General features: G+C 57.6%; 51 protein-coding genes (1 of these 51 running past the window's edge). 33 read left to right on the top strand and 18 right to left on the bottom strand.

The features are described from left to right. Positions 1 to 495: 495 nt before the first annotated feature. The 3 genes from Q1A00_RS13370 to Q1A00_RS13380 all read left to right on the top strand — a co-directional run bounded on the left by Q1A00_RS13370 (position 496) and on the right by Q1A00_RS13380 (position 3685). Positions 496 to 654, top strand: coding sequence for a Flp family type IVb pilin (locus tag Q1A00_RS13370; RefSeq protein WP_298407232.1), 159 nt, complete (start codon positions 496 to 498; stop codon positions 652 to 654). A 203-nt stretch (positions 655 to 857) separates the two neighbouring features. Next, the gene (locus tag Q1A00_RS13375; RefSeq protein WP_299645143.1) at positions 858 to 2297 is read left to right on the top strand and encodes an MFS transporter; all 1440 of its coding nucleotides are present in this window, start codon (positions 858 to 860) and stop codon (positions 2295 to 2297) included. 158 nt (positions 2298 to 2455) lie between these two features. Next, positions 2456 to 3685: a hypothetical protein gene (locus Q1A00_RS13380; RefSeq protein WP_298407237.1), complete on the top strand. Its 1230-nt coding sequence runs from the start codon at positions 2456 to 2458 to the stop codon at positions 3683 to 3685. 156 nt (positions 3686 to 3841) lie between these two features. On the opposite strand, the gene Q1A00_RS13385 is transcribed toward Q1A00_RS13380, so the two are convergent. Next, complete coding sequence (locus tag Q1A00_RS13385; RefSeq protein WP_298407239.1) at positions 3842 to 4141, bottom strand: FHA domain-containing protein; 300 nt, start codon at positions 4139 to 4141, stop codon at positions 3842 to 3844. A gap of 227 nt (positions 4142 to 4368) precedes the next feature. On the opposite strand from Q1A00_RS13385, the gene Q1A00_RS13390 reads away from it, so the two are divergent. Together Q1A00_RS13390 and Q1A00_RS13395 are read left to right on the top strand one after the other, a co-directional pair. Further along, entirely contained in the window at positions 4369 to 5601 is a 1233-nt protein-coding gene (locus Q1A00_RS13390; RefSeq protein ID WP_298407241.1) for a DUF190 domain-containing protein, read from the top strand. Positions 5602 to 5615: 14 nt separating this feature from the next. Next, a complete protein-coding gene (locus Q1A00_RS13395; RefSeq protein WP_298407244.1) occupies positions 5616 to 6656 on the top strand; it encodes an NAD(P)-dependent oxidoreductase in 1041 nt (346 codons plus the stop codon). Positions 6657 to 6697: 41 nt separating this feature from the next. Here the strand turns inward: Q1A00_RS13395 and Q1A00_RS13400 are convergent, their stop codons facing one another. The 5 genes from Q1A00_RS13400 to Q1A00_RS13420 all read right to left on the bottom strand — a co-directional run bounded on the left by Q1A00_RS13400 (position 6698) and on the right by Q1A00_RS13420 (position 10325). Then, the gene (locus Q1A00_RS13400) at positions 6698 to 7558 is read right to left on the bottom strand and encodes a PAS domain-containing protein (protein WP_298483305.1); all 861 of its coding nucleotides are present in this window, start codon (positions 7556 to 7558) and stop codon (positions 6698 to 6700) included. A 179-nt stretch (positions 7559 to 7737) separates the two neighbouring features. Further along, positions 7738 to 8439: an SDR family NAD(P)-dependent oxidoreductase gene (locus Q1A00_RS13405; protein WP_298402537.1), complete on the bottom strand. Its 702-nt coding sequence runs from the start codon at positions 8437 to 8439 to the stop codon at positions 7738 to 7740. Positions 8440 to 8563: 124 nt separating this feature from the next. Beyond that, entirely contained in the window at positions 8564 to 8779 is a 216-nt protein-coding gene (locus Q1A00_RS13410; protein WP_298402535.1) for a hypothetical protein, read from the bottom strand. Positions 8780 to 8787: 8 nt separating this feature from the next. Beyond that, positions 8788 to 9138 (bottom strand): ribosome silencing factor, encoded by a 351-nt coding sequence (gene rsfS / locus Q1A00_RS13415; RefSeq protein WP_298402533.1) that lies wholly within the window; start codon positions 9136 to 9138, stop codon positions 8788 to 8790. A gap of 134 nt (positions 9139 to 9272) precedes the next feature. Continuing rightward, positions 9273 to 10325, bottom strand: coding sequence for an NYN domain-containing protein (locus tag Q1A00_RS13420; protein ID WP_299757304.1), 1053 nt, complete (start codon positions 10323 to 10325; stop codon positions 9273 to 9275). A gap of 261 nt (positions 10326 to 10586) precedes the next feature. Between Q1A00_RS13420 and Q1A00_RS13425 the strand changes: the two genes are divergently transcribed. Then, positions 10587 to 11135, top strand: coding sequence for a macro domain-containing protein (locus tag Q1A00_RS13425; RefSeq protein WP_299645207.1), 549 nt, complete (start codon positions 10587 to 10589; stop codon positions 11133 to 11135). Positions 11136 to 11231: 96 nt separating this feature from the next. Continuing rightward, a complete protein-coding gene (locus Q1A00_RS13430) occupies positions 11232 to 11759 on the top strand; it encodes a PspC domain-containing protein (RefSeq protein WP_298402530.1) in 528 nt (175 codons plus the stop codon). A 27-nt stretch (positions 11760 to 11786) separates the two neighbouring features. On the opposite strand, the gene Q1A00_RS13435 is transcribed toward Q1A00_RS13430, so the two are convergent. The 3 genes from Q1A00_RS13435 to Q1A00_RS13445 all read right to left on the bottom strand — a co-directional run bounded on the left by Q1A00_RS13435 (position 11787) and on the right by Q1A00_RS13445 (position 14666). Next, positions 11787 to 12620 carry a DUF92 domain-containing protein gene (locus tag Q1A00_RS13435; RefSeq protein WP_298482777.1) on the bottom strand — a complete coding sequence of 278 codons (834 nt, stop codon included), beginning with the start codon at positions 12618 to 12620 and terminating at the stop codon, positions 11787 to 11789. Positions 12621 to 12719: 99 nt separating this feature from the next. Beyond that, positions 12720 to 13193 carry an SRPBCC family protein gene (locus Q1A00_RS13440; protein ID WP_298402526.1) on the bottom strand — a complete coding sequence of 158 codons (474 nt, stop codon included), beginning with the start codon at positions 13191 to 13193 and terminating at the stop codon, positions 12720 to 12722. Between the two features lie 189 nt (positions 13194 to 13382). Next, a complete protein-coding gene (locus tag Q1A00_RS13445) occupies positions 13383 to 14666 on the bottom strand; it encodes an MFS transporter (RefSeq protein WP_298402524.1) in 1284 nt (427 codons plus the stop codon). A gap of 207 nt (positions 14667 to 14873) precedes the next feature. Here Q1A00_RS13445 and Q1A00_RS13450 point away from each other — a divergent pair, with 207 nt between their 5' ends. The 6 genes from Q1A00_RS13450 to Q1A00_RS13475 are packed head-to-tail and all read left to right on the top strand — an operon-like array spanning position 14874 to position 22728. Further along, positions 14874 to 15581: a DnaD domain-containing protein gene (locus Q1A00_RS13450; RefSeq protein ID WP_298402522.1), complete on the top strand. Its 708-nt coding sequence runs from the start codon at positions 14874 to 14876 to the stop codon at positions 15579 to 15581. Positions 15582 to 15627: 46 nt separating this feature from the next. Then, complete coding sequence (locus Q1A00_RS13455) at positions 15628 to 16311, top strand: ATP-binding protein (protein WP_366144847.1); 684 nt, start codon at positions 15628 to 15630, stop codon at positions 16309 to 16311. Positions 16312 to 16351: 40 nt separating this feature from the next. Beyond that, positions 16352 to 17281, top strand: a complete 930-nt coding sequence (gene argF / locus Q1A00_RS13460; protein ID WP_298402519.1) for an ornithine carbamoyltransferase — start codon at positions 16352 to 16354, stop codon at positions 17279 to 17281. A gap of 25 nt (positions 17282 to 17306) precedes the next feature. After that, entirely contained in the window at positions 17307 to 20576 is a 3270-nt protein-coding gene (locus Q1A00_RS13465) for a tetratricopeptide repeat protein (RefSeq protein ID WP_298402517.1), read from the top strand. Positions 20577 to 20578: 2 nt separating this feature from the next. Continuing rightward, positions 20579 to 21409 carry a diadenylate cyclase CdaA gene (gene cdaA, locus Q1A00_RS13470; RefSeq protein ID WP_298482775.1) on the top strand — a complete coding sequence of 277 codons (831 nt, stop codon included), beginning with the start codon at positions 20579 to 20581 and terminating at the stop codon, positions 21407 to 21409. Next, a complete protein-coding gene (locus Q1A00_RS13475; RefSeq protein ID WP_298402513.1) occupies positions 21406 to 22728 on the top strand; it encodes a CdaR family protein in 1323 nt (440 codons plus the stop codon). Before cdaA ends, Q1A00_RS13475 begins: the two co-directional genes overlap by 4 nt. Positions 22729 to 22835: 107 nt before the next feature. Here the strand turns inward: Q1A00_RS13475 and gyrA are convergent, their stop codons facing one another. Further along, entirely contained in the window at positions 22836 to 25310 is a 2475-nt protein-coding gene (gene gyrA, locus Q1A00_RS13480; protein ID WP_298402511.1) for a DNA gyrase subunit A, read from the bottom strand. Between the two features lie 160 nt (positions 25311 to 25470). Here gyrA and Q1A00_RS13485 point away from each other — a divergent pair, with 160 nt between their 5' ends. The 5 genes from Q1A00_RS13485 (at position 25471) to Q1A00_RS13505 (ending at position 29925) form a co-directional block, all read left to right on the top strand. Further along, on the top strand, positions 25471 to 27555 hold the full coding sequence (locus Q1A00_RS13485) for a thioredoxin domain-containing protein (protein ID WP_298402509.1): 2085 nt from the start codon (positions 25471 to 25473) through the stop codon (positions 27553 to 27555). Between the two features lie 218 nt (positions 27556 to 27773). Continuing rightward, entirely contained in the window at positions 27774 to 29033 is a 1260-nt protein-coding gene (locus Q1A00_RS13490; RefSeq protein ID WP_298402508.1) for a glycosyltransferase family 4 protein, read from the top strand. Beyond that, positions 29034 to 29420, top strand: a complete 387-nt coding sequence (locus Q1A00_RS13495; RefSeq protein ID WP_298402507.1) for a hypothetical protein — start codon at positions 29034 to 29036, stop codon at positions 29418 to 29420. It begins immediately after the preceding gene. Between the two features lie 20 nt (positions 29421 to 29440). Beyond that, positions 29441 to 29620: a hypothetical protein gene (locus Q1A00_RS13500; protein ID WP_298402505.1), complete on the top strand. Its 180-nt coding sequence runs from the start codon at positions 29441 to 29443 to the stop codon at positions 29618 to 29620. A gap of 47 nt (positions 29621 to 29667) precedes the next feature. Beyond that, the gene (locus Q1A00_RS13505; protein ID WP_298402503.1) at positions 29668 to 29925 is read left to right on the top strand and encodes a hypothetical protein; all 258 of its coding nucleotides are present in this window, start codon (positions 29668 to 29670) and stop codon (positions 29923 to 29925) included. A 160-nt stretch (positions 29926 to 30085) separates the two neighbouring features. Here the strand turns inward: Q1A00_RS13505 and rsgA are convergent, their stop codons facing one another. The 4 genes from rsgA to Q1A00_RS13525 form a co-directional block, all read right to left on the bottom strand. Then, entirely contained in the window at positions 30086 to 31051 is a 966-nt protein-coding gene (gene rsgA / locus Q1A00_RS13510; RefSeq protein WP_298490240.1) for a ribosome small subunit-dependent GTPase A, read from the bottom strand. Beyond that, positions 31041 to 31304, bottom strand: a complete 264-nt coding sequence (locus Q1A00_RS13515; RefSeq protein WP_298402499.1) for a hypothetical protein — start codon at positions 31302 to 31304, stop codon at positions 31041 to 31043. Before Q1A00_RS13515 ends, rsgA begins: the two co-directional genes overlap by 11 nt. Positions 31305 to 31762: 458 nt before the next feature. Further along, entirely contained in the window at positions 31763 to 32746 is a 984-nt protein-coding gene (locus Q1A00_RS13520) for a threonine/serine dehydratase (RefSeq protein ID WP_298490242.1), read from the bottom strand. Positions 32747 to 32798: 52 nt separating this feature from the next. Further along, positions 32799 to 33779, bottom strand: coding sequence for an aldo/keto reductase (locus Q1A00_RS13525; protein ID WP_298402495.1), 981 nt, complete (start codon positions 33777 to 33779; stop codon positions 32799 to 32801). Between the two features lie 607 nt (positions 33780 to 34386). Here Q1A00_RS13525 and Q1A00_RS13530 point away from each other — a divergent pair. The 5 genes from Q1A00_RS13530 (at position 34387) to Q1A00_RS13550 (ending at position 39057) form a co-directional block, all read left to right on the top strand. Then, positions 34387 to 35589 carry a class I SAM-dependent methyltransferase gene (locus Q1A00_RS13530; protein ID WP_298402493.1) on the top strand — a complete coding sequence of 401 codons (1203 nt, stop codon included), beginning with the start codon at positions 34387 to 34389 and terminating at the stop codon, positions 35587 to 35589. A gap of 32 nt (positions 35590 to 35621) precedes the next feature. Beyond that, entirely contained in the window at positions 35622 to 36818 is a 1197-nt protein-coding gene (gene argJ, locus Q1A00_RS13535; protein ID WP_298402492.1) for a bifunctional glutamate N-acetyltransferase/amino-acid acetyltransferase ArgJ, read from the top strand. Positions 36819 to 36820: 2 nt separating this feature from the next. Continuing rightward, positions 36821 to 37489, top strand: coding sequence for an LON peptidase substrate-binding domain-containing protein (locus Q1A00_RS13540; RefSeq protein WP_298402491.1), 669 nt, complete (start codon positions 36821 to 36823; stop codon positions 37487 to 37489). Positions 37490 to 37500: 11 nt separating this feature from the next. Continuing rightward, the gene (locus Q1A00_RS13545) at positions 37501 to 37785 is read left to right on the top strand and encodes a DUF503 domain-containing protein (RefSeq protein ID WP_298402490.1); all 285 of its coding nucleotides are present in this window, start codon (positions 37501 to 37503) and stop codon (positions 37783 to 37785) included. A 228-nt stretch (positions 37786 to 38013) separates the two neighbouring features. Next, a complete protein-coding gene (locus tag Q1A00_RS13550; RefSeq protein WP_298402488.1) occupies positions 38014 to 39057 on the top strand; it encodes an ATP-binding protein in 1044 nt (347 codons plus the stop codon). A 20-nt stretch (positions 39058 to 39077) separates the two neighbouring features. On the opposite strand, the gene Q1A00_RS13555 is transcribed toward Q1A00_RS13550, so the two are convergent. Further along, entirely contained in the window at positions 39078 to 39776 is a 699-nt protein-coding gene (locus Q1A00_RS13555; RefSeq protein ID WP_298402486.1) for a hypothetical protein, read from the bottom strand. A gap of 318 nt (positions 39777 to 40094) precedes the next feature. Here Q1A00_RS13555 and Q1A00_RS13560 point away from each other — a divergent pair, with 318 nt between their 5' ends. After that, positions 40095 to 41612 (top strand): YifB family Mg chelatase-like AAA ATPase, encoded by a 1518-nt coding sequence (locus tag Q1A00_RS13560; RefSeq protein ID WP_298402484.1) that lies wholly within the window; start codon positions 40095 to 40097, stop codon positions 41610 to 41612. A 7-nt stretch (positions 41613 to 41619) separates the two neighbouring features. Here the strand turns inward: Q1A00_RS13560 and Q1A00_RS13565 are convergent, their stop codons facing one another. Further along, positions 41620 to 42105, bottom strand: a complete 486-nt coding sequence (locus Q1A00_RS13565; protein WP_298402482.1) for a hypothetical protein — start codon at positions 42103 to 42105, stop codon at positions 41620 to 41622. A gap of 344 nt (positions 42106 to 42449) precedes the next feature. Between Q1A00_RS13565 and Q1A00_RS13570 the strand changes: the two genes are divergently transcribed. The 4 genes from Q1A00_RS13570 (at position 42450) to Q1A00_RS13585 (ending at position 46915) form a co-directional block, all read left to right on the top strand. Further along, positions 42450 to 43142, top strand: coding sequence for a sulfotransferase (locus tag Q1A00_RS13570; protein WP_299757323.1), 693 nt, complete (start codon positions 42450 to 42452; stop codon positions 43140 to 43142). A gap of 63 nt (positions 43143 to 43205) precedes the next feature. Continuing rightward, positions 43206 to 44480 carry an oligosaccharide flippase family protein gene (locus Q1A00_RS13575; RefSeq protein WP_299757326.1) on the top strand — a complete coding sequence of 425 codons (1275 nt, stop codon included), beginning with the start codon at positions 43206 to 43208 and terminating at the stop codon, positions 44478 to 44480. Then, positions 44477 to 45745 carry a polysaccharide pyruvyl transferase family protein gene (locus Q1A00_RS13580; RefSeq protein WP_298402476.1) on the top strand — a complete coding sequence of 423 codons (1269 nt, stop codon included), beginning with the start codon at positions 44477 to 44479 and terminating at the stop codon, positions 45743 to 45745. Before Q1A00_RS13575 ends, Q1A00_RS13580 begins: the two co-directional genes overlap by 4 nt. Before the next feature lie 3 nt (positions 45746 to 45748). Beyond that, positions 45749 to 46915 carry a glycosyltransferase family 4 protein gene (locus tag Q1A00_RS13585; protein WP_298402474.1) on the top strand — a complete coding sequence of 389 codons (1167 nt, stop codon included), beginning with the start codon at positions 45749 to 45751 and terminating at the stop codon, positions 46913 to 46915. A 22-nt stretch (positions 46916 to 46937) separates the two neighbouring features. Here Q1A00_RS13585 and Q1A00_RS13590 read toward each other — a convergent pair whose 3' ends face one another. Further along, a complete protein-coding gene (locus Q1A00_RS13590) occupies positions 46938 to 47369 on the bottom strand; it encodes a carboxypeptidase regulatory-like domain-containing protein (RefSeq protein ID WP_298402472.1) in 432 nt (143 codons plus the stop codon). Between the two features lie 190 nt (positions 47370 to 47559). Here Q1A00_RS13590 and Q1A00_RS13595 point away from each other — a divergent pair, with 190 nt between their 5' ends. Further along, positions 47560 to 49032 carry a hypothetical protein gene (locus tag Q1A00_RS13595; RefSeq protein WP_299757331.1) on the top strand — a complete coding sequence of 491 codons (1473 nt, stop codon included), beginning with the start codon at positions 47560 to 47562 and terminating at the stop codon, positions 49030 to 49032. A 170-nt stretch (positions 49033 to 49202) separates the two neighbouring features. Here the strand turns inward: Q1A00_RS13595 and Q1A00_RS13600 are convergent, their stop codons facing one another. Continuing rightward, entirely contained in the window at positions 49203 to 51275 is a 2073-nt protein-coding gene (locus tag Q1A00_RS13600; protein WP_366917429.1) for an NAD(+) synthase, read from the bottom strand. Between the two features lie 357 nt (positions 51276 to 51632). Here Q1A00_RS13600 and Q1A00_RS13605 point away from each other — a divergent pair, with 357 nt between their 5' ends. From Q1A00_RS13605 to accC, 4 genes are all read left to right on the top strand, one after another. After that, positions 51633 to 53093, top strand: a complete 1461-nt coding sequence (locus Q1A00_RS13605; protein ID WP_298402466.1) for an NAD-dependent succinate-semialdehyde dehydrogenase — start codon at positions 51633 to 51635, stop codon at positions 53091 to 53093. Between the two features lie 95 nt (positions 53094 to 53188). Continuing rightward, on the top strand, positions 53189 to 54469 hold the full coding sequence (locus Q1A00_RS13610) for an NAD(P)/FAD-dependent oxidoreductase (protein ID WP_298402464.1): 1281 nt from the start codon (positions 53189 to 53191) through the stop codon (positions 54467 to 54469). An 18-nt stretch (positions 54470 to 54487) separates the two neighbouring features. Beyond that, positions 54488 to 56074, top strand: a complete 1587-nt coding sequence (locus Q1A00_RS13615) for an amidase (protein WP_298402463.1) — start codon at positions 54488 to 54490, stop codon at positions 56072 to 56074. 78 nt (positions 56075 to 56152) lie between these two features. Beyond that, a protein-coding gene (gene accC / locus Q1A00_RS13620) for an acetyl-CoA carboxylase biotin carboxylase subunit (RefSeq protein ID WP_298402461.1) crosses the window boundary here: on the top strand, positions 56153 to 57671 show its 5' portion. 257 nt of this gene lie beyond the right edge of the window; 1519 of the gene's 1776 nt are visible here — the first part of the coding sequence; it begins with the start codon at positions 56153 to 56155; its stop codon lies off the right edge, out of view.

Here is a 57671-nt window from a genome sequence, read left to right on the forward strand (position 1 = left end):
ATTGCGAGTGCTGGTACGCGCAAAAATATGGGATTGGCCAACATGCGCCAACAGATTGAGGTCTTGTTGCAGGGTGAATTCGGGATCGAAAGTTCGATTGGGCGTGGTACCCGTGTTGCGGCGACCATCCCGTTGCCGTAAGGGCGCAGCGAGCTGGAATGTCATCCGCTCCTGATCTTACCCTCCAGCAAGAACCTAGAGCGGCCGGTACAGAAATACCCGCCTATCGTTAAAACCTTTTTTAAACTTTTTGTGATCGTTGGTTTTTAAACTACGCATTGTAGTATTATAATTTCTGTTATTTTGAATCTAACAAAACTTTCACGTTTGAATGGTACACCAGTCCCATTCCAAGGCGGTACTAAGGCATTGTAGTACTGGCACAAAATGGTACTCTCTGGCTATTGGATTTTCATTGCTGAGGTCTTATACTGACGAGCGTGGAGAGTTATTCCACAATATAGTTAAACCGCACTAGTCTTCAGGAGGAACACAATGCTTCGCAGCTTCTTCGCCAAGGAAGAGGGACAGGGTCTGGTCGAGTACGCGCTCATTCTCGTTCTGATCGCCGTCGTTGTCATCGGTGCGTTGACCCTGCTCGGTGGGAACATTTCCAACCTGTTCGAGCAACTGGCTGGCACGATCAATCCGTAATTCAATTACATGCTGCTGCTGGCTACGCCCGACCGATTTCGGTCGGGCGTATGATTTAGTTACGGATGTGTTGTAGCATACGCGCAATGACCCATCTGAGCAAGGGGCGACCGGTTGGTCGCCCCTTCTGCGTTTGCATTCCCCATCACACGCCCAGAGTGCGGTAGAATGCTCGCGGTAGTAAGGTCGCGGCGACGAGGTGCATGGTGGAAGAACGGCGGAAATGGTGGGCACTGGCAGCAGTCGGGAGTGGGGTGTTGATTTCGACCATCGATGGCTCGATTGTCAATATTGCGCTCAATACGCTGGTGCAAGCGTTTCAGAGCAATCTAAACGTGGTTGAGTGGGTGGTGCTGGGTTATTTACTTACCCTTGCTTGTACGCTTTTGATTATGGGGCGTTTGGGTGATATGTATGGCAAACGCCGCATCTATTTGATTGGGTTTGCGCTCTTTACCGTGGCCTCGTTGCTCTGTGCGACGGCACCATCGATCGGGACGCTGATCGGGTTCCGTGTCTTGCAAGGCATCGGCGCGGCAATGGTGCAAGCGGTGGGGCCGGCGCTGCTGGTGACGGCGTTTCCGCCTAGCCAGCGGGGAATGGCCTTGGGTGCGATTGGGTCATTTGTGGCTACTGGCATCTTGATCGGCCCAGCGTTGGGTGGTATGCTGCTGCGTTACGTTGGCTGGGAGGCGATCTTTTTGGTGAATTTGCCGATCGGCGCACTAGGGTGGTGGTTGACGATGCGTTCGATTGCGCCAGACCAGCCGGCGCGGGCCGGTCAGCGGTTCGATCTGGTTGGTGCCGGGTTGTTGGCGTTGGCGCTGTTTTGCCTATTGTTAGGTCTGACCGAAGGGCCGCTGTGGGGCTGGAATGATAGACGGGTGATTGGTCTCTTTGTTGCCGCTCTGATCGGGGGCGTACTCTTTCTGTTCTGGGAATGGCGCATACCGCAACCGATGCTCAATCTGCGCATCTTCCAACGTTTGGCGTTCTCGCTGAATCTGCTTGCGTCATTTGTGCTCTTTCTTGGCATTTCCTTCAATTTGTTGCTAACTCCGCTCTTTTTCCAACTGGTCTACCAGTTTGATTTACAACGCACTGGTTTTATGTTGATGGCATTGCCGATTGCCCTGTCATTGACATCGCCGATGAGTGGACGGCTGTCGGATCGCTTTGGCCCGCGAGTGTTGACCATCGCTGGGTTGGCGATTGCTGCCGTCGCCCTGTTGGGTTTGAGCGCCAGCACACCCACGACGCCACCGCCGCAGATGCTGGGGTTTTTGGTGTTGTTGGGGATCGGCGTCGGTTTGTTTCAAAGCCCAAATAATAGCACCGTGCTGGGCAATGCCCCGCCAGAGGCGTTAGGGGTGGCGAGCGGTCTGCTGGCGGTCGTGCGTACCGTCGGTCAAACTGGCGGGATTGCGCTGGCCGGCGCGATCTGGGCGTCGCAGATTTTTGCCTTGAACGGCGGCCCGATGACGCCGATTACGGCTGCGCCGCCGCCGATCTTGGCCGGCGGCTATGATGTGGCCATGCGAGTAGCAGCGCTGTTAGCAGTTCTTGCGATCGTGCCTTCATTGGCTGGGGGGCGGGCGTTGCAACACCAGCTTGCAGGAATGAGACGACCGGTAGCTGATTGAGTCCACAGGTGTAGTGGATGGAGAGGTGCGAAGGGGAAACGCAAAGGTGTGAAAGTCGCGAATTGTTACATTGCTACGATCTGCGTTAGGTGCAGCCAGTGATCTGTCTGTGCGACAGCACGGCGAGGCATACAGGTGGAGGATGGTAAATGAACGGTATGACGCGGCGCCTTGCGCGCCCGCTGGTGACGATTCTTGGTATTGGCATGTTTTGGCTGGCGTTGGTCGGTCTAAGCGGATGCGCCGCCACGCCATTGCTCGGAGAGGTAACGGCGAGTTCCGAACGGTATGAGCCGGGGGCAGGTACACCGCTTGCTATCAGCTATGAGATTGGTCGGGCGGCGCTAGTTGATATTTATGTGCTCGATGCTGCCGGCCAGCGCTACGATCTGCGCCGGGCGCAGCCGCGGGCTGCGGCCACCGAACCGTATGTGTTGCGCTTTGATGGCAGTGTGCCGACCAATGATCCGCAGGTGGTACGCCGGTTGCTGCCTCCCGGCCAATATACGCTGGTCGTGGCAGCGCGCGCGGCTGATGGCAATACGACTGCTGAGCGGCGGTTGCCGTTGACAATCGTTGGTCAAGCAATCGAGCCACCGATCATCGAAAATCTGATGGTCTGGCCGCCAGTCATTTCACCGAATGCAGATGCGATTGATGACGTGGCCGAGTTTACGTATCGCTTGCCAGTGAGTGCGACGGTAAATATTGAGGTACTGGCGCCTAACGGTGAGGTGATTCCGGTAGTTACCCGCGAGGAGGAGGGGCCTTATGAGCAGCGGCACGTTTGGAATGGCAAACGACCGAATGGCTCATTGCTTGAGGCTGGTGTCTATACCTATACAGTGCGCGCCGAAGATCCGTTTGGCAATGTCGTGCAGCGACAGGGACAGATCACGCTGGCCGATGTTGGCCAGCCTGAAGCGCGGATTGTTTACTCGATGATTGCGCCGCAACGGGTCATGTTAGGAGAGGTAATTACTGTCACTATCCGGGTGCGCAACACAGGTACGGTGCCGATCCGAACGTATGGCCCACCAAGTGGGTATGAATACACTACCGATGAGGTCTTCTCATCAGTCGAAGATGGGATCTATGCGGCACAGGCTGGTGGTTTCTGGCGGGTTGGCATGGATTGGGATGCCAACAGTGGCGGTGGGCCGAAGCGTTACCCGTACCGCTGGTCAATTTCGCCGCGCCCGCCCGCAGAGTGGGCACAACCGTTCGTGGAAGATTTTCTCTATCCCGGTGAAGAGGCCGAGATTATTGGCCGGGTGCGGATTTTGCAGCGCGAAACCCGCATGGGCTTCTACGTCGGTCTCATCCAAGATGGGGTCGGCTTCTTCCAAGATCGCACCGGACGGACGATCATTGATGTCGGATTTTGAAGGCGCAAAGCGGGCAAGGGCGCAGGGTCAATAAACGCAAAGGCGCGAAGAGCGCAAGGTGGTTGTATGGGGAATCTTATAGTTGATGAGATAAAACGTTGCCGCCGGCAGGACTAATCCTACCGGCGGCACGCTCACCCCGTTGGCGCGATCACGTTACCGATCGGCCACCTTAAACGCCGCACTGCCGATCGATAGCAGATCTCCGCTCTGCAAACGCTGGCGTCCGTTGATGCGATGGCCGTTCAAAGCCACCAACGCGCCGGTATCAAGCGGGGTGATAAACCAGCGTTCGAGCGCCTGCCCAATCTCGGCATGACGTTCAAGTACCTGCCGATCGTGCAGCACAATGTCGCAGTGACGCGCGCTGCCAATCACCATCGAACGGCGATTGACGACGATGTGTTGCCCGGTTCGTGAACCGGACACGCCGATGAGGGTTAGTTCTCGGCTCATAAGGGCCTCCGACGAACAAAACTAGTGCACTGAAACAATATATATCCTTATGATTCTCATTGACTTCTCATTTTGTCAAGCATGACCTTTGGGCTACTTATGATGTTATACCCAGATTGGTATTATTGGTGAATGTATCTCATTGTCCAATAAGATGATTACTGCGACGAACCTTTGAGGCGCTCCTCTGCGCCGGAAGTAACACCACATTATAGGAGCATCTAGCTATGGCCGAGCCAACGGTGCAACGAGTGCGTATCTACCTCAACGGTGAAGATCGGGCTGGCGATCGACCGTTGTATCAGGCGGTGCTAGCTGAATTACGCCAGAGTGGAGCGACCGGTGCGACAGCATTGTCGGCATTGGGTGGGTTTGGCCCTCGCCGACAAACCCTGCCGGACGCCGAACGGCAGCCGGTCATTATTGAGTGGGTTGACCACGCTGGGCGTATCCAACGCATCTTACCCTTGATTCGTGTGGTGGCTCGCGATGCCCTGATCACGATCGAGCCGGTAGAAGTGGCGCAGGGTGTATTACGTCCCAGCGGGCCGTTTGGCACCGAACAGTTGGTGTCGGATCTGATGCAGACCGAGGTGGCGACAATTGCAGCGGATGCCCCCCTGCTTGCGGCGCTTGAGCAGATCGCTACTGCGCAAGCTGATCTCTTGGCAGTGATGGAGAACGAAACCGTGGTTGGGACGATCTCGGCCCGTGAATTGGTGTGGCGTGGTGGGTTACGTTTACCGCCCAGTTTGCTCGGTGTGCTGGAACCGGCGGAAAGTGCTGCTGCGCTGACAGCGATGCACGGGCGCACGGTAGGCGAGGTAGCCAATCGCGAGGTGCGTGGCGTCCCTCTGACTATGCCAATCCCGCAGGCGTTGACGATGATGATCGAGTGGGGGTATGCGCAGGTGCCGGTGCTTGATGGGCAGGGTCGGTTAGCGGGCATCTTCGGCCAGCGCGAAGTCTTGCTGGCAGCAGCGCGCCAACCAGAACCAACCGATACGATAGCGGTTGAGGCGCGGGTTGGGATGGTGATGCAGGCTGCGACGGCGCGGGTTACGCTTGGCCAGCCGTTGGCCGTAGCGTTGGCGATGCTGATTACTGCACCGAGTCATCTCTTGTTTGTGGTTGATGGCGATGGACGACTGGCCGGAATCTTGCGTTTGAGCAACGTGCTCATGCGCTTACAGGGTGAAGAACGCGCGGCGCTGTTGGCCGCTTTGCAACGGTCGCAACCCACTCCGGCGGCGGCGCTGCCCGGCGCGCGCCGGGCAATTGATAGCTTGGTCGAGCCGGCACCGGCAATAGTGACGATCGATGCAGGGTTGGGCGCTGCCGCCCGCCAATTGCTGAACGTGAATGCCGAACGGTTACCGGTAGTTGATTCAGATGGCCGGCTGTCGGGTATAATCGCACGTGGCGCTCTGATTCGGGCACTCTTACAACAAAGCGAATAGTAGGCAGGAAATGTATGGCTGATCGGGTTTTAATTACCGGCGGCGCCGGATTTCTCGGTATCAATCTGGTGCGGTATCTCTTGGCGCGCGGCTATGTTGTGCGTTCGCTGGATATTGCCCCCTTCGACTATCCTGAGCGAAGCCAGATCGAGGAGCATACGGGTGACATCCGCGATCGGGCGGTGGTCGATCGGGCCATGAAGGATGTAAAGTTTGTCGTGCATACGGCAGCGGCGTTACCGCTCTATTCGCCAGCTGACATCTTTTCGACCGATATTGACGGCACCCACAATGTGCTTGAGTCGGCGCGCGAGCATGGCGTCGAGCGGGTCGTCCATATCTCGTCAACCGCCGTGTATGGTATTCCTGACCATCACCCGTTGGTGGAAACAGATCGGCTCAGCGGGGTTGGGCCGTATGGCGAAGCGAAGGTCAAGGCCGAAGAGCTGTGCCTTGAGTTCCGCAAGGCGGGGATGTGCGTGCCCATCTTGCGGCCTAAGTCGTTCGTTGGCCCTGAGCGGCTCGGCATCTTTGCTATGCTGTACGATTGGGCAATGGAGGGCCACAACTTCCCGTTGCCCGGCAATGGCAAGAATCGCTACCAGTTGCTCGATGTCGAAGACCTCTGCGAGGCGATTGTGCGTTGCTTGACGCTCGATCGCGATCGGGTGAACGACACCTTCAATATCGGCGCCAAAGAGTTCACCACGATCAAAGAGGATTTTCAAGCAGTGCTCGACGCAGCCGGTCACGGCAAGAAGATCATTACCTTCCCAGCGGCGCCGATGGTCTGGGCACTGGCGATTCTCGAAAAGCTCAAGCTGTCGCCGGTCTATAAGTGGGCGTATGGCACCGTGACCGAAGACTCGTTTGTGTCGGTCGAAAAGGCCGAGCGGGTGTTGGGCTTTACGCCGAAATACTCGAATAAAGAAGCGCTGGTGCGCAATTACCAGTGGTACGTTGCCAACGCCAAGCGGTTTGGCCAGCAGACTGGCGTGTCGCACCGCGTGCCGTGGAGCCAAGGGATTTTACGGTTGGCGAAATTGTTCTTCTAACCGATCACGATCCATCGCAGGGGCGGGTTTGAAACCCGCCCTTACCTTTTTGCTAATCCGCTGCCTTTTCCCCGAGCAAGCTCACCATTCATCGCCAGCGCAATCCCATCTTGCAGCGTAGCGCGGGTTTCAAACACGCTCAAATCGGCGCCGAGGCTAACCAGCGTTTGCGCCACTTCAGGGCTAATCCCGGTCAACACCACATGCGCCCCCAGCAAGCGCACTGCTCGCGCCGCCCGGATCAGCGCGTCGGCGATAAAGGTGTCAACCGTAGCGACACCAGTGATGTCGATGATGACCATCTCAGCGCCGCGGGTGGCGACGCCTTCGAGCAAAGTCTCAATGATCAAGCTCGCGCGGCGTTGGTCGATCACACCGACCAGCGGCAGTGCAACCGCCCGCTCGCTGATCGGCACCAGCGGCGTGCTCAGCTCGCGCAGCGCTCGCTCTTGCGCAGCGATAATCTCTTCTTGCATACGCAGCCGCTCGAACTCAATCGCCTTGATTTCGCTAATGTTCTGCATCATACCGACCATCCGCGCCGCTTTGCCGTCAGGGCCGGCAAGAAAGTAACCACGGTCGAGAATCCATACATACGAGCCGTTCTTGTGCTGGAAGCGATACTCGATGTCATACTCGCTCAGCTTCGTCTCAGCCTCACCCAACAGTTGCAACGCCCGTTCACGGTCTTCGGGATGGATCAACGCTTCCCATTGAGCAATACCACCGTCAAGCTCATTGATGGTGCGCCCACAGACATATTCAGTTTCGCCACTCCACGAAATCACACCGGTAGCAACATCGTAGTCGTAGATCATCAAACGCAAAGCGCGCACGAGCATGGCATACCGTTGGCGCAGATCGTTAAGCTCGCGCAGCAAGGTCTGCTCGTCGGATGGCATACCAACCTCATATGAGATGATTGCTGACAGCTTGGTCACGTTGCAACGGGGCTATGAGTGATTGTAGGGCAGGGGAATAAGGGTGTCAAGCCGAGGCTAGGTGTTGGGCAGAGCGTTGGCAGCTAGAGGAGGTTACGTCTGCCCGTACACAGCCCTCGTTCTGGTTCAACGCTGAGAGGTTATGCCTTACCGTACACCGGAATAGCGGCGCCACTGATGATGCGCGCTTTCGGGCCAACGAGAAAATGGATCACCGCAGCAATCTCGGCTGGTTTAACCCAGAGATCGTGATTGGCAGTGGGCATGGCTGCCCGGTTGGTGGGGGTGTCGATCACACTTGGCAGCACGGCGTTGACAGTAATATTGTGCGGGAGGAGTTCGGCGGCGAGCGCTTCGGTTAGTTGCAGCACGGCGCGCTTGGCAGCGGCGTAAGCGGCAAGGTTGGCGCCGGTTTGGGTGGCGGTGCGGCTGCTGACATTGACGATCGCGCCGCCGCCGCGCGCGATCATGTGGGGGATCGCCGCTGCGCACGAGATGACCGCCGTCTTGAGGTTGATGTCGAGCTGGCTTTGCCAGAGTGACCATGGTGTCTGATGCACCGGCGCACCGCCGGCGAAGCCGCCGGCTGAATTGACCAGAATATCAATGCCGCCATGCGTCGCCACAATCGCGTCATAGGCCGCCTTGGCCGCCGCTTCATCGGTCAGATCGACGCATGTGCCAATCACGGTGGGGCAATGCTCGCGTAACTGCGCAAATGCCGCTTTATTAACATAGGGGGTGATTACGGTTGCACCGGCGCCAAGCAGCCGTTCCACCACCGCAACTCCTAACCCGCCGGTTCCGCCGGTGACAATCGCCACTTTTCCTTCCAGATCCATGCACACTCCTCTCGCTGATACAAACGACTCTGGCGCATGCTAACGCCAGAGTCGCCTTCTATGCTCAGACAACCGGAGAGCATCCGCTTGCAGGCAACTCCATCGTTACCCGATTCGGCATAGCCTACTGCATCAGCAGGTCAAAATGCGGTCGTCCATCATCGCCGCCGAGCCGGCGCAGACCGCGCTGAATAGCGCGCAGCGCTCCCTCACCTAGCCAGAAGGTCAGGACTGATCCGGCAATGAGGCCGAGCGCGCTGCCAAGCGCAGCGCCGCTGGCGAACAATACAAACCGCTTGCGTCGCGACGCCGCTCTGCGCCGCGTAGTCTCCTTGCCCATAATACTCCTCACTGTACGACGACTACCGGCATCGCCTTGCTCCAGAGGCGCTCGAGCCGATAGTACTCACGCTGGCTCTGGCTAAAGATATGCACGACGATATCGCGATAGTCGAGCACGATCCAGCCGGTGTCGGCGCTCCCCTCGATACGCGGGTTTAACCCGTGCTCGATCGAAATCTTCTCGTCGATGTGGTCGATGATCGCGCGCATCTGCCGATCGTTGTCGGCGGTGCAGATGATGAAGTAATCAGCGATGGTTGTCTGCGGACGAATGTCAAGCAGCATAATGTCGTGGGCCTGCTTGTCTTCGACCAGCTCGACGATGCGGCGGGCAATCATTCCGGTCTCGATGGTCATGTCCTCCTGTGTTGGGTAGAGTTGTTGTTAACTTGATCCTATCATATTTGACGCAGGTTGTAAAACGTGATCGCGCGGTTTTTGCAACGCCATGATAGCACAAATGAAGGGTTGGTGGGCAGTTGGCCAATTGTTCAACCAAAGACAGATACCCTCACCTTGAGTCGGACATCGAGTTGGTTATGTGTCACTTCCCGTGTCTCGAAGAAGCGTGGATATTCGATCGCACACGCCGCAATCAGTTGTGATAGCTTATTGTAGCCAGACTGATTGGCAGTGAAGGTTGGGTCGATACGCCGCAGTTGTTGGCCGAGCACACCTACACCAACCCATCCTTCGATAGTTCGTCTGCTGATGTATTGCAGGATTTGCACTATCAGGAGCGCAGCGTCGGGCAAGGGGCGGATCGTGACCGGTGTCGGAGACGCCTCTGCTGGTGACGGGGAAGATTGGGTAGAGGGGCTTGTGTCACTAACCAAGGATGCAAACGCGCCAGTAGAGGTGGGTGTGGTGAGGGATGATGGCAGAGGGAGAGCTTGGGTCGGTTGCGTTATGGCGGGCATATTGTGCAGCGGTGCGAGGCTTGCAGCTTGAATGCCGCTCTCACCCATACTCTCGCCGCTCTTGGCCGGTTCTGGTTTGGCCAGCGGGATAAAGCGGTTACACGCTTCTTTCAAGGAGTCGGACGTATGGCCATTACCGATCACGATCACTTCAGCGCCGGCAGCGCGCAAGCGGTTGACCAGCGGTGTGTAGTCGCTATCGCTGGCGGCGAGGTAAAAACAGGTGATCTGCTCTTGGCAGAGCAGCTCCATTGCCTCAACGGTGAGCAAGATGTCGATTGCGTTCTTGTTCGTCGCCACCCGGCCATGATGGATGGGGCGCAGATTGTAGCGCGCCACCGGCTCGATCCAACTGTAGTTATTGGGCAATGACCAGTTGGCATAGACCCGGCGCGCCACGATTGCGCCATATTCGTGGGCAAGGTGGCGCATGACCTGTTCGGCGTAAGTGGCTGGGCAGTTTTCGCCGTCGATCAGCAGCGCCACCCGACGTTCAGGCGCGAGCAGGGCGGTCGGTGCCTTGATGATGTCGTTTGGTTGTACGACATGCTGAGCGGTGTGGGCCAACTGCCGGAAAACACCGGTAATGTTACTGAGCAGGGGATTGAGCGGTGATGGTGGCATTGTGACCTCGTGGAACTAGCTGGATTCTTTTACGACAAGATACGTTGCGCGCGCGTAAATGTTGCAAAGGATGTGGCGAATCGGGGGAGATGGCGCAGCCGTCTCCGGCGGTGCGCAATGGGCAAGCGCGTCCCGACGTACAGCAGCGCTGCACCTACGATCACGTTTGACGACAGTGGTTTACAAACTCCGCATGGTCTGCTACATTTCTTCGTTACATACGACATCGAACAAGCTGTAGGCAAGCCAAGGAGGCGCGCAATGGCTCAGGTTCTCTCGCTGCAGGTGGGCCAATCTCGGATTGAACTGGTTGAGGGGGATCTCGTCACGCAAGCGGTCGATGCGATTGTCAATGCCGCCAATGAGGCGTTGCAGCAAGGCGGCGGGGTATGCGGCGCAATCTTCCGCGCGGCTGGCGCCGAGCAGATGCAGCAGGCGTGCAACTCGGTGGCTCCCTGCCCAACCGGCGAGGCGCGAATTACCCCCGGTTTTGCTTTGCCGGCGCGGTATGTGATTCACGCGGTAGGACCCATCTTTAGCCGTTATGCACCGGAAGAAGCCGACCGGCTGTTGATAAGCGCGTACCATGCCAGTCTCGCGTTGGCTCGCCAATACGGTCTGGACAGTATCGCCTTCCCTAGCATCGCCACCGGCATCTACGGATTCCCGGTCGAGCGCGCAGCACCGTTGGTCTTGCGCGCGCTCCGCGAAGATTTGCAGCTCCATCAGACCCCGGCGCTGGTGCGCATGGTGCTCTGGCACGATACATTTCCGGTTTACCGGGAGGCGTTAGCGCAGATGCAGGCATAAGAACCGGCGGGAAGGTGCAACAATCCGGCGTTGCCGACGTCATATCGCCAGAGCATGCAGGCGCGCCTCATGCGCCCCGGCGGGAAGGAGTGATCTATGCAGACTCGACTCACGCGCAGCAGCACCGACAAGATGATTGGCGGCGTCTGTGGCGGGCTGGCGCAATACTTTGCTGTTGACCCAGTGATCGTCCGCCTCATCTTTGTGCTGGTCTTTTTCATCAACGGTATTAGCTTGCCGATCTATCTCGTGCTCTGGATTGTGATGCCGAAAGAGACCCCGACAACGCCGTTTACCCCATCGGCCAGCGGTACAACCCCGGCTAACCAAGAGGTCTTTGCCCGCCAAACTCAAAGCGGTGGGCAAGCACGAGTAGGGTATGCACCTGATCCGAGCTATCGGTTTGATCCGCTGACGGGCCAACCGATCAGCGGGCCAGCAGTTGGTGAGACAGTCAATCTGGCGACCACGCCGCCACGGCGGCGGAACTGGAGCCTGCTTGGTTTGATCTTGATTGGGGTTGGCGGATTGATTCTGCTCGATCAATTGGGAGTCAATCTCTCGTTGCTGTTCCCGGTGTTGATGATTGTGGCGGGTTTAGTGCTCTTGCGGCGGGCACGGTAGGAGGGGCATCGCGGCGCAATGCCCCTCCTACCGCACGCCCCCGGCGATCATCGCGATGACAATCGCGATGATCGCTCCACCGACCGAGCTAATCAAATTCACCAGATCGTTATCCATCCAGCGCCAGCCGCGTAGGAATCGGTTAGGGGTGCCGTCGCGAGCCACCCGGCGCTCAGTTTCGCGCCCGTCTGGGTAGACATAAATAGCTTGGACAGTCGCGCCGAGCCAACTATCAAACAGGGCACCGCCCAAGCCACCGATCAGACCGGCGGGGATCATCCACCACGGTAAGGGGTCACCCGGCGTGGCGAGCGCGCTAAAGCCAAACATCGCCAGCCCGATAATGAGGCCACCGGCTGCAGCAGCCGAGGTGCCGAGCATGGTAACACCGCCCGACGTGCCCGGCGGCACCGGCTGGCGGGTGGTGATCAGGCGCGGTTGGTGCGGGCTGAGCACGCCGAGTTCGGTGGCCCACGTATCAGCATTCACTGTTGCCATCAGGCCAACGAAGGCTGCGAGCAGCCACCACGGCTGGCCGCTGAGCGCAAACGCGACCGCGCAGAGCGCGCCCAATCCGCCATTGGCGATGGTCTGGAAGAAATCGCGTCTGCCGCCCTTGGAAAACTTCTCGGCAGCCCGCCGCTCTTTGATCGATTCTTTATAGTGCGAGAGAATGCTGCTCGTAACAAAGAAGACGATCAGCGTTAATCCCCATGGCCAGCCGCCAAAGCCAAACGTAAGCGTTCCGACCAACACCGCGCCCAACCAGCCACTTTCACTCAGCGAGCGACGGGCAAAAGCGACGCCGCCGATTGCAATGCTGAGAATGAACCCAAGCCCGATCTGCATGAGGTCGATCATAGTCATCCCCCGACTCTACGCCGGAGCGGCAAAATAAAGATCGCAGAGCGCCATTGCAATGGCGCTCTGCGATTATACCAGAGACAGGAAGGGTGTTACTCAGGCAGCAGCGCGGGCTGACAGCGATTGGCGAGTGTGACGAGCGAGGCCGCGCAGGGCGGTTTCCAAATCAGCACCAAGCATATCAGCGACCGTCTTCTCAGGCACGAACGATGCCATCATCCCCAGCATCGGCGCAAGGTCAATGCCCATGACCACTTGAATATCAGTGCCGTTGACGGCTTGACTAATCACCCAGCGCGTTTCAACCGGCAGCGGCGTGCGCACCGTAAACACAATCTCGCGGTTGTCTTGCCACACTAGGTCACCTTCGCAGCGGATGGTGCCAAATAAGCCACCCATCGACATATAGGTGACGAGGCGAGCATGGCGAGCCACATCGTCACGATCTAGCAACTCGGTTTTTTGCACACGCGGCAAAATCTGGCTAACCAAACTAGGATCCGACAACGTTGTGAACACCTGCTCAGGCGTGACCCCCTCGATGTGGCAGCGCCGTCCTACTTTAATCATGGAATTCTCCTGTCTCTGGTATTGTCAATGCTTTGCACAGTTAGCATAGCATTGTTGCACAGATATGTCAATAGGTATAGACACCGAAATGTGAGGAATTGGCGATTTTTTCGAACGCAACCGGGCAAGGTAACAGTACAGGGTTGGGAGTGCGGCAGGTTACTGCCACACTCTGTACTATGAAGTTCACTAGTCGGTATGCACCGCCACCTCGGCGGTAGCATTCGTTGTGATCGGCTGGGGCAGCTTAAGCAACCGGTTGCGCAGCGTACCAAACAAGACTGCTAAGGCGCTGACCAACAACCCGGCGCCGATCAGGTACGGCGCACTCGGCCCAATTAGGTCGAACACCATGCCGGCCAGCAATGGCCCGAAGACCATAGTGAGGCTCGTGAAGGCCTGCACACCGCCAAGAGTTGTACCCTGTTCAGTTGCCAGCACCGATTGCGAAACAAGGCTGGTTAGCGACGGCGTAACCATACCGCTACCGAGGGCAACCAAACCAACTGCTGGAAAGAGCATCCATGCCGCCGTAGCCAATCCAGTAGCGATGAACCCAATCGTCATTAGCGTCAAGCCAGCGATAGCCAGCCGCGCCTCACCAAATTGCGGCACTAGCTTGCGGATCAGAAAGCCTTGCACAATCACCGCGATCAAACCGATAAAGGCAAAGACGAGCGCATTCTGTTGTGGACCAAACCCGAAGCGCACATCGCTGTAGACGGCGAAGTTGCTTTGCAAACCGGCAAAGGCGAGGTTCAGCAGCACGCTGCCGAGAATAAAGGGCTGGACGCGGGCATCGCCGGCGACCGCAACCAACCGACTGACAGGATTAAAGTTGCGCGACACCGTTCGGGCGCGCTTCTCAGGCGGCAACGACTCGGGCAGGCGGAAGAAGCCGAAGGCGAAATTGGCGAAGCTGAGCGCAGCGGCGAAGAACATCGGCGCCTGCAAACTAACGTTAGACAGCAGACCGCCAATGGCCGGGCCAAGCATAAAGCCGAGGCCGAATGCCGCGCCGATCATACCCAAGCCGCGTGCGCGCTCGTTGGGCGGGGTAACATCGGCGATGTAAGCTTGCGCCGTGCTGATACTAGCGCCGGTGATACCGGCGGCAATGCGGGCAAGGAACAACAACCCTATCACAGTCTCTACGCCAAGGAAGGTCAAATGCTCGGCCAATGCAAAGACCAGATAGCTGAGACCAGCGCCAAACAGGCTGAAGAGCAGCACCGGGCGGCGGCCAAAGCGGTCGCTAAGCGCGCCGAGAATGGGCGCGAAGAGAAATTGCATCAGCGCGTATGAAGCAGTTAGCGCGCCAACAATTAGCGCGCGGTTATCAGCCAGCCACGGCCAGCTTGAACGTTCGACGATTTTGGCATATTCGGGCAGCAGCGGCAGCACAATGCCGATACCGAGCAAGTCAATGAAAATGGTCAAGAAGATGAAGAAGAGCGGTGAGCGGCGTTTCATGGATAGAACCCTCATAATATGGCAAGCAACTTGCAACCAGAAAGGTTTGCTGTACAAATTATATGGCCTTTCACAGTTTTTGTCAATACTTTGCACAGATTTTGTCCAAAGTCTGGACAAAGGGAGATGTGGTAGCATGGAAAGCCAAAGCACGGTATCATGCGAGCTGAGCGGCAGCAACCAACGCCTTCCGGCAGCAGGAGCAGTATGGCATTCAACGGCTTTACCACCGAACGGCTCACCGGTATCCCGCCGGAGTTTTTTACCGACGTACTGCCGGCGATCACGAAACCGAGCGAGATCAAAGTCACGCTCCACCTGTTTTACCGGCTGAGCCGCTTGCGGAGCCGCCCACGCCGGATCAGTTGGGATGACTTGCGCAGCGATGATCTCTTGCGGCGCTCGTTACAGGCGCTCAGCTCGCTCCGCTCGTTCGAGGAGTTGCTCGACGAGGGGTTGGCGGCGGCGGTGAGGCGCGGCACGGTGTTGCATCTGGTCGAGCCGCTCGATGGGCGCGTGCGTAGTTGGTATTTAATCAACACGCCAGCCAATCGTGCATGGGCCGAGCAAGTGGCCGCGAGTGGGATTGCGCCGCCGGCTGATGAGCTGAGCGAGCGGCCGGGCTTGATCGAGTTGTACGAACAAAATATCGGGCTAGTGACGCCATTGTTGCTGGAAGAATTGCGCGCTGCCAGCGCCCGCTACCCGGCCGAATGGCTCGAAGACGCTATTCGTGAGGCAGTGCGGGCCAACGCACGTTCGTGGCGTTACATTCAGCGCATGCTGGAGAGGTGGGCCGCCAATGGACGAGAATCTGCGCCGTATCAGACCGGACGACCTATCGATATTGAAAAATACACCAGCGGACAACTCGGATACCTCTTCCGCCGCGGAAGCGACGAGAGCGACCTCTGAGACGGTGTGCCCGATCTGTCGCGGGGCTGGTTATTATACCCTCGATGTGCCGTATGGCGATCCTAACTTCGGCGTGCTCATCACCTGCCGTTGCAAGCAGGCCGAGAAGGAGCGCCGCCGGTTTGAAGAGCTGGAGCGGCTCTCGAATCTAACCCCGTTGCGCGACAAAACCTTTGCAACGTTTGATCGCACCGTACCCGGCGTGCAGCGGGCCTTTACCCGCGCCTACGAATATGCGCAGAATCCGCAGGGCTGGCTGGTTTTGTTTGGCGGCTATGGCTGCGGCAAGACCCACCTCGCGGCGGCAATTGCCAACGAGGCGCTTGATCGCCATACACAGGTACTTTTTACCGTCGTACCCGACCTGCTCGATCATCTCCGTTCGACCTTCGGCCCCAACTCGGAAACGGCCTACGATGAACGTTTCGAGCTGGTGCGCGATGTGCCACTGTTGATCCTCGACGATCTGGGAACAGAAAACACAACGCCGTGGGCGCGGGAAAAACTTTACCAGATCATGAACCATCGGTATAATTATGCTCTACCGACGGTGATCACCAGCAATCGTGACCCGAAGGACATTGATCCGCGCATCCTCTCCCGAATGTTTGACGCGGCCATCTGCCGCGAGCGGATCTTGATCGAGGCTGGTGATTATCGTCGCCTGAGCCTTGAACAACGGTATCATCCGCGCCGGCGACGGAGTGACCATTCCCGTTCGCAACGGTAACGCTTGGCGCACGATCGAGGAGAACAGAAAGCATCGCACCATGACCCTACGCCATTTTCTTTCGGCAGCCGACCTCAGCCGTGCCGAAGCTGAAGCCCTGCTCGATCGGGCGGCGGCCCTCAAGGCAGCATGGCGCGCCGGCATTACCGATGATCGGCCCTTGTTAGGCCAGACGTTGGCGCTCGTCTTCGAGAAACCCTCGTTGCGCACGCGGGTGGCGTTTGAGGCAGGCATGACCCAGCTCGGTGGCCATCCTTCCTATCTCTCGGCCAACGATATCGATATGGGCGGGCGCGAGAGCGTGCCCGACGTCGCCCGTAACCTCAGCCGTTGGGTAGCAGTGATTGCGGCCCGGGTCTTCAAGCACGCCACGGTGGAAACCCTTGCCCGCTACGCAACCGTACCGGTGATTAACGCCCTTTCCGACCGTGAACACCCCTGCCAAGCGCTAGCCGATATGCTGACCCTCCGCGAGCGGTTTGGCCGCCTGCAAGGGCTGACGCTGGCCTACGTCGGCGACGGAAATAACGTCTGCCATTCGTTGATGTTATTAGGGGCGACGTTGGGGGTCAATGTGCGGGTGGGTTGCCCGCTCGATTACCGCCCGGCGCCTGATATCACCGAACTGGCCGAGCAGTTGGCCCGCGAGCACGACGCCACGTTGACCATTACCACCTCACCGGTAGAGGCGGTGAGCGGTGCTGATGCAGTGTATACTGATGTATGGGCCTCGATGGGCCAAGAGCACGAAGCGGCCCGCCGCCGGCCGGTCTTTACGCCGTATCAAGTGAATGCGGCGTTAATGGCCCATGCCGCGCCGCATGCGCTGTCGATGCACTGTTTGCCGGCACACCGTGGTGAAGAGGTGACGGCTGAGGTGATCGAGGGGCCGCAATCAGTCGTGTTTGAGCAGGCGGAAAACCGTCTCCACGTGCAGAAGGCGCTGATCCTGCTGTTGTTGGGGAAGTAGCGCCGGTAGAAGTGGAAAGAGCGCTATGGCAGGCAACCGGGCAATCTTCGATCGGGCGATGGAACAGTGCCGTGAGGCATCGACGCAAGGGCGTTGGGAAGACGCGCTGCGCGCGGCGGTACGGGCATTGCAAGAGTTTCCGCAAGATGTGGAGGCGCGCACTGCCGCCGCAGTCGCTCTGTTCCAGACCAACCGGCTGGATAAGGCGCTCCAAGCCTTTGGCGATCTACACGAGGCCGATCCGAACAATGCGTTTTATATCAACTACATTGCCCAGTGTTACCGCCGGCAGGGTGAGACTGCGGCTGCTGTCGAGGCGTACAGCGTACTAGCCGATCTGCACAGCGCGCAGCGGCGCACGCTGCAAGCTGCTGAAGCGTTGCGCGAATTGCTCGCGTTGCAGCCAGAACTTGACGATCAACGTCGCCGGTTAGCCCAACTCTACGAAGATATTGGCGCCATGGCCGAAGCCGCCGAGACTCATCTCGAATTAGCGCAACGTCTCATTGCTCAGAACGATCCCGGCGCTGCGTTGCAAGAAGTTGAATGGGCGTTGCGCCTTGTGCCGAACCATCGTATCGCGCGTGAATTGGCGGCGCGCCTGCGCGAGCAACTCGGCGGGCAGACTGGGGCGCCGCCCATTCGTGGAACTAGTAGTTTGCGACCTTCTCATCCTACCGGGATGTTGCGCGGTTCGGCTACGCAACCCGAACAGTTCGTGGCCGAGGCGATCGCTTGCCAGCAAGCCGGCGATGAAGAACGGGCCGTTGCACTCTATGAGCAAGCACTGCAGGCCGGTCTCGAACGGGCCGATGTGCTCTATTCGCTTGGCTTGCTCTACCAAGCCCGCGGTGACCTAAAAGCGGCTGTAGGTGTGCTAACCCGTGCAGCCGGCGATCCAGAGTATGCCCTTTCAGCCCACTTTGCTTTGGGTCAGGTTTATCAAGCGCTCGGCCAGTTGCCGCAGGCAGCGCAGGAATTTGAAACCACTATTAGCCTTGTCGATCTAGAAACGATCGGGAAGGCTGAGGTTGATGACCTGATCGCGATGTACGAGAGTGCGGCCACTATTTACGAGCAGATTGGCGATTTGGCCCGCGCTTCAATCCTCTACGGCACCTTGGCCGACTTTTTGGTCAGCAAGCGATGGGGACGCGATCGGGCCGCTGAATTCAAAAACCGGGCCAAAGAACTGGCCGATCGCAATATGTTCGCTAAGCTGCGCACGATCGGCACTGGCGTCTTACAACCTCAGCCACCGCCACCCCCGCCTGAACCGCCGTTAATTGATGCTGAGAGCGAGCGGTGGGGGAAAATTCGGCCCATCACCGATTTCCTCCGGTCGGCGAAGAAGGCAGAGGATGAATCGGCGCCGCCGAGCGTTGTCGCAACCCCTGAACAGTTACCGATCATCGAGCGCCTGAGCGTGCCGGCAGCGCTGCCGAAACCGGAATTTCCACCGCCAACCCCCCTCGATCCAACCGGTCTTGATGAAGTCACGGCTGGATGGCTGGAACTCAGCGGCACCTACCTCGAACAGGGTTTGCTGGATGCCGCGCTCGACGCCTGTATGGAAGTGATCCATCACAATGTCGAGTACCTGCCGATCCATCTCCGCATGGGCGAAATCTACGAGCGGCAGGGCCGGCCTGAAGAGGCACTGGCGAAGTACCAGTTGTTGATCGAGACGTATCGGGTGCGAGGTGAGGCGGAAAAAGCGATTGATGTCTACTTCCGTTTTATCGAGTTGTCGCCCGATACAGTCAATGCGCGCTCGAAGCTGGCCGAATTGTTGAAACAGACTGGGCGCGTCGATGAGGCGGTGACCCAATTGTTGCAAGTTGCCAACACCTACTTCCGCCTTGGTCAAACCAATAAGGCGCTCGAGGAGTTTCGTCGCTTGCTGCAATGGGCGCCCAAACATCGCGAGGTGCATGCCCAATATGGCTTGGCTTTGCTCAAGCTCGAGCGGTTTGAAGCGGCGCTCGATGAGTTCCGGCAGGCGCTTGAGCTAGGTTCACCAGATGATCCGGTGACCTTGGCCCGGCTGAACATTACACTGGCCTTGATGGGCGAACAACCGGCCGTGATCTGGGATTCGTTGGCGACCGTGCTGGCCCAGTTGCGCCAGCGCCCGAGCGAATTTACCGCTGTGCAAGCCGAGTATCGCGCAGCTTTGTTGATCGTCGATCGGGCCTTGCTGCACTATATGCTGGCGATTATCCAGCAACAGCATGAGCAGCACCATCTAGCGCTGATGGAATTGGAACAAGCTCAGATTTTGCTGACGAGCGAGCCTGACCCAATCTTGCCGCTGGCGTTGGTCTATCGCGCGGCAGCCGATAGCTACATTGCTCTGGGCCAAGCCGAGGCGGCGCTTGATCAGTTACGGCGAGGGCAAGCTGTTGCCGCACAAACGACGCCTGAACCGTCGCTCCGCCATCCCTTTGCCATTCCGCCCTCACGCGGTGATCTTGTGCGCCGGATGGCTGAAGCCTACGCGATGAGCGAGGATTTGGCCGGCGCCGAACAAGCATTGCTCGAAGCCAAAAAGCTGTTGCCATATGATCGGGCGATCTATACCAAACTAGCTAACGTCTATTTCCGGCAAGGGAAATTGGCTGAAGCGTTGGCCCAGCTTGATGAACTCGCAACCTACTACGAAGAGCATCAACAGCTCGATCGAGCAATTGAAGCCCTTGAATCGGCGGTGCAACTTGCCCCGAACCATATCGGGATGAGCAGCCGGCTAGCTCGTATGCAATTGCGGCGCGGCTACCTCGACCAAGGCTTGGAAGGATTGGTGCGAGTCAGCGAGTTGCAAAAGCGCGCTGGCCAGTTGAAAGATGCGGTAACCTCGTTGCAGGAAGTGGCGCAGACCTATTGGATGCTGAATAATCACGAGCGTGCTCGCGAGATATACGATCGGATCGTGCAGATTGCGCCTAACGATATTGATGCGCGCCAATGGTTAGCCTTGATGCATACGTTGGCGCGCCGCACCAAAGAGGCGATTAAAGAGAAGAAGCAAATTGCCCGCATTTTTGCCCAACAGCGTGATTACGACAACGCGATCGCTGAATTGCACCAGATTATCGGCCTCGACCAGCAAGATCTGGATGCCTACTATATGCTGTATGAGATGCTCATGCGGCGTGAAGAGTACGGGCAGGCGGTCCAGCTTTGCCGGCGGATGCTTAAGATGCCGGGAGTCGAAACCGAACGGGTAGAAGCACTGTTGATCGCCGCCAATCGTATGCTTGAGCAACGGAAGCCGGCGCCGCCACAGAGTTGATGATGGTAGAGCTTGAGCGTCTCTGGGCGCGGCTGAATCCGCTCACCTCGCCCTTTACGCTAATCGACATCCTGATCGTTGCGGCCTTTTTCTATTGGCTGCTCGGCATTGTGCGCGGCACCCGTGCCGTGCAGTTGCTGCGCGGTGTCGGTATTTTGTTGGCGATTGCCTTCCTCATGCCGTCGATTGCGAGCGATCGCCTGACGTTGCTGAATTGGCTAGTGGTCAACGTGATTTCACCAGCCTTGATTGTGGCCATTCCCGTGCTCTTTCAGCCAGAATTGCGGCGCGCGCTCGAAAGTCTTGGCCGTTCGAGCGATCTGTTTGGCCGGCCATTTGGCGGCGCTAACCGCTCGGAATTGCTCGAAACGATTACGGTCATTAGCCGCGCCGCTGCCCAACTCTCACAGCAGGGGGTCGGGGCGTTGATGGTGATTGAGCGGCGTACCCAGTTGCAGGAGTTTGCTGATCGTGGGGTCATCCTCGATTCGCGGATTTCAGTGCCGCTGCTGCTAAATATTTTCTACCCCAATTCGCCCCTCCACGATATGGCGGTGATCATTCGCGGCAATCGCATTTTGGCTGCGAATGTGGTATTGCCGCTCAGTGAAGATATCTCCGGGCCGCGCCGCTATGGCACGCGCCATCGCGCCGCCAAAGGAATTACTGAACAATCCGACGCGCTAGCAGTGGTGGTCTCAGAAGAAACCGGCGCGATTTCTCTGGTCAGTGATGGCCGGTTGGTGAGCTATCTAACCGAAGCGCGACTGCGGACGATGCTGGCCGATCTGATGCAGGTGCCGCTAGAATCGGAAGCGAAGAGGGCGGCATGAACGGAGTGCGCTCGATTGTCTTACGGATGTTGTTGGCCATTGGCCTGAGTTTTGCCCTCTGGTCCTTTGTCTCGTTCAGCGAGAACCCAGAAGAGACAGCCCGATTTGAGGATCTCACGCTGCAAATTGTCGGTCTGGCCGATCATTTGATCATCGTTGACGCCAATGGTCTGCCCACAACAACCTTTCCCTCGATTGATGTCACTCTGCGCACCGACCGCCGCCAACGCTCGGAATTACGCCCAGTGGATATTCGGGTGGTGGCCGATCTGAGCGGCCTTGGCCCCGGTGATCATCTGGTGCCGATCAATGTCCAGCCGACGCGCAGCAATCTCTCGTTTAGCGTTCCTGCTGGCGGTGTGGAACCAACGGCGATTAGCGTGCGGCTGGAACCGGTTGAAACGGTGATGGCACCGATTAATCTGGAAATCTTTGGCTCGCCGCCCTTTAGTTTCGAACGGGGTACGCCAGAATTGCGCTACAATGGCGAACCCATTAGCATGGTGACGATCAGCGGCCCCCAGAGCCGGGTGCAGCGAGTCGTGGCAGTGCGCACGGTAGCGAATATCGCCCAATTGCGCGCTACGTATATCGCGCCTCTCAGTCTTACCCCGATTGATGCCAACAATCAACCGGTTGAGGGCGTGCAGGTGCGGCCAGCCTCGATTACTGTCATCATTCCGATCAATCCGGTGGTCGGTTTGCGCTTAGTTCCGGTATCGCCGATCGTGATTGGTTCCCCAGCGCCGGGTTTTGCTGTGACCGGGATTGAGGTGAAACCACCGCTGATTACGCTGACCGGCAGTTCTGGCCCGCTCGATGCCATTAGCTTGTTGCAAACCGAAGCTATTGATATTAGTGATGCCCGCGAGACGTTGGTGCGGATTGTACCGCTCATTATTCCGACTGGTACATCGCCGGCGCAGGGTGAGCCGGATGCAGTGCAAGTGACGATCAAGATTGATCCCATCCCGTTGCCGTTTCAGGCGCGGTTGCCGGTGGAAGTAATCTTTACCGGTTTGAATCGCGATTTGCAGGCTTCGGTGCGGCCCAATGTGGTTGAGATGACCTTTGCTGGCACGAGTGCGCAGCTCAGTGCGCTTGCTTCAGCGCCGCTGGTGGTGCAGCTCGACCTTAGTACCCTTGGCCCGGGTATCTATCAGTTTGCGGTACGCCCCGCCTTGCCGAGTGGAGTGAGCATTGTTGGCGACCCACCTGAAGTTACGGTGACAATTGTACCGGTTCCCACGCCGACCCCTACCCCTGAACCAGAACCGTCGCCGGAAGTTGAGCCGACGCCGACTCCGGATACAGGATAATGGGTAGCAAGTAACAGGATGCGATGATAGTGTGGCGTAGAAGCAACAATACGGGCGGGTCGCAAACCCGCCCGTACAGCTTGTTGGGGCAACATGCTCGCTACGGGTTAGCCCATTGGGTCGATAAGTGTCGGTGCGGCGCCGTTGCCATTGCCGTTCTCGTCGGGATCTTCGACCGAGAGGGCGGCAACGCGATCTCCAGCGGCGACGTTCACCACCGTAACGCCTTGGGTGGCCCGGCCCAAGCGCGAGATCTCGCTGGCGCTGGTGCGCATCACCATGCCACTGTTGGTGATGAAGGTCAGCAGCGAATGTTCACGCACTACAGCCGCTGCGGCCACCTCATCCTGCTCGTTGCGCAGTTTGATCGTGATTACACCGCCGGTCGCTCTCCCCTTGACCGGATACTCGCTCAGGGCAGTGCGCTTGCCGATGCCGCGAGCGGTGACGACTAGCAAATCGGATCCCTCCTCAGCCAAGTCCATACTCACCACCCGGTCGCCCTCAGCGAGATTGATGCCGATCACGCCGGTTGCCGGGCGGCCCATCGGGCGCACCTCGCTCTGCTCGAAACGCAACGTTTGACCACGCGCCGTAGTAAGCAAAATGTCTTCGTGGCCGTTGCTAACCCGCACCCAGCCAAGCACATCGCCCTCTTCCAACCCGATTGCGATCAGGCCGTTCGAGCGCACTTGGCTATACTCGCGCAGTTGGGTGCGCTTGATCTTACCGCGCACCGTCGCCATCACCAGATACTCGGCATCGAACTCGCGCACAGCTAGCATCGAAGTCACCTGTTCACCCGGTTCGAGCGACACAAGGTTAACCAGTGGCAGGCCTTTGGCTGTACGCGAGCTGTCGGGCACTTCGTGGGCCTTGAGTTGGTAGACCTTGCCGCGGTCGGTGAAGAAGAGCAGATTATCGAGCGAATTGCAGGTCAATAAGTGGCGGACGATATCCTGCTCACGGGTGAGCATACCCTTGATGCCGCGCCCACCGCGACGCTGGGTGCGGTAAGCGTCGGGCAATTGGCGCTTGATGTAGCCGCGGTCGGTGAGGGTAATCATCACCCGCACATCGGGAATCAGATCCTCGTCGCTAACCTCGCCGGTGACATCGGGAATGATGCGGGTGCGGCGCGGATCACCGTACTTCTCTTTCAGACGGGCAAGGTCTTCTTGGATCAGATGCAGTACCTTGCGCGGATTGGCCAAAATATCTTCGAGTTCGGCGATCAGCTTGATCACCTCGCGGTACTCGTCCTCGATCTTCTTGCGCTCGAGTGCAGCCAGCCGGCGCAGTTGCAGATCGAGAATCGCCTGCGCCTGCCGCTCAGTGAGCGAGAAGTTGCGGATCAAGTTGTTGCGCGCACTCTCGGCGGTGCGCGAGTCGCGGATGGTCTGGATTACCGCATCGAGGTTATCGAGTGCGATTTTCAAGCCTTCGAGGATATGGGCACGTTCGCGCGCACGAGCCAGATCAAACTCAGTGCGGCGACGGATGACCTCTTGGCGGTGGTTGATATACTCTTGCAGTAGTCGCTTGAGGGTCAAGACGCGCGGTTGGCGGCCATGCTCGACCAGCGCCAGCATATTGATGCCGAAGGTGGTCTGCATCTGGGTATGCTTATAGAGCGCATTAAGCACCTTCTTGGGCTGTGCGTCTTGCTTGAGCAAGATCACCAGCCGCATGCCGTTGCGATCACTCTCGTCGCGCACATCACGGATGCCCTCGATCTTGCGGTCTTTAACCAACTCGGCGATGCGTTCTTGCAGGCGGGCCTTATTCACCTGATACGGCAGCTCGGTGACGACGATCATAAACGCGCCGCGGCCCGCCTCTTCGATGTGGGTCTTGGCCCGCAAAGTGATCTGGCCGCGACCGGTGCTGTAGGCAGCCAAGATGCCTTCGGTGCCCAAAATCAACCCAGCGGTGGGAAAATCGGGGCCGGGAATGATCTGCATCAACTCTTCGACCGTCGCTTCCGGGTTGTCGATCAGATAGCCGATCGCGTCGCACAGCTCACCGAGATTGTGGGGCGGGATGTTGGTGGCCATGCCGACCGCGATGCCGGAAGCGCCGTTGAGCAGCAGGTTGGGCAAGATGGCGGGCAGCACGACCGGCTCGCGGTAGCTGCCGTCGAAATTGTCGCGGAAATCGACCGTATCTTTCTCAATTTCGCTGAGCAACTCTTCGGCAATAGGGGCGAGACGGGCTTCGGTGTAACGCATCGCCGCCGGCGGATCGCCGTCAATTGAGCCGAAGTTGCCTTGGCCGTCGATGAGCGGGTAGCGCATGCTCCACGGCTGCGCCATACGGGCTAGCGCATCGTAGACCGCGCTGTCGCCGTGCGGATGCATTTTACCGAGCACGTCGCCAACAATACGGGCACTCTTCTTATAGGGTTGGTTGCTGCGGAAGCCCATATCCCACATCCCATACAGGATGCGCCGCTGCACCGGTTTGAGACCGTCGCGCGCGTCAGGTAAGGCACGCGAAACGATCACGCTCATCGCGTAACTGAGGTAGGCCGTCCGCATCTCGTTGGTGATGTTGACAGGCCGGACGATGCCGATTTCCATTGGTTGCTCCGTTAGTCGGTTTTAGCGCATTATGATGCGATGTTTGCCATCTAGTATTATACCCGATCCGAGGTGTTTTGTCGAATGTTTCCGAAAATATGTTCTACCCGTAACGAATGTGCTACAATTCAGACAGTGCATACTATCGAAAGGAGCAACGATGAACGCTGATGCACGTCCGCTCAATCGGTTGGCTCACGAGGCTAGCCCGTATTTACAACAACACGCCGATAACCCAGTCGATTGGTATCCGTGGGGCGAAGAGGCGCTCGAACGCGCCCGGCGTGAGGATAAGCCGCTGCTGGTGAGCATTGGTTATGCCGCGTGCCACTGGTGCCACGTGATGGCCCACGAGAGCTTTGCCGATCCAGAGGTGGCGGCGATCCAGAACGAACATTTCATCAATATCAAGGTCGATCGCGAAGAGCGACCCGACCTCGATAGCATCTATATGGCGGCGGCGCAGGCTTTGACCGGCAGAGGCGGCTGGCCGCTCAATGTTTTCTGTTTGCCCGACGGCACGCCGTTTTATGCCGGCACTTACTTCCCACCCGACACCAAAGCGGCCCGTTACCGCATGCCGAGTTGGCGGCAGGTATTGCTCTCGATTGCCGAGGCGTACCGCACCCGCCGCGCCGACGTCACCGCTTCCGCTCACGAGTTGCTTGATCATATCAAGCGGCTGGCCCAGCCCTTGCCCGAAACTGCTTCAGTAGACGGGGCGCTCGTAATGGCGGCCGCCGAGAAGATTGGGCGCGAGTTTGATCCGCAGTACGGCGGGTTTGGCGATGCGCCAAAGTTCCCGCAGCCGCTGGTGCTGGAGTTTTTGCTGCGCGCCCATCTGCGCGGCGATGTGCAGGCTTTGCCGATGCTCCACCAGACTCTCGAACAGATGGCGCGCGGCGGGATGTATGATCAGGTCGGGGGCGGCTTCCACCGCTATAGCGTTGATGCGCGCTGGCTGGTGCCCCATTTCGAGAAGATGCTCTACGACAACGCGCTACTGGCCGAAGTCTACCATCTGGCGGCGCTGGTCACCGGCGATCCCTTTTTGGCCCGTATCGCCGATGAGACCTTCGCCTACATGCTGCGCGATCTGCGCCACCCTGACGGCGCATTCTTCAGCAGTGAAGACGCCGATAGCTTGCCGGTGCCCGGCGCGGCCCACGCCGAAGAGGGCGCATTTTACGTCTGGACGCCGGATGAGTTGCGGTTGGCGCTCGGCGATGATGCGACGCTGGTCAGCGCGTATTATGGGGTGACGCGGCAGGGCAATTTTGAGGGTAAGTCGATTTTGTACGTGCCGCGCCCGCCAGCGGCGGTGGCGGCGATGCTCGGTGTGCCGGTCGAGCGGATCGAGGCGACCGTGGCGCGCGCCCGCCCCATCCTGCGCGCCTTCCGCGAACAACGCCCCCGCCCCTTCCGCGATGAGAAGATCATTACGGCGTGGAATGCCATGGCGATCCGGGCGTTGGCGACGGCCAGCGCGCGGGTGCCAGAGTACTTGCCCGCTGCGCAGCAGTGCGCCGACTTTGTGCTGACCAATCTGCGTCGAGCTGATGGCCGGCTGTTGCGCAGTTGGAAAGACGGCCGGCCCGGCCCGGCCGGTTTTCTCGATGATTACGCGCTGCTGTGCGATGCGCTGATCGAACTGCACGCCGCAAGCGGCGAGCCGAACTATCTGGCGACGGCGGTCGAGCTGGCCAACGCCATGCTCGATTTGTTCTGGGATGCGCCAGCGTGGATGTTCTTCGATACCGGCAGCGACCAACCGGCTTTGGTGACGCGCCCGCGTGATCTGAGCGACAACGCTGTCCCGTCGGGGTCGGCGGCGGCGGCGATGGCCTTGCTACGGCTATACGCCATCACCGGGCGCGAAATCTACGCCACGCGGGCCGAACAGGTCTTGCAACAAGTTGCACCAATGCTGAGCCGCTTCCCGCTCGGTTTTGGCCGCATGTTGTGCGCCGCCGATCTAGCGATCGGCCCGATCCGCGAACTGGCGATTATCGGACCACCTGATCATCCGGCCACGCAGGCATTGGTAGCCGAGGCACGAGCGGCGTATCGGCCTCGGCTGGTCATCGCTCGCGCCGAACCCGGTGATCCCGTTGCCGCGCTAAGCCCTTTGTTTGCCGATCGCGGTATGGTTGATGGCCAACCTACTGCCTACTTGTGTGAGCAGTTCACCTGCTTGTTGCCCGTCACCACGCCAGAAGCGTTGCGTGCCCAGTTGAATGGGTAACATGTGAAGGCGCAGGGGGGCAAAGGCGCGAAGGGATGAACAAACGCCAAGGGATGGACAAACGCAAAGGGATGTTTGGGGATGGAGTAGGAAGGGGTGTGGGGATGCCTTTTGGAGGTGTTAGTACAGATAAGCAATTGTTGCGACTTTGCATGTAGAATACCTTTGTGCCTTTGCGTACAAACCCTTCGCGCTTTTGCATGGAGCATCTACCACCGATGCATATCCTCCACGTCGTTCAGCTCTATTGGCCGGCGCCAAGCGGCGCGGCGCGCTATTTTCAAGAGATCGGCGCGCGGTTGGTCGCCGAAGGCCACCGGGTGACGGTGCTCGCCACCGATGCCTTCGATCTAGAACACCTCTGGCTGGCCGGCAAACGGCGGATCGCCGAACCAACCGGCGCTCACGATGGCGTGCAGATCCGGCGTTTGGCGGTGCGGCGCTTGCCCGGCCCGGCCCTGCTCTACCCGATCATTCGCCGGCTGATGGTCGAACTGGGCCGGCTGGGCCAGCCGAGTGTGCCGCTCTTGCGCCGGCTGGCGACGCTCACCCCGCAGTTGCCCGATCTCGTTGCTACGCTGGCTGATCCGGCATTGGCCGATGTAGCGGTGGTGCATACCACCAACATCACCCTCGACTTTGCCCTGCTGCCGGTGGCGCGGTGGGTGCAGCAGCGCGGCATTCCCCATCTCTGCACGCCGTTCGTGCACGTAGGCGAGCCGGGCAGCGAGCAAGTGGTGCGTTACTATGCTATGCCGCACCAAATCGACCTGTTACGGCAGGCGACGTGGGTGGCGACGATGACCGATCTCGAACGAGCTTATCTCATCCGGCGTGGCGTACCTGCCGAGCGGATCGTCACCGTTGGCGCGGGGGTGACTCCCGCTGAAGTGACTGGCGGTGATGGTCAGCGGTTTCGCGCTGCGCACCAGATTACCGGGCCGGTCGTACTGAGTTTGGGGGTAGCGGCATTCGATAAGGGGGCGGTGCATACGCTAGCGGCGATGCGGCAGTTGTGGCAACAGGGCAGTGACGCGGTGTGGGTGCAGTGTGGGCCGGCCTTTGGCGGCTTTCAGGCGGCGGTTGATGCACTCACCCCAGCGGAACGGGCACACGTGCGGGTGCTTGGCTATGTCGATAACGCCACCCGCCGCGACGCGCTCGCCGCCGCCGATGTGTATGTGCAACCCTCGCGTACCGACAGCTTCGGCATCACCTACCTCGAAGCGTGGTGCAACGGCGTGCCGGTGATCGGCGCGCGGGCCGGCGGTGTGCCGGCAGTCATCCGGCATGGGGTTGATGGTTTACTGGTGCCGTTTGGTGATGTGCCTGCAATTGCCGCTGCCATTAACCGGCTCGTGCGTGACCGAGCATTGGCACGGGCGATGGGAGCCGCCGGGCAGGCACGGGTCTGGCGCGAACTGACATGGGATGCGGTCTACCGGCGGATCCGCCCGTTGTATGGTGAGAGAGGTTAGGTGAACGAAGGAATAGCTGGAAAAACTATCTTGATAAAATACATCATTCGTGAAATGCCGGTATCACCCATCCAAGCCATCCTGTTACTTGCCCTCGGTTCGATCCTCGTCCACATCTCAAACTACTCATACGAGCCAAGCCTTAGTTCACGCAAGGCAGCAGGAAAAGACGAGATTCTAAGTAGTGATGTGGTTGGTATGATCACGAATAAATTGCACATCATGTCCGAAGACATTCTTCAGTATCGAAGTGAAATCCAGCGGTTTCATCATCAACCAAAAGCAACGATGATCAACGACTCATCATTGTTCTTGCAGAACTATGTACCACCTGAGACGATAGATATCGTTGTCACACCGCCTCCGTACCTCAATAATTGTCACTAGTTCGGAATACACGACCGCATTTGTTTTGGCTCGATTTTATTGCCACACCGGCCGAACTGCGTTCCTTAGAAGACGCCAATTTTGGCAAGTATTGGCAGACAGTTCGTGATACAAACCCTGTCGAATTGGCATTCTCCCTGCCTGAACTTGAAGAGCTTATTGATGCCATTGCTCGGCAAAAAGGTGTCTATGGTGATTAGGGGTGGGCAAACTATGCAGCTTCCTACTTTAATGATTGTTATCACTTATGCAACACCTTCACGCTGTCCTCAAACCCAGCGCTGTTGCAGTCGTTGTCCTCGGTAATTCTATTCTTCAAGGCATTGTTATTCCGACCGATCACTTATTCGGCTTGATTGCCGAACAGTGTGGCCTGCACGTCGTCACCATCTCGATCCTGCGAGAAAAGCGTGTCGGGAATAGCATTATCAATTCGTCAGTTCGTCATGGCAAGACAACGAAAGCAGCGCTGTACGAAGCCACGCTTCTCTCCTTTATGATTTGATGCCAAAAGATACAGAGATATTAACCAATTTCCTGTCTTGGTAGGTTCGTTTAATCTTAATCAATAACGTGCAAGTACGAACTTATTTTATGCCACCAAGCCATCAAATCTTCTTTTTCTCCCCACGCCTTTGCGTTCGATTTCCTTCGCGCTTTCGCGTTTATTCATCCTCACTCTGCATCAAACGCACATAGCTGTCGTACCGCGCCGCCGTAATCTCGCCGCGCTCGACCGCCGCGCGCACGGCGCAATGCGGTTCGTGCCGGTGCGTGCAACCGGCAAAGTAGCAATCACCCAAAAATGGGCGGAACTCGCGGAAGCACCACGCTAAACCTTCCGCCGGCACGTTCCACAAACCGATCTCGCGAATGCCCGGCGTATCGGCGACGTAGCCGCCCCCCGGCATATCAAGTGGTATCAGTTCGGCAACGGTGGTGGTGTGACGACCTTTTGTCAACCGTTCGCTCACCTCGCCAGTACGCAGGTTGAGGCCGGGTTTGATCGCGTTGAGCAGGCTACTCTTGCCAACGCCTGACTTGCCGGTGACAACGCTGATCTTGCCGATCAGCCGCTCGCGCAGATCGGCGATGCCTTCGCCGCTGATGATGCTGGTGTAGACGACGGGATAGCCGATCTGTTCGTAGGGTTTGAACATAGCTGCCGCCGTATCTCGCCCGACCAGATCGATCTTAGTGGCGACGATGATGACCGGTAATTCGCTGTGTTCGCAGATCACCAGATAGCGATCGAGCATGCGCGGCGTGAATTCGGGTTTGGCGCAAGCGAAGACCAGCAAGACCTGATCGACGTTGGCGACGATGACATCTTCCTTGTATGCGCCGCGCGGCCCGGCGGCCCGACGCGCCAGCCGGCTCCGCCGCGGCAAGACTGCCTCGATCGCGCCTTGGCCATTGCCGACCGGTGTCACCTCGACTTGATCGCCGATCACAACCAGATCGGTCGCTTGACGCTCTTTCTTGAGCCGCCCGCGCAGCCGACATTCGAGGATGCCCTGCTCGGTCTTGACCCAGAAGAAGCCGCTTTGTGCCCGCAAGACGGTGCCGGTCAGTCGGTTGGTGGCGGTGGCCGACGCTGGTTCGATCAGTTCTGCTGCTTTACGACTCATCGATGCGCACCTCCAGCCGGTTCACACCCAGTAGATCAAAGGCCATACTCACAATCCGTTCGATCAACGACGCTGGCGGCAGTTCGTCTGGCGTCGCTGCGGCCAGTGTTGCGGATGCTTGTTGTTGCCGCCCGCGCTTGGGCGGATGGTATGATAACGAGCCATCACGCTCTAGAATAATCACGGCAGTTCCCTCCACCTCTGACTGTTGGTTACGATCGGCGGCGGTAACGATGGCGTTGTAATCCGTCATCTCAAACTTCCTTTCACGCTTGCTGCGAGAACCCGCTCCGTCGAACGCCCACTAGGTGGAGGGAACAAAAGAGGCTGTGGTTTGCCGGTTGCGCCACAGCCTCAAAACAATGGCGGGCTGTAGGCTCTTGTTAGCTTCCCACAGCCCGCCGGTAGACAGGTGTTTGCCTGTTTAGCCTGCGCTGTGTGAAGCCCCTCCTACGTCAGCGGAGTCGCTCGACACCATCACGACCGTTGTAAGTGTGAGTATGCCAGTGATGTGTGTCATGGTTGCCTCCTCTGACCGGAATACATAATACCCTTGCTCGTGCAGCATAGCATGCCGGCAAGCGTCTGTCAATGCAGGTTGGATCAGCCGTTAGACCGAACTTTGGCAAGGGTAAGAATGGAACACGGAGGAAAAAATCGGGTCGACCCCTCTTGCTTGATTTGTGAGAATCCGCGTCCTATGAACCCAAATCAGATACGGATGTGAACAGATGACCCGCCCATCACGATCTGCTGCAAGGTGGCACTAGCGACGTTGCGCCCGCAGATCAGCACGACGATCTGCCGCCCACGCAGATCGCCGATTTGCCCTTCCAAGAGAGCGGCTAGCGGCACGGCGGCGCTACCCTCGGCGATCAGGTGGTGTTCGTCGAGCAGCCAGCGCATCGCTCGCGCAATCGCGGCTTCCTCAACCAGCACCATCTCGTCGAGGGTCTGCTGCAAGATCGGCAGCGTGATGGTAGCGGGATCGATACCGCCGGCCAGCCCATCGGCCAAGGTCGGTTCGTCGGGCATGGGAACAACTTTGCCAGTGTGCAAGGCTGCCGCCATTGCCGCCGATGCTGCCGCTTGCACGCCGATCACCCTAATGCGTGGGTCGAGCGATTTGGCCCAAATACCCACGCCGCTAGCCAGCCCGCCGCCGCCAACCGCAACGATCACTGTATCGGCTGTGGGTAACTCCTCCCACACTTCAACCGCCAGCGTGCCTTGGCCGGCGATCACGGCTGGATCGTTGTAGGGCGAGACGAATTGCCAGCCGTTGGTGGCGACTAGCCGCAATGCCTCGGCTTCGGCGGCGGCGTAGTCATCACCATACAAGATCAACTCAACCGGATACCGGTGCAGCGCAGCGATTTTAGCTGGCGAGGCAGTAGCAGGCACGACCAACGTGACGGCATGGCCGGTCATCGCGGCGGCATGGGCGACGCCGAGGGCATGGTTGCCTGCCGAACAGGCCACGATATGCGCGCTCGGCGGCAGTTGGCGCAGCGCATTAGCCGCGCCGCGCAGCTTGAAACTGCCGGTGACCTGCGCTAATTCTAGCTTGAGCCAGACCTCAGCCCCGATCAGCGTGCTCAGCGGCCGGCTGAGTTCGAGCGGCGTCGGTTGGACGATACCGGCAATGCGGCGGCGGGCGGCCAAGATGTCGGCGGGAGTGATGGGTAATTGCATAGGATATGCCTGTCAACAATATGGCGGGCAGCAGTTCCACTGCTGCGCACGCTCACGCATGACCGCGGATCGGCTTTGGCCGGTATGGTTCCTCTAACCGCTTGATCTCCTCTGGCGTCAATTGCACATCCAGCGCAGCAACCGCCTCTTCGAGTTGGTACATCTTGGTGGCACCGATGATTGGCGCCGTCACTTCCGGCTTGTGCAACAGCCACGCCAGCGCGATTTGAGCGTTGCTCACCCCACGCTCGCGGGCAATTTCGCTCACCTGCTCAACGATCACATAGTCGCTGGCATCGTACATCGCGTGCGAAATGGTGTCGGAACGACCGCGTACCGTTGCTGCGCCAGTGCCTTGGGGCCGGTTGCCGGTGAGAAAACCACGCGCGAGCGGACTCCACGGGATAACTGCTAGCCCCGCGTCGCGGCACAAGGGGAGCATTTCGCGCTCTTCTTCGCGGTAGACGAGATTGAGATGATTTTGCATCGAGACGAATCGTGCCCAGCCGCGCCGTTCCTGAATGCCTAGCGCCTTCGCCAACTGCCACGCAAACATGCTCGACGCGCCGATATAGAGCGCTTTGCCCGCCCGCACTACGTCGTTCAACGCCTCCAGCGTCTCTTCAATCGGCGTCTCGTAATCCCAGCGGTGAATCTGGTAGAGATCGACGTAATCCATTCCCAACCGGCGCAGCGAGGCATCAATCGCCTGCATAATGTGCTTGCGCGAGAGGCCGCGGTCGTTGGGCCGGTCGCTCATCGGCTGGTAGACCTTGGTTGCAATGACCAACTCGTCACGGCGCACACCCGAATCACGGATCGCGCGACCCAAAATCTCTTCACTCACCCCTAGCGAATACATATCGGCGGTATCGAAGAAGTTGATGCCGAGTTCGAGCGCGCGAAAGATAAACGGGCGGCTCGCTGCTTCGTCGAGTACCCATTCGCGCCACGCCGGCGAACCGTAGCTCATACAACCGAGGCAGATACGTGAAACGTGCATGCCGGTCGAACCAAAGCGGGTATATTGCATTGTCAGCTCCTTTAGCTTGCAACCGCGGGTGATACCTGTATCATAACAAATGTTGATGAGTCTGATGTTGGACAAAGTGGGGTGCCGGCGGTATTGAGTATCGCATATCTGGTGCAGCAGGATCCTGTCGCACTCCATAACCGTAAAGCGCCCGAAGCAATTACCGGCGTGCGCGGGAGCGCTGCGTGCGAGACAATAAACGCAAAGGCCAAGTTTGGCCCAGAGGAACAGCACCAGAACTGATAGCACAGCATGCAGTCGCTGTTCTAGCATGAAACGTAGTTGCAGAGTGTGTGAGAGCGATGATTTCCCTCCAGTGCTCGCTGGCGCTTGAGGGGGAGATTGCTTCGGGGGCGAGGCATAGCGTCGCTATACCCTATCGCTCCTCGCAAAGACATCGGCCCCCCGCACCTTCGGCGGGAGAGTGTTCCGGCGGGCTAGCGGTCCGCGCTCCTCGACCCTCCCCACGCCTTCGGCGCTCCCTACAGTACAAAATCATCTCCGCACCCTTAGCAGTAACCCTCCTTCTCAGCGTCCGTTGCGGTAAAGCAACCGGCCCTTCCTGCCGCTTGACCATGCCGCAGGCGCGTGATAGAGTTAGTCTACTATGGCAACTGTTACTGTCCATGCTGGCCGAGAACGGCCGATCATCCAGCGGCATCCATGGGTCTTCTCTGGCGCGATCGCTCACGTGCGCGGCAACCCCGCTCCCGGCGACGTGGTTGATGTCTACGCCAGCGATGGCAGTTGGTTGGCACGCGGTTTCTGGAGCGGACGCTCACAATTGCGGGTACGGTTAGCAACGTGGGATAAGTCCCAGCCGCTTGATGAGATGTGGCTACGCGAGACGATCGCTCGCGCGGTGAGCGGGCGGGAGCGCTGGCTGACCGATCCAGCCATCGCTTGCCGGCTGGTGTTTAGCGAAGCGGATGGCTTACCCGGTTTGATCGTCGATCGCTACGGCTGCTATCTCGCCATCCAACTGCTGACGCAGGCTATGGCGGTGCGCGCCGAGCAGGTAGTGGCGGCGTTAGCCGATTTAATCGCGCCACGTGGCATCTACGAGCGTAGCGATGCCGATGTGCGCGAAAAAGAGGGGTTACCGCCGGCGGTTGGCTTACGCTGGGGTGAAATGCCACCGCGCTTGCCGGTGACGCCAATCACGGCGCTTGGCCAGCCGGACAGTGGTATACGCATGTTCGCCGATCTGCCTGCCGGTCAGAAGACCGGCATCTATCTCGATCAGGCCATTAACCACGCCCGCGTAGGGGCCTACTGCGCCGGCGCCGATACACTCGATTGTTTTTCGTATGCCGGCGGCTTTGCGCTGGCTGCCGCTAAAGCTGGCGCGGCGCGCCTGACCCTCGTTGATACGAGCGCCGATGCGCTGGCGCTAGCCGCCGAAAATCTGCGTCTCAACAAAGTGACGACTCCGGCTGAGTTTGTCGAAGGTGATGCGTTTCAGGTGTTGCGCCGTTACCGCGCTGAGCAGCGCCAATTCGACGCCGTTATTCTCGATCCGCCGAAGTTTGTGTACCAGCAGGTCCACCTCGAACGTGCCACTCGCGGCTACAAAGATATCAACTTGCAGGCGTTGCACCTGATCCGGCCGGGTGGTATTCTCGCCACATTTAGCTGCTCGGGATTGGTTCCCGCTGATCTCTTTCAAAAGATTATCTTTGGCGCTGCCGTTGATGCCGGACGCGATGTGCAGATTCTCGAACGGCTGGCCCAAGCGCCCGATCATCCGGTATTGCTCAGTTTTCCTGAATCGGAATATCTCAAAGGATTGATCTGCCGGGTGTGGTAAACTAACACTGTTCTTGTTGATGTAGAGCCGCTATGAACTTCACCATTTTTGAAGATGGTCACATCGCTAGCCCAACCGGCTTTCGCGCGACTGGTGTCTCGGCCGGCCTCAAAGAGGGTAGCAAAGCGCGTGATCTGGCACTCGTTTATTCGCAGACCCCGTGCCGGGCTGCGGCGCTGTTTACCACCAGCGTGTTCAAGGCGGCGCCGGTCTTCCTCAGCCAAGCCATCTTGCTGCGCAATCACGACGCTATCCGAGCCGTCCTCATTAATGCTGGTCAAGCCAATGCCGGCACCGGCCAAGCCGGTCTGAATGACGCCATCGAGTGCGCTAAGATCACTGCCGATGAGCTGGAAGTGCCGCGCGATTCGGTACTACTCATGTCAACCGGAATTATTGGGGTGCCGTTGCCAATGCAACGGATGCGCAACGGCATTCGCCGCGCCGTGAGCGAGCTTGACAGTAACGGTGGCCGCCGCGCTGCTCTTGCTATTATGACCACCGACACTCGCCCCAAAGAGCGGGTATTGCGCGTTTCGTTGCGCAATGGCCCCCGCTTTACTCTCGCCGGCATGGCTAAAGGCACCCGCATGATCCACCCACGACTGGCAACGCTGCTCGTGCTGATTACCACTGATTTGGCAATTAGCCAGCCACTCTTGCAACGCGCCCTCCACCAAAGCGTGTCACGTTCGTTTAACCGGCTCAATATCGATGGCGATTGCAGTCCCAACGACAGCGTGATCATCTTAGCGAACGGCGCGATCGATCATCCGCCGATTACTGACTCGAGTTCGTGGGAATATGGTGTCTTCCAAGAGGCGCTCGACTACCTTTGCGCCGATTTGACTGGCCAGATCGTGCGCGATGCTGCCGGTTCTGGTAAAGTGATAAAGGTGGTGGTGCAGGGTGCAATTGATGAAGCTACTGCGCAGACCATTGCCCACACGGTGGCGCGATCCGGTTCGGTACGCGCGGCCTGCCGGCGCAATTCGTCCGATTGGGGAGCCTTGCTGGCCGCTATTGGCGCCAGCGCCGTCGAATTACGCCCCGATCTGCTCGATCTGCGCATCGGAACCGTGCCGGTGATGCTGCGTGGCACACCGGTGCCGTTTGACGCAACAACTTTGGTGCAGACGATGTCCGGCCCAGAGGTTGAATTGGTGATCGATCTCAACCTTGGGCTAGCCGAAACCACCGTCTGGACCTGCACGTGGACGGATGGCTAATTATGGAACAGACCTTGCCCTTGTTTCCGCTTGGCGCGCTGCTCTTCCCCGGCGGCACGATGAGTTTACACATCTTTGAGGAGCGTTACCGGTTGATGATTGGGCGCTGCTTGTCGACCAATCAACCATTTGGAATTGTCTTGCTACGGCGGGGCCACGAGGTGATCGAGGGCCGGCGCATGGCGATTGCGCCTGAACCTTATGACGTCGGCACCGTAGCTGTAATTCAAGAGTATCTCCGCCTCGAAGATGGCCGCTATCTGCTGCAAGTGGTTGGTCAGCAGCGCTTTCGCATCTCCCAAATCGTCGAACAAGCGCCCTATCTGGTGGCCCAAGTCAAACTGTTGCCCGATCGGGTTGATGATGCAACCCTTGCTGCCGCCACCGAATTGCGCGCCGTGTATCGGCGTTATTGGGAGCGGGTCGCCGCCATTACCGGGGTTGAGATCGACGTTGAAGAGTTGCCACTCGAACCGATCCGGCTAAGTTATGCGCTTGCCGACCGATTGCACATCGATCCGGCCCAGAAGCAACGTTGGCTCGAAGCCGATGTGACTGCCCGCTTGCGCAGTCTGATCAAGGCGCTGCGCACCGAGCTCGCGATCTTGCCGCGCGGCCCCCAGCGAATTGATCCGCAGAGTATGTTAGGCGGTTGGAATAGTCTCAATTGATCTAGACGGCGATGATTATCGGTTCTTGCACTATCCATCTCCACATTGCCGCGGCCCAATCGTTGAAAGAGAAGCGGCAGGTGTTACGTTCGCTGATTGCCCGCATCCGCAACGAATTTAATGTCTCGGTGGCTGAAGTCGATGACCAAAACCGCTGGCAGAGCGCGATCCTCGGTGTGGCGGTGGTGGCAACCGATCAGGTGCATGCCCAACGCCAGCTCGAATCGGTCGTCAGTTTCATCGAGCGTCAGCGGCCTGATTGTCCGCTCTTGCGATACGAGATCGAGCTGTTGTAACACCCCTGCTGTCATCGCGCGGGGGCGTCGCCCCCGAAGCAATCTCTTGCTTGCGCGAAAGGAACGCCACAGCTCATAGTACCCAGCCGCGCATGCTTGACCCCTCCGGTGACTCGCAATGACCATCGGCGAGCGGAAACAGTTCCTCAACGCATCATTCCTGCGAGTGTGCGATAATATCATCAAAGGCGCTAATGACGGAAGAGCTGTGTGTAGCCGGATAACCCCATGACCGACGACATCCATCCGTTTCCGCTGCTAGCAATGGTCGGCCAAACCGAACTCAAAACCGCACTCATCCTCGGTTTGATCAACCCACAGATCGGCGGCATACTGCTTAGTGGCCCTTACGGCGTCGGCAAGACGACGGCAGTGCGCAGCCTACTCGATCTGATGCCACTGGTCACTCGTGAGCCGGCTGACGGCGAAGGTAAGCCAGTGGTCGAGCGGATGCGATTGATCGAATTACCGCTCAATGCCCGGCTGGAAGATGTGGTAGGAGGGATCAACGAGCGCATTGCGCTCGAGCAACGGGTAGTGCGCTTGGAAGAGGGCATCCTCGCGCGCGCTCACGGCAACGTCTTGTACGTTGATGAAATCAACCTGCTCGATCAAGCGGTGGTTGACGCCATTCTCGATGCAGCGGCGCAAGGCCGTACCTTTGTGCGGCGCGGCGCAATGGTGCGTCTCTTCCCCAGCCAATTTGTGTTAATCGGCTCGATGAACCCGGAAGAAGGCTCATTGCGGCCACAGATCCTCGACCGCTTCGGCCTGCGAGTCTGGGTTGCGCCGGTGACCGATCACCGTGCGCGGCTTGAAATCTACCGCCGCGCACGTGATTTTCGGGCCAATCCAACGGGATTCCGGCAAGCCTACGCTGCCCAAACTGCTGCCCTCGCCGAAGAGATTATGGCTGCACGCGAGATTTTACCACACGTTACCATCCCACCTGAATTAGAGGAGCAAACACTGGCGCTTGTACAACAATTGCGCATCCCTTCGCACCGGGCTGAAATTGCCTTGCTCGAAGGAGCACGAGCGCGTGCTGCCGCCGATTTCCGCAGTGTCGTCAACTCCGAAGACATCCGCCGCGTCGCGCCGCTCGCATTGACATGGCGGCACAGCGATTGGTTCGAGCAACATACCAGCGGGGTGCAAGCCGAACATGCAGCTATTACCGCCGCGTTAGACGCCTTGTTCCCGTCGGAAGAGCAGCCACGCCGGCGCAGCCGGCGCAGCACTGTGCGACAAATCGAAGCGTCATCCTCGTAGAGGCGAATAACCATTCGCCCCTACGACGCCATCCCGACCGCCAACCGCCGCACCGGCGCCTCTTGCGCCATCCGTCGTGTCAACTGCCATGCGCCCAAACAAAACGCTAGCTGCGCCAACGTCTGTGCGATCTGTTCAAACCACTGCACGGCAATCGTCTGCGGCACATTGCTTGCCATCTGCGACATACCGATCACGACGAGCAACACCACCACAAACACAACCGCAATTCCACGCATATTGCGCCGCCAAGCACCAACAGCCAGCATCAGTAGGAGCGCCACATTCCCGATTGTTGCCAGCATAATCAGCGGCACCCGCCACGGCCCGCCATTTGATGCAATCAACGCCGAACCACCCCCAACTAGCGCAATCACGAGCACTGGAATCAGCCACAACCAGCTTATAGCCGGCTTGCCACGCAATTGGCGCGTGTATCCATAGACAGCAGTCGAGATCAGGGCGAAACCGGGGGCAATCATCGGGAACAGGGCTTGGCTAAACAGCGGCACATCAGTGCCATTGAGCGCCATCAGCAACTTCCACGTCGCCTTAAGAATGCCGCCAACCGCCAACAAACCCAAACCGGCAAACGCCATCATCCCCAATCCACGGTCAAGTTGGGACACCGTGCGGGCAATAAACCACACCCCAATCAGCGAAAAGATCACCGGGAGGTAATCCTCCAGCGCCAGCGCCAGCGAATACTCCATCTCCATCGCTCGCCTCCCGCTCATTCAATAGCTTGAACCGTGAGTTCATTATATTGCATATCATACTGATTGACAAGATAGAGGCAGCGTAACTAGAAAAGAATTAGCAAATGTTATCTCACCGCGAATCTTTTGTTAATCTCGCGCGGTATCTATAGTAGAGAACGTATCAGCTTGGCAATGAAGCCTACGAGACCTATACGTTATTCGGGGCAGCAATGCCGTATTCTTACAACAAAAATAAAAAAACCCACCTTCGCACTCTTCGCGCTCTTCGCATGCTTGGCGCCTTTGCTCACTCCGCGCCTTTAGCTTGGAGGAACTATGCTTGCGCAAGTCCATAGTTGTGCGGTCATCGGTCTTGACGGTATCATCGTTGCGGTCGAGGTTGATGTCGCCAGCGGCATACCCGCATTCAGCGTTGTAGGGTTAGGCGATGCCGCCGTCCAAGAAAGCCGCGAGCGCGTGCGTTCGGCAGTGCGCAACAGCGGTATGAGCTTCCCCATGCGCCGCATCACCGCTAATCTAGCGCCGGCTGATCTGCGCAAGGCAGGCCCGGCCTACGATCTGCCAATTGCGCTAGGGCTGCTGATTGCAACTGATCAACTCGATGCCGACACCCGCGATGCAGTCTTCGTCGGTGAGCTAGGGTTAGACGGCACCCTGCGCCACACCGACGGCATCTTACCAATGGCAGCAGTAGCACGCGCCCATGGCATAACCACAATGTACCTGCCCGCTGAAGATGCTGCCGAAGCCGCGCTGATCGAAGGGTTGCGGATTATGCCGGTTCATTCGTTGCGCGAGCTGATCGAGCATCTCAGTGGCGAGCGCACAATTCGACCATACGAGGGCAGGATCGGATTTACACCCACTCTGCCCACCGTTTCGGTTGACTTTGCTGACGTGCGCGGGCAAGAGCACGTCAAACGCGCGCTAGAAGTTGCCGCTGCTGGCGGGCACAATCTGCTGATGAGCGGGCCGCCGGGTTCAGGCAAAACGATGCTAGCACGGGCATTGCACTCAATCTTGCCGCCGCTCAGTTTTGCCGAGGCGCTCGAAGTGACCAAAATTTACAGCGTCGCCGGTCAACTGCCACGCGATACACCGCTCATCCGTGAACGCCCCTTTTGTGCGCCACATCACACGATCTCAACTGCCGGGCTAGTCGGCGGCGGCAGTCGAGTGCGGCCGGGGATGATCTCGCTCGCCCATCGTGGCATTCTCTTCCTCGACGAGCTGCCCGAATTCGGCCACCGGCTCGAAGTCTTGCGCCAACCGCTCGAAGATCGCATAGTAACGCTTAGCCGCGCACATGGCAGCATCACTTACCCGGCGGCGTTTATGCTGATAGCTGCACAAAACCCCTGTCCATGCGGATGGCACGGTGATCCCGAACGCACCTGTACCTGCTCGCCACTGCTCGTAAGCAGATACCAACGTCGAATTAGCGGCCCACTTCTTGACCGGATCGACATTCACGTCGAAGCGCCACGGGTCAACTACGACAAACTAAGCAACCAATTGCCCGCTGAGTCATCAGCGGTCGTGCGCGAGCGGGTCGCTGCTGCTCGGCAGCGGCAAATCGAACGATTACGCGGTCACCCACGCTGCCACGGCAACGCTGACCTCGGCCCAGCCGAAATCCGCGCCTTCTGTACCCCAGACAACGCGGGTCAAGCGCTGCTCAAAGCCGCCGTCCAGCGGCTCAACCTTTCGGCGCGCAGCTACCACCGAGTATTACGGCTGGCCCGCACCATCGCCGACCTCGCCGGCGCCGAACAGGTAGCAGCGGTGCATGTGGCCGAAGCAATCCAATACCGCCCCCGACAGGGGGAGTAGAGGAAGACTATGGGACTACGATGACACTGCTCATTACCAACTCACCGGAGGGTAGCGTTTGAATACTAAACGGTTGCAACTGTTCGCGTGTATACGATGAGGCCACTTGATCATTAAAAACAATTGCCACCGAATCGCCCGCAGCAACATCGTGCAGCGGAACACTAAATTGACCGTCGGTGCCGATGGCTGTTTCTGCGATCACTGAGCCATCACGTGACAAATTAACAATTCGAATCGGTGCCTGCGATGGTCCGCCGCCTTTTAATTGGCTATCAGTAGAACGCACCGGCTCAACAATGTAAAAGGTCAGCATCGTTGGTTGACCTTCATCCGCCGACGGTCCCGGGTAAACGCTCGTAGTAGGCAGAGATGGATAATCCTGAGGAACGGGATAGGCGACAACTGTGGTTGGGGTCGGCGCAGGTGCAGCAGGACTTGCGCAACCGGCAAAGAGCAACAGGCAGAGCCAACCGATGAATAGACGTTTCATAAGAACCTCATAAGCTAGAACGTTTACAGATTGCTCGCTCCGAGTATATCGTATCATACTCGTATGATACGAGTCGTAGTGGCAGTATGTTCGAGTATTTGCGAGTTTACAGCACAAGCAATTGTGCTAATACAGAAGCCGGTTAGCAGAACTCAGCAATCTCACTTTGTAATAATCAAAGAACCTTCTTTTGCTGTTCAGAATGGTTGTATTGACAATCATCCCTCTCGTCTGGTATACTCAACAACGTTGTTAGTAGCTTAGCTGGAAACCAACACCAAACTTAATGATCATACTCATTTTCTGTTAGTAATACATTGATAATTATAGAGAAATTATTTAGCATGAACAATCATCGTTTCGTTATTTTCGGAATGCGGCGAACTGGTAGTACCTTACTTGCCACCTTATTGAACTCTCACCCACAAATTCGATGCCACAGCGAATTGTTCTACGAAGGACGCTGGAACTTCATAGCAAGACGACCATTTAAACCCTTCGCTTTCCGCTACCCACTACTTTATCTTAACTGGATCTCTGTTACTGCCTTTCGACCGGTTGTCGGCTTCAAGCTCATGGTTCATCAGAATGAAGAAATGAACAATCTATTGTACCGACTAACTGAGCGAAATTGGCGGGTTATCTCCATTCGTCGCCGCAATGCTATACAGCGCGTACTTTCTGAAGCGGTGCTTTTCGCCACACGCATTCCACATAGTTACGGAAAAAGCCAACAACGCAAGGAAACAATACACATCGATACTGAGCACTTTCGGCAATTACTCGAACAAGATCGTCGTCTCAGTGAACGTGAGGCAGCATTGCTAGCTCCGATTCCCCACATGGATCTTATCTACGAAGACGATTTTGCCAATCCTCAGCAATGGTCACAAGCAACCGAACGAGTTCTATCGTTCCTAAATCTACCGATTATACCGCTAAATACCTCTATGGTCAAAACGTGGGAGAAACCATACGAACAATTTATTGTCAATTATGCCGAATTAATGGAGATAGCGCGTGTATATACTGCATAAATGTACTATCCAAATGACGAGCATAGTACTAAGTGTTACCTATTATAAATCTGACACAGATTTATGATTTCATCAAAAACTCGTCACGTGAAAGTTCGGTTGCAACAGTTCATCTCTCCAACGGTGGTAACACTAGGACGCGGTTTTGCGGCAGTAACGGCTGGATCGCTACTGGGGCGTTTACTAAATGCCATTGCTGGTCTTTTACTAGTGCGCTATTTCAATGGTCCAGCTTTGTATGGCCAGTACGCAATACTAGTAACTACGCTAGCATTAATCTCCACTGTATTGGGATTAGGCCTCGATACGTGGTTATTGCGTGAAGGCGGACGAGATCCAACTCAATTAGCATTTAATGCACGCCGATTATTAATGTTTAAGCTCATTACTGCTAGTTTCTTGATCAGCGTGCTCGTGTTGGCATGGAATCACACGGGACTTAACTGGATCTTAATTGTCGGTATGCTTGGTGTTATTGCCGAAAGCTATATTCGGACCGGGCACGTCATTTTACACGCTCTTAATCGCAACACACTAGTAGCCATATTGCAGAGTGTTGACTCTTTTTTTGCAGTTGTACTCATCCTCATCTTGATGATCTGGCCACCACAGATAGCATTCGTGGTCGTTGGTCAGAGTGTTGTAAGCGGTATTACGTTAGCAATCGTTGCTATTCTCCTAGCTGAATATTGGCGTGGCACTTGGCGACCCTTACACCTGCCTCGTCTGATACGAAATACTAGCTTTTTTGTTTTAGCCGATGTATTAGCAAATATCTATTCACAGGCTCAAATTGCGATTTTGGCACTTTTTACCAATGATCTGATAGTTGGCACTTTTCGCTCGGCTAATAACCTTATCACTATTAGTTTTCTAGTGCCTATGGCGATGTTCAATGTCGGACTGCCCGTGCTCAGTCGTCCAAACCTCGAGCGGCATCATCGCCATTATCTGCTAGCTGGAATGGTCAGCGTATCCGTTCTATACGGAATTGTCGTCTTGGGTGTGTTTTGGCAGTTCGGCAGCCATATATTACGGATCGTGTATGGCAATAATTACGAAGCAACGATTCGGTTACTTACTCCATTAAGTGTAATACCGCTCTTTAAATCGCTCAGTTTCGTTGCAGTAGCAATAATGCTTTCACTAGGTAAGCAACGATTAAGAGTATTTATACAAAGTATTGTGGTGATGCTAAGCTTGCTCGGAGGATTTATTTTCATCCCTCGCCTTGGACTTGACGGTGCAACATTAACGTACATCCTTGTAGAAGGATTGCTCTGCATTCTTTATTGGACAGGTGCAATCTATACGTTGCGCAAGACTAATTCATTATGAAGATCGTTGTCATTAACAATCACTCAGTGTTAAATGCGGGTGATTATGCGATTTTGCTCCAAACATTGCGTATCCTGCACGGCGCTCTTCCCCAAGCCTTGGTAGTATTAACCTTCAACGATTCTGAGACGGCCAAAGCATTATTGCCTACTTACCGCATCCATGCTGCTCCGCCAGCATGGGGAGCGACCCTCGACCAGCACCGTCGAGTGCTTAAAGTATCACGTCTGCGGCGAGGTCTATCCCTGCTTGCACTCTTGTTCGGTGCGTTGCTCATGCGCTGGCTTGGTAGCCCGGTACGAGTCTTCCGAGATCAACAAAAACAAGCTCTGCTCGTCGAACTAGCTACTGCAGATCTTGTAATCGCCTGTGGCGGTGGCTACCTTTATCACTGGTTTACCTTTGCCAGTGCACTCAGTTTAGCTTGCATTTTGATGCGGCGTCGATTGGTTATGTTGCCTCAATCAATTGGGCCGTTCCACCATCCACTTCAGGTACGTTTAGCGCAGATGATCGTTCAAGGAGCGGATCTTGTCTTAACGCGCGAGTCTATCTCCCTTCAACGTGCTCTTGATCTCGGTGCACGTGAAGCGCGCTGCGAACCCGATCTCGCCTTCGCTTTCCCGGCTGCACCGACAGCATTGGCGCGGGCGTGGCTCCATTGGCACGTCTCAACAGAGCCGACGCCAACAATGTATGTCGGCCTAACGGCAATTGATTGGCAAGGACAGAACTCTCGATTTCACCATCAACAACACTACGAACAAGTTTTGGTTGATTTTATCAATCGTTTGACAGATCAAGGTGCAATTGTAGTACTCTTTGCGCAAACGTGCGGCCCTAGTTGCGTAGAGGACGACCGCTTGGTTAATCTACGCCTCTACCGCCAAGTCCATGATCAACAGCGAGTGTTTATGATTAACGAACCACTACACCCCGCTATGTTACAAGCACTTTATGGATGTATGGACTATTTTGTCGCTACACGCCTACACTCATTTATCCTCGCGACAAACGCTGGTGTGCCAGCGCTTAATATTGGTTATTTAAGCAAGAGCGCTGGCATTCTGGGCGATATGGGGCTATCTGAACGTTGCCTTGACATCGAGCACTTAACGCTCGCTGGGTTGTGGGAAGCCTTTGTCCGACTGCAATATGAGGGGTTACCGATTAGCGCCAAAGCGTATGTTTCGACAGCGCGCCAACGACAGCAGATGCTGCAAACCGAACTGGCTGAACGCTACGGTCGCGACAGCAGAGGGTGAACTGTGGACAAACGTATTACTGTAGCACAACTGATCCCCGGTCTTATTGTGGGGGATCTAGGAGGCGGCTTAGAGCTGTACAGCATCCGGCTGGCGCAGGCAATAGATAAGAATCAATTTCGGGTGCAGATGGTCAATCTCTGGCGCTTTGATCGTCCGATCGAGCGCCAATGGGAAGCTGAACTGCGTGAGACAGGAATTGACGTATATTATGGCCCCCCCTTTGGTCAGCGTATGCAACAGTCGGTTGTACAGGCTTGGCACTGTCTACGTTTGCAGCTACAGAGTTTGCAGCCTGATATTATTCATGCTCACGGCGAATATGCCGGTATTGTTGGCATGGCACTGAGCTTGACCACTCATCGACCGCGCCTCATCCGGACTTGCCATACCTTGCTTGAATTCCCCCGTCATCCTCCGCTACGGTTTGTGACGGCAGCTTTGTACCCACTGCTAGCAGCAGCACAAGTCGGAGTTTCGACGGCAATTGTAGATAATTTGCGATCCAATCCATTAGCAAGACTTGCCCGCCGGCCAGTTTGGTTGATCAACAACGGCATTGATCTCCAACGAGTATTGAAGCGCCGTACACGTGCCAATCTACGCCAAGAATTAGGGTTATCTGCAGACATTCCGCTGTTTGGGTTAGTTGGTCGACTCACTGAACAAAAAGGTATTCCTTATGCCTTGCAGGCTTTTGCGCTTCTCCGCAAGCGCATCCCAGCAGCGGTATTCGTTATTGTTGGCACAGGCTACGGTGAGAAACCGCAAGCACTTCAAGCGCAAGCGGCTGCACTTGAGCTTGAGCGTTCAGTGTACTGGTTAGGCGCTCGAGCTGATGCAATTGATATTATTGCCAGCCTTGACGTGCTAGTATCAGCATCATTGTGGGAAGGCCTACCGACGGTCATTCTCGAAGCGATGGCGGTAGGCACGCCAGTGGCAGCAACCGATATTCCCGGCACCCGTGAATTGATTATTCATGAGCAGACCGGACTTTTAGCACCGCCACGTGATCCAGCGGCGTTAGCGATAGCAATGGAGCGGTTAATTCGTGATCACGGTTTAGCGCAACGACTAGTTATAGCGGCACGTAAGCACGTTACCCAATTCACTATTAATCATGCAGCTCGCCGATATGAGCATTTATACCACTTGCTAATGAGCTAAACCGCCCAATAACCCAAAAGTATTACACCCCTATGTTTACCCGCACATCACCAATATCAATCTGTTGATCAGCCTCAATATTCCAAATCTTTGGCAATCCATCTGGGTTGCGAACAACGTCATTAAGCCCAAACGGATCACCAATGACGATAACGTATTCTTTCGGCGATAAATTTGATAACACGAATCGCCCTGAGGCATCGGTCTCTGCAGAAGGTGAAAAAGCAGCGTCATCGACAAAAATAGCAGTTTCCTCATTGCGATACACTTCAGCAAATGCAACTCGCACACGGTAGATTGGCTGACCGGTGATGCTTGAAAGTACCCGGCCAAATACCACTGCTTGACCTTTCTCGGGAGTAGGAATAATGGAAGCTTCGGGTGTAGGGGCTACCGGTGGTGTCGAGCACGCCACTAAGCTTATCAGTATTAGCACCAGAGTAATTGTGCGCAAGACTTTTTCCTCCACAAGAACACATAAGCTAGCTAATCAACACTCCTATATTATCGACAAGCAGGAGTTTGCGCAAGCTCATCCAAAATGACTAGGTTAGGTAGCCTCTTTGTGGTATGGTGGAATCCGGTGGCAATAGCTATATTGGAAAGCGCTTAAGTCTAAGTTTCACGGCCAAGGAGGTTTGTACATGCGTCGAGTCATTAGTTTGCTTGCAATGATAACAGCGCTCTTATTCGCCTCAAGTTCGCTCACTAGCTCGGTGAATGCGCAGGGTAGCGCCTACAACACCAATTTTGTCACCGCAATTACATATCAGAACGTTGGGAGCGCAACGGCTAATATCACCTTCACCTTCTATCCAGCATCTGGTAGCCCGATTTCAGTTTCCAGAACTCTTGCTGCCAATGCTGGCGCATCGCTTAACGTGGGAACGACTACCGAGTTGAGCGGCTTTTCTGGACAGGGTTCGGCAGTTATCTCATCAGATCAGCCAATTGTCGCCACTATTGTTCAATTGCCACAGAGCACAACTGTGCGAAACAGACCGCTTTCAAATGGCTTCAGTAGCAACGATGGCAGCAATAGTGTGCTGATTGCAACGGTTCTTAAGAACCAATTTAATCAGACAACAAAGTTCTCAGTTCAAAATGCTGATACGACTAGTGTCAACGTTACAGTCAAGTTCTTCGCTGTAGGTTCATCGACTCCTACTCACCAAGAAACGTTCTCACTGAATGTTGGCACAGCTCGATTCTTCGATGCTGGCACAATTGGTGCACTTGGCTCCAGCTTCAACGGATCAGTAGTGGTTGAAGCAACTGGAAAGGTAGTAGCAACAGCAATTGAGGCTTCTGTTGATAGCTCGTACAAAGTGAGTGCCTTCGAGGGCGTAGCACAAGGCAGCAATACGGTCTATATGCCGAGTGCGCTTTGCAACTTTGGCGCTAATCAACAGCGCACTGCATATGCTGTGCAGAATAGTAGTAACTCTAATACGGCAAATGTGACAGTGACGTACAAAGACCTGAGTAATAATACGGTCGCCACCCAAGGTGCCAGTATTCCGCCCGGTGCAAAGGCCAGCTTCCTCACCTGCTCTGCTAGCGGTATTCCAACAAGCGGATTTAACGGCTCAGCGATTATTACCAGCACTGGCGCACCCATTGTCGCAATCGGGAAAGTATCAGCCAATCCCTCAATAGCCCCGTCTTTTGGTACGGCCTTCATTGGTGCTAGTGGCGGTGCACAAAAGTTGGCAGCCCCATATGTACGATGGACGCAGAGTCGCTTTGACACCAATCCGGGCAATCGTCAACGCGCCAATATCGCGATCCAAAACGTTGGTTCAGGTAGTTCTGGTACGATCACAGTGAGGTACTATGACCTCAATGGCGTGTTAATCGGTACTCACACTCTAGGCCCGATCGGACCTGGTCAGAAAGCTAATTCCAACCCAATCTCAGCGACGCTGGCTAGTGGCCAAACGCAGGATAGGCTAGACGAGTTTGGTTACGTCGGCGGTTTCGGTGGTAGTGCAACCATCGAGTGTGCAAACTCGGGCTGCCAAATTGTCGCCGTGATTCGTATCTCGTCAGCAAACTCGGCAACATCTACAGCGAATGTGGTCGCTGAAGACTATAACGCGATCCCGATCAACTAGGTTATTCGTGCAGGGTAAGGATGTTGCATCAACCTCCAGACAATTGCTTGTCTGGAGGTTGATGCATCCACCATAATCGTTCTAACTTAAGCACAGACGCTACCAGAGGGAGCCAGTAGTCTATCGTCATGCCCAATCTTACGTTTGTCTCTCCTGCACGCTATGGAATTTTAGACCTTACCCACCTCAACCAGCAGACGATCGACCTCGGCCAGCCAGACCGCAGCGCTGGCGTCACTCGGCGCGCGCCAGTCTCCCCGCGGCGAGAGGGAGCCACCTGAGCCGACTTTGGGGCCGTTGGGCATGGCCGAGCGTTTGAATTGGCTGATTTGGAAGAAGCGGTAGAGGAAAACCCGCAGCCAGTGCAGGATGGTGGGGAGATCGTAGGCCCGTCGCTCGTGCGCTGGTAAGCCCTCTGGCCATGCGCCAACCTGCGTGTCACGCCACGCATGCATTGCGAGAAATGCGACTTTGCTTGGCCGAAAGCCGTAGCGGGTGATGTAGTAGAGGTTGAAGTCCTGTAGCGCATACGGCCCGATGATCGCCTCGGTGCGCTGGGCCGGTTTGTCGTCGCTGTTGGCCGTCGCCGGCACTAGTTCGGGCGAGATTTCGGTGGCGAGAATATCGGTCAGCACGCGATTCGCTTCCTCACCCAATTCACCGCTGCGAATGACATAGCGGATCAGGTGCTGGATCAGGGTTTTTGGCACCGAGGCGTTGACGTTGTAGTGCGCCATCTGGTCACCGACGCCGTAAGTACACCAGCCGAGCGCCAATTCGCTCAGGTCGCCGGTGCCAACAACGATTGCGTTGTGGTAGTTGGCCAGCCGGAAAAGGTGCGAGGTACGTTCACCGGCTTGTACGTTCTCGAAGGTGACGTCGTACACCGGCGCGCCTTCACCGGCAGGGTGGCCAAGGTCGCGCAGCATTTGCAAGGCCGAGGGCCGGATGTCAATCTCGTGAGCACTGACGCCAAGCGCGGCCATAAGGGCGTGGGCATTCGCCCGGGTTCGGCTGCTGGTGGCGAAGCCGGGCATGGTGTAGGCCAAGACGTTCTGGCGTGGCAGGCCAAGTCGATCCATAGCGCGCGCGGCCACAATCAGAGCCTGCGTGCTATCAAGGCCACCCGACACACCGATCACGACCTTTTCGACCTTAGCACTGCGCATACGCTGGATGAGACCATGCACCTGAATGTTGTACGCTTCGTAGCAACGCTCGTCGCGGGTGGCCGGGTCGTTCGGTACATACGGAAACCGTGCGACCTCGCGACGCAGATCGGTCACAACCGGCGGGGTGATCGGCAGCGCAAGCTTGCGCATGTGACGCAATCGTTCGCGGTAATCGCCAATACTGTCACTGAAGCTGGTTTGGCGCATGCGATCTTGATGCAATCGCTCTAGATCAACGTCGGCGAAGATGATCTGCTCGTCGTCGCGAAAACGCTGCGATTCGGTCAAGAGTTCACCGTTTTCACAAATCAGGGCGTGACCGTCCCACGCGAGATCGGTTGTGCTTTCACCTAAGCCTGCTGCCGAATAGAGATACGCAGCAATGGTACGGGCTGATTGGCTTAGGCATAATGCCCGCCGGTAGTCGGCCTTGCCAATCGTGATGTTCGAAGCCGACAGGTTGCAGAGCACGGTCGCACCGGCTAGCGCAGCGAACGTACTCGGCGGCAGTGGTGTCCACAGATCTTCACAGATTTCGACATGTACGGCAAAACCGGGAATTGCCGGCGCTTCGTAGATGAGATCAGTGCCGAAAGGTACGGTCTGGCCGGCGACGCGGATGGTGTCGCCGATCGCGTCGCGAGCGGCGGCGAAGTGGCGTTTTTCGTAAAATTCGCGATAATTAGGTAAATAACTCTTTGGGGTTACTCCTACGATTTGGCCGCTACAGATGGCAATTGCACAGTTAAAGAGACGAGCCTCGTGCCGCAGTGGCGCACCTACGAGGAGAAGCGCATTTATCTCGCGCGAAGCGTGAACTATCGCGGCCACCGCCTGCTCAACGGCGTCAAGCAACGTAGTTTGGTGGAAGAGATCGTCGTTGCTGTAGGCCGAAATGCCGAGTTCGGGGAAGAGGGCTAATACCGCTCCTTCAGCAGCGGCCCGATGGGCCAAGGCAATGGTGCGCTCTGCATTTACTGTTGGCTCGGCGATCTGTACCGTCGGGATGGCAACAGCTAGGCGGGCAAAGCCGTGGCGGTATATGGAATAGAAGGGATGGGGCTGACTCATCATGGATCGCTCGTCTTGTATCGGCTGATTACTGTATAGTATATCGCTTCTTGCCGGCAGAGAACGCAACGGGGGAAACGCCAAGGCACAAAGCGCGCAGAGAACGCAACGGTGGTACAAGTATAAGCTAATTTCACAGAAGGTTCAGACACGATATGGGATTTGTTCTAATCAATGGGTAGTATGGTACCAAGTGTAAGCTAATTCCATAGAAGGTTCAGACATAACATGGTGTTCGTTTTAGGCAACGGGTATGCTAAATATTACCCAACCTTGCGTCTCTTGGTGCCTTTGCACCTTTTGCGTTTATTACCCTTTGCGCCTTCGCGGTTGGTTTGGTTGTGAAAGGAGCGCATCATGTCAGTGATGGCAGAAGGAATCTTGGCGACGTTGCCTTTACGCTTGCTCATTAACGGCGAGTGGCGTGAGGCGGAGAATGGAGCAACCTTTGCCGTGATAAACCCGGCCAACGCTACCGTGTTGGGGTATGTGCCCGATGCTGGCGTGGCCGAGACAAGAGCAGCCATTGCAGCGGCAGTGGCCGCCCAACCGGGATGGGCAGCGACGCCGGCTGGTGAACGAGCAGCGCTGCTGCGCCGGGTGGCGGGGTTGATGCTCGAACGGCAGCAGGAGCTGGCGACGATTATGACCCTCGAACAAGGCAAGCCACTGGCTGAGGCGCGAGGTGAGATCGCGTATGCGGCGAGTTTTCTCAGTTGGTTTGCCGGCGAAGCCGAGCGGATCTACGGGATGACGATCCCTGCTTCGACCAATGCCAAACGGATTCTGGTGCTACGCCAGCCGGTGGGGGTGGTGGCGATGATTACGCCGTGGAACTTCCCCAGCGCAATGATTACCCGCAAGTTGGGGCCGGCCCTTGCTGCCGGCTGCACGGTGATCGCCAAGCCTGCTGAGCAGACGCCGCTCTCGGCGCTGGCGCTCGGCCAGCTCTTTACCGAGGCCGGCGCGCCTCCCGGTGTGGTCAATATCATCACATGTCAAGACCCGCGTCCGTTTGCTGATACGATCTTCGCCGACACTCGCGTGCGCAAGATTAGCTTTACCGGTAGCACCGAAGTCGGCAAGGAGCTGATGCGGCGGTCGGCGGATACGCTCAAGCGGGTGTCGCTAGAATTGGGTGGCAATGCGCCGTTTATCGTCTTCGCCGATGCTGATCTCGATGCAGCGGTGCGTGGCGCGATCGCCTCGAAGTTTCGTAACGCCGGCCAGACCTGCGTCTGCGCGAATCGGATCTTTGTGCAACGCTCAATCTACGCCGATTTCGCCGAACGATTTGCTGCCGAAGTAGCGCGGTTGACCGTTGGCGACGGCTTACAGCCCGGGGTGCAGATTGGCCCGCTGATCGATGAACAGGCCCGGCAGAAGGTTGAGCGCCACGTGCGTGATGCGCTTACGGCCGGAGCGAAGGTAGTGGTTGGGGGCGGCCCAGCCCCGCTCGGCGGCAATTTCTGGTTGCCGACAGTGCTGCTGGATGCGCGCAGTGATATGCTTGTGGCCCGTGAAGAAACGTTTGGCCCCGTTGCGCCGTTAATACCGTTCGATGATGAGGCTGAGGTCATTCGCATGGCCAACGACACTCCCTACGGATTGGCCGCCTACGCTTTCACCCGCGATGTGGGTCGGGTTTGGCGGCTGGCCGAAGGGTTGGAATATGGGATTATCGGTATCAATGATCCGATTCCCTCAACCGCCCAAGCACCGTTTGGCGGTGTCAAGCAGAGTGGGATCGGGCGCGAGGGTGGGCCGACCGGGATTGATGAGTATCTCGACATTAAGTATGTCTCGATCGGGATTTGAGTGGGCGAAGGCGAGGCAGGAATAGCTTGGGTATTGTTTCGCACGCTGATACATAACAAAGGACGGAACTCAGACGAGGAATGAAGGGCGAGCGCATGGCTGACACAACGGAGACTGAGTACGATGTCGCGGTGATTGGAGCCGGGGCAGCGGGATTGGCTGCTGCTCGTATGCTGCACGACGTCGGTGCGCAGGTAATTGTGATCGAGGCGCGGCCTCGGATTGGTGGGCGGATCTGGACGGAGCGCAGTTGCGGGTGGTACCCGATTGAGTTGGGGGCCGAGCTGATCCACGGCGCGCAGACGAGCACGGTCGATCTGGCAGAGAAGGCTGGATTGACGCTCGACGAGGTTGATCGGTATAACGGCTTGCGCTGGGGGAGACCGGCTCGATTGATCAGTGAGCTGTCGCCAGATGATCCAGCTCGACGAGCGATTGAGCAGGCACGTGCAGTATGGAACTTACTCGCGCAGCGGTACCCTGATGATGCCGCCGATTGTTCACTCGCTGATGAGCTGCGCCAACACGGATTCACACCGATGGCGCTGAGCATCGCCGATGTGGTGCTGGCTCAGACCTGCTGCGCTGAAGTCGAGCTGCTCAGTTGCCTCGATCTGGCCCGTGAGCAGCGGGTGGATCGAGCCGGGCCGCGCGAGTTCCGGCTGCGCGCGCGGTACGATACCCTCTTGGCATGGCTTGCTCGTGGCCTCGATCTGCACCTCGGCAGGCCAGTGCAGGCAATTACCGATCACGGCGACCGCGTGACAGTTCATACGACTGCTGGCCCGTTAGTGGCGAGGCACTGTATTATCACCGTACCGGTGGCAGTGCTGGCCGCCGGGATGATCCGTTTCGACCCGCCGCTCTCGGCTGGCAAACAGGCAGCAATTGCCGCCTTTCGCACGCGCCCGGCAACCAAACACTTCTTCTGGTTCGATGCGCCGCTCTGGGACGAAGGCTTTGCCTACGCCGCCCACAATGGCTTGTTTGCTCGCTGGTGGACGCCAGCCCATCCCGATTTGGCTGCGCCGTTACTCTGTTGCTACGTCACTGCCGAACGCGCAGCAGTACTCGACCGGTTGCCGGATGCGACGGTACGCGAGATCGGTTTGGCAGAACTGGGCCAGTTGCTGGGCCGCGACGATGTAGCGACCCACTGCGTAGGATTCAGGCGCTACCGCTGGGCCGCCGACGCATACGCACGCGGCGGGTATGCCCATCTGCCGCCGGGGATGGCGTGGGCGCGACCAGTGTTGGCTGCGGCGGAAGGCAATCTGCATTTCGCCGGCGAAGCCACCGCCTACGACAGCAATCCCCAGACGGTGCATGGCGCGATCGATAGCGGACAGCGAGCAGCACGAGAAATCTTCAATTGATCACAACGGGAGCATCTCATGTCTAATGCCACCATCATCGACCGGTTGCGGGCTGCATTGCGTGCTATCGGCATTCCGGCTACCGACGCCGATTTTGCCGGTATCATCGAAAAGGGATTCCTCAGCCGTTGGCCTGACGTCGAACGTCTGCTCGATGCAGTTGACCACGAACAACTACCTGACATGCTCGACGCGGCCAGTCTGCCGCCAGCGGCCAGCCCACCGAACGGCGGCCTGCCGGCGAGTGATGATCCGACGACCATCCTCGGTATTGCGAACCAATTGCAACGGCGGACAATCTCGGCGGTGGAGCTAGCCGAGCAGGTGTTGGAGCAGATTGCCGATCATGATGCTGAGTTGAACGCCTTCCAGATCGTGATGGCCGAGAGCGCGCTGGCCGATGCCCGCGCCGCCGACGCCGAACTGGCGGCGGGCAAGGTGCGCAGCCCGCTGCACGGCGTACCAGTAGCGGTGAAGGATCTGTTCGACGTAGCCGGCTACCCAACTGCGGCAGGTTCGCGGATTCGCGCCGGTGTGATGGCGGCGACCGACGCAACCGTCGTTGAACGGCTCCGCGCCGCTGGCGCGATCATTATCGGCAAAACACGTATGTCAGAGTTCGCCTACTCACCCGGCTCGAACAATGCACACTACGGCCCAACCGCCAACCCTTACAACCGCCAGCATGACAGTGGCGGCAGCAGTAGTGGCAGTGCAGTGGCAACAACCACCGGTATGGCATTTGCGGCAATCGGTACTGACACCGGCGGCTCGATCCGCATTCCGGCAGCCCACTGCGGGATCGTTGGACTCAAACCCACCTATGGCCGGGTGAGTCTGGCCGGCGGCTTTACCCTCTCGTGGTCGCTCGATCATGCTGGGCCGCTGGCGCGCACAGTAGCCGACGCAGCATTACTGCTCAGTGTTATCGCTGGACCAGACCAACGCGATCCGCGCACCTTGCGGCCAGCGCCCGACTTTACCGGTGGCGGTTTGGTAGCCGGGGTACGCAACTTGCGCGTGGGTCTGGTAACCGCTGATGGCAGCGGGCAGACGATGGCCGGCCCCGCCGAGCTGGCGGCAATGCAGCGCACCGCCGATGCGTTAGCCGGACAGGGGGCGACTGTGACGCCCATTGAAGTGCCTGAACTCGAAGAACTACGGTTGCTGAATCAGGCATTGCTGGCAATGGAAGCCGCTGCACTGCATCTGCCGTGGTTGCGCACCCGGCTCGACGAGTACGGTGAATTTATGCGCCAGCGTATTTTGGCGGCATTCATCTATTCACCGGCTGACGTGACGCGGGTGCAGCAGGCACGGGCAGCGTTACGACGACGAGTAGCGGCCCGTTTAGCCGAGATCGATCTCTTGATAACACCGGTCGTACCCGGCCCGGCGCCGGCGTTAGGGGTGCCGACGCCGACCTCATTCACCGGGCCGTGGAATTTCCTTGGTTGGCCGGCACTGAGCTTACCGGCAGGTATGGGTGACGACGGCTTGCCGCGCGCGGCGCAACTGGTAGCTCGCCCGTGGAACGAACCGCTGCTGCTGCGGACTGCTTTCGCTGCCGAACAGGTGCTAGGCCGGCTGATGCCATCTCTGTAACACGGCGCGCTATGCTACAATTGGCACCCGTGCCGCACAGCGTTGAAGCGGCGCAAGCAGCATTGAGGAGCGGCTGCAATGTTTCGTACAGTACTAGTTGCGAACCGCGGCGAGATTGCTTTGCGCGTGATGCGCGCCTGCCGCGAATTGGGTCTGCGCTGCGTGGCTGTCTATTCAGAGGCCGACCGTGATGCGCCCCATGTGGCTTATGCCGACGATGCTTATCTGATTGGCCCACCATCGCCGGCGGAGAGCTATCTGAACATCGAAGCGATTATTCGCGCCGCCAAAGCCACCGGCGCCGAGGCGATCCATCCCGGTTATGGCTTTCTGGCTGAAAACCCCAACTTTGTGCGCGCAGTCACTGCTGCCGGCTTAGTCTTTATTGGTCCACCAGCAGAAGTGATGGAGCGGATGGGGGGAAAGACAGCGGCCCGTCGAGAAGCAACGGCGGCAGGTGTGCCGCTGGTGCCCGGCGTGCTTGAGCCGGTGGCCGATGCGGCTGAAGTGAAGCGGTTGGGGAAGGAGTTTGGCTACCCGATCGCGATTAAGGCGGTCGGCGGCGGCGGTGGGCGCGGCTTGCGAGTGGTGCGCTCGCCGGAAGAGGTGGCGGAGGCGTTTGCTGCGGCCCGCCGCGAAGCGGAGGTCGCCTTCAAGAACGGCGAACTCTACGTCGAAAAGTATCTCGATGATCCGCGTCACATCGAGATACAGGTGCTGGCCGATGGCTACGGCAATGCGGTAGCGCTCGGCGAGCGCGACTGCTCGGTGCAGCGCCGCCATCAAAAGCTCATCGAGGAATGCCCTTCGCCGGCGCTCACCCCTGAGCTGCGCGCCGAGATGGGGGCAGCGGCAGTCCGTCTGGCCAAAGCGGTCGGCTATGTCAGCGCCGGTACGCTTGAATTTCTCTATCAAGACGGGCGGTACTACTTTCTGGAAATGAATACTCGTATTCAGGTCGAGCACACCGTGACCGAGATGGTCTACGGCGTCGATCTGGTAGCGGCCCAAATCCGCATTGCTCAAGGGGAAAAACTCTGGCTGAAGCAGGAAGACCTCGTGCCGCGTGGGCACGCGATTGAATGCCGGATCAACGCCGAAGATCCGCTGCACAACTTCCGCCCGGCGTTGGGCGCGATCGGTGAATACCGCGAGCCGGTGGGGTTGGGGGTGCGGGTAGACAGCGGGGTGCGGGCCAATTACACTGTGCCATCGCATTACGATTCGCTATTGGCGAAGGTGATTACGTGGGGGGCCGACCGTAAGGAGGCGATTGCGCGCATGCGGCGGGCGTTGGCCGAGTACCGCATCGAAGGCGTCACCACAATCATCCCCTTCCACCTTGCTGCCCTCGAACACCCGGTCTTTGTGGCTGGCGCGGCAACGGTCAACTTCATTCCGCGCCACCCAGAGCTGCTCACCCGCACAGCCGAGCTGATGCCGCCGGCGGCCACGCCAGCCCCGGCAGAGCCGACCCCGGAACCGCGCCGGTTTACGGTGGAAGTGAACGGGCGGCGGTTTGGCGTGGCCGTGTTCGGCGATGGTATGAGCCTTGTCCCGCCCCAGCCGGCGGCGGTGCGCGGCCCTGCGCCGCGCC

This window comes from uncultured Chloroflexus sp. (genome assembly GCF_938091255.1).
Classification (GTDB): domain Bacteria; phylum Chloroflexota; class Chloroflexia; order Chloroflexales; family Chloroflexaceae; genus Chloroflexus.

Excerpts from the sequence above, each read along its gene's own strand:
- Q1A00_RS13525 (WP_298402495.1), bottom strand. The coding sequence starts at position 33,779 with ATGCAATATACCCGCTTTGGTTCGACCGGCATGCACGTTTCACGTATC.
- Q1A00_RS13515 (WP_298402499.1), bottom strand. The coding sequence starts at position 31,304 with ATGACGGATTACAACGCCATCGTTACCGCCGCCGATCGTAACCAACAG.
- Q1A00_RS13505 (WP_298402503.1), top strand. The coding sequence starts at position 29,668 with ATGCAACACCTTCACGCTGTCCTCAAACCCAGCGCTGTTGCAGTCGTT.
- Q1A00_RS13375 (WP_299645143.1), top strand. The coding sequence starts at position 858 with ATGGTGGAAGAACGGCGGAAATGGTGGGCACTGGCAGCAGTCGGGAGT.
- Q1A00_RS13545 (WP_298402490.1), top strand. The coding sequence starts at position 37,501 with ATGATTATCGGTTCTTGCACTATCCATCTCCACATTGCCGCGGCCCAA.
- gyrA (WP_298402511.1), bottom strand. The coding sequence starts at position 25,310 with ATGGAAATCGGCATCGTCCGGCCTGTCAACATCACCAACGAGATGCGG.
- Q1A00_RS13410 (WP_298402535.1), bottom strand. The coding sequence starts at position 8,779 with ATGGGCAAGGAGACTACGCGGCGCAGAGCGGCGTCGCGACGCAAGCGG.
- Q1A00_RS13600 (WP_366917429.1), bottom strand. The coding sequence starts at position 51,275 with ATGAGTCAGCCCCATCCCTTCTATTCCATATACCGCCACGGCTTTGCC.
- Q1A00_RS13580 (WP_298402476.1), top strand. The coding sequence starts at position 44,477 with ATGAAGATCGTTGTCATTAACAATCACTCAGTGTTAAATGCGGGTGAT.
- Q1A00_RS13390 (WP_298407241.1), top strand. The coding sequence starts at position 4,369 with ATGGCCGAGCCAACGGTGCAACGAGTGCGTATCTACCTCAACGGTGAA.
- rsfS (WP_298402533.1), bottom strand. The coding sequence starts at position 9,138 with ATGACCATCGAGACCGGAATGATTGCCCGCCGCATCGTCGAGCTGGTC.
- Q1A00_RS13575 (WP_299757326.1), top strand. The coding sequence starts at position 43,206 with ATGATTTCATCAAAAACTCGTCACGTGAAAGTTCGGTTGCAACAGTTC.
- Q1A00_RS13550 (WP_298402488.1), top strand. The coding sequence starts at position 38,014 with ATGACCGACGACATCCATCCGTTTCCGCTGCTAGCAATGGTCGGCCAA.
- cdaA (WP_298482775.1), top strand. The coding sequence starts at position 20,579 with ATGGTAGAGCTTGAGCGTCTCTGGGCGCGGCTGAATCCGCTCACCTCG.
- Q1A00_RS13560 (WP_298402484.1), top strand. The coding sequence starts at position 40,095 with ATGCTTGCGCAAGTCCATAGTTGTGCGGTCATCGGTCTTGACGGTATC.
- Q1A00_RS13450 (WP_298402522.1), top strand. The coding sequence starts at position 14,874 with ATGGCATTCAACGGCTTTACCACCGAACGGCTCACCGGTATCCCGCCG.
- argJ (WP_298402492.1), top strand. The coding sequence starts at position 35,622 with ATGAACTTCACCATTTTTGAAGATGGTCACATCGCTAGCCCAACCGGC.
- Q1A00_RS13400 (WP_298483305.1), bottom strand. The coding sequence starts at position 7,558 with ATGCCATCCGACGAGCAGACCTTGCTGCGCGAGCTTAACGATCTGCGC.
- argF (WP_298402519.1), top strand. The coding sequence starts at position 16,352 with ATGACCCTACGCCATTTTCTTTCGGCAGCCGACCTCAGCCGTGCCGAA.
- Q1A00_RS13475 (WP_298402513.1), top strand. The coding sequence starts at position 21,406 with ATGAACGGAGTGCGCTCGATTGTCTTACGGATGTTGTTGGCCATTGGC.
- Q1A00_RS13435 (WP_298482777.1), bottom strand. The coding sequence starts at position 12,620 with ATGATCGACCTCATGCAGATCGGGCTTGGGTTCATTCTCAGCATTGCA.
- Q1A00_RS13595 (WP_299757331.1), top strand. The coding sequence starts at position 47,560 with ATGCGTCGAGTCATTAGTTTGCTTGCAATGATAACAGCGCTCTTATTC.
- Q1A00_RS13430 (WP_298402530.1), top strand. The coding sequence starts at position 11,232 with ATGCAGACTCGACTCACGCGCAGCAGCACCGACAAGATGATTGGCGGC.
- Q1A00_RS13615 (WP_298402463.1), top strand. The coding sequence starts at position 54,488 with ATGTCTAATGCCACCATCATCGACCGGTTGCGGGCTGCATTGCGTGCT.
- Q1A00_RS13425 (WP_299645207.1), top strand. The coding sequence starts at position 10,587 with ATGGCTCAGGTTCTCTCGCTGCAGGTGGGCCAATCTCGGATTGAACTG.
- Q1A00_RS13370 (WP_298407232.1), top strand. The coding sequence starts at position 496 with ATGCTTCGCAGCTTCTTCGCCAAGGAAGAGGGACAGGGTCTGGTCGAG.
- Q1A00_RS13420 (WP_299757304.1), bottom strand. The coding sequence starts at position 10,325 with ATGCCACCATCACCGCTCAATCCCCTGCTCAGTAACATTACCGGTGTT.
- Q1A00_RS13610 (WP_298402464.1), top strand. The coding sequence starts at position 53,189 with ATGGCTGACACAACGGAGACTGAGTACGATGTCGCGGTGATTGGAGCC.
- Q1A00_RS13490 (WP_298402508.1), top strand. The coding sequence starts at position 27,774 with ATGCATATCCTCCACGTCGTTCAGCTCTATTGGCCGGCGCCAAGCGGC.
- Q1A00_RS13540 (WP_298402491.1), top strand. The coding sequence starts at position 36,821 with ATGGAACAGACCTTGCCCTTGTTTCCGCTTGGCGCGCTGCTCTTCCCC.
- Q1A00_RS13520 (WP_298490242.1), bottom strand. The coding sequence starts at position 32,746 with ATGCAATTACCCATCACTCCCGCCGACATCTTGGCCGCCCGCCGCCGC.
- Q1A00_RS13405 (WP_298402537.1), bottom strand. The coding sequence starts at position 8,439 with ATGGATCTGGAAGGAAAAGTGGCGATTGTCACCGGCGGAACCGGCGGG.
- Q1A00_RS13485 (WP_298402509.1), top strand. The coding sequence starts at position 25,471 with ATGAACGCTGATGCACGTCCGCTCAATCGGTTGGCTCACGAGGCTAGC.
- Q1A00_RS13530 (WP_298402493.1), top strand. The coding sequence starts at position 34,387 with ATGGCAACTGTTACTGTCCATGCTGGCCGAGAACGGCCGATCATCCAG.
- Q1A00_RS13465 (WP_298402517.1), top strand. The coding sequence starts at position 17,307 with ATGGCAGGCAACCGGGCAATCTTCGATCGGGCGATGGAACAGTGCCGT.
- Q1A00_RS13440 (WP_298402526.1), bottom strand. The coding sequence starts at position 13,193 with ATGATTAAAGTAGGACGGCGCTGCCACATCGAGGGGGTCACGCCTGAG.
- Q1A00_RS13605 (WP_298402466.1), top strand. The coding sequence starts at position 51,633 with ATGTCAGTGATGGCAGAAGGAATCTTGGCGACGTTGCCTTTACGCTTG.
- Q1A00_RS13380 (WP_298407237.1), top strand. The coding sequence starts at position 2,456 with ATGACGCGGCGCCTTGCGCGCCCGCTGGTGACGATTCTTGGTATTGGC.
- Q1A00_RS13385 (WP_298407239.1), bottom strand. The coding sequence starts at position 4,141 with ATGAGCCGAGAACTAACCCTCATCGGCGTGTCCGGTTCACGAACCGGG.
- rsgA (WP_298490240.1), bottom strand. The coding sequence starts at position 31,051 with ATGAGTCGTAAAGCAGCAGAACTGATCGAACCAGCGTCGGCCACCGCC.
- Q1A00_RS13565 (WP_298402482.1), bottom strand. The coding sequence starts at position 42,105 with ATGAAACGTCTATTCATCGGTTGGCTCTGCCTGTTGCTCTTTGCCGGT.
- Q1A00_RS13445 (WP_298402524.1), bottom strand. The coding sequence starts at position 14,666 with ATGAAACGCCGCTCACCGCTCTTCTTCATCTTCTTGACCATTTTCATT.
- Q1A00_RS13555 (WP_298402486.1), bottom strand. The coding sequence starts at position 39,776 with ATGGAGATGGAGTATTCGCTGGCGCTGGCGCTGGAGGATTACCTCCCG.
- Q1A00_RS13570 (WP_299757323.1), top strand. The coding sequence starts at position 42,450 with ATGAACAATCATCGTTTCGTTATTTTCGGAATGCGGCGAACTGGTAGT.
- Q1A00_RS13395 (WP_298407244.1), top strand. The coding sequence starts at position 5,616 with ATGGCTGATCGGGTTTTAATTACCGGCGGCGCCGGATTTCTCGGTATC.